This window comes from Terrabacter tumescens, assembly GCF_014646815.1.
GTDB classification, from domain to species: domain Bacteria; phylum Actinomycetota; class Actinomycetes; order Actinomycetales; family Dermatophilaceae; genus Terrabacter; species Terrabacter tumescens.
Genome location: NZ_BMNZ01000009.1, coordinates 55979 through 112880 on the forward strand (window position 1 = coordinate 55979; position 56902 = coordinate 112880).

The 56902-nt window shown below is 68.9% G+C and carries 50 protein-coding genes, 3 tRNA genes and 2 pseudogenes (1 of these 55 only partly in view); 15 read left to right on the plus strand and 40 right to left on the minus strand.

The features are described from left to right. Positions 1–98: 98 nt before the first annotated feature. From folP to IEY30_RS19440, 5 genes are all read right to left on the minus strand, one after another. On the minus strand, positions 99–1082 hold the full coding sequence (folP, locus tag IEY30_RS19420; RefSeq protein ID WP_030200904.1) for a dihydropteroate synthase: 984 nt from the start codon (positions 1080–1082) through the stop codon (positions 99–101). Positions 1083–1649: 567 nt separating this feature from the next. Further along, positions 1650–1758, minus strand: a tRNA-Ser gene (locus tag IEY30_RS19425). A gap of 52 nt (positions 1759–1810) precedes the next feature. Next, entirely contained in the window at positions 1811–3346 is a 1536-nt protein-coding gene (locus IEY30_RS19430) for a PDDEXK family nuclease (RefSeq protein WP_030200902.1), read from the minus strand. Continuing rightward, on the minus strand, positions 3315–3938 hold the full coding sequence (locus tag IEY30_RS19435) for a hypothetical protein (protein ID WP_156035422.1): 624 nt from the start codon (positions 3936–3938) through the stop codon (positions 3315–3317). The genes IEY30_RS19430 and IEY30_RS19435 overlap by 32 nt, the downstream gene beginning before the upstream one ends. Positions 3939–4157: 219 nt before the next feature. Continuing rightward, positions 4158–4640, minus strand: a complete 483-nt coding sequence (locus tag IEY30_RS19440; RefSeq protein ID WP_030200897.1) for a helix-turn-helix domain-containing protein — start codon at positions 4638–4640, stop codon at positions 4158–4160. Between the two features lie 479 nt (positions 4641–5119). On the opposite strand from IEY30_RS19440, the pseudogene IEY30_RS22290 reads away from it, so the two are divergent. After that, positions 5120–5518: pseudogene (locus IEY30_RS22290) on the plus strand (DNA N-6-adenine-methyltransferase); the annotation flags it as partial. A gap of 51 nt (positions 5519–5569) precedes the next feature. Here the strand turns inward: IEY30_RS22290 and IEY30_RS19450 are convergent. Together IEY30_RS19450 and IEY30_RS19455 are read right to left on the minus strand one after the other, a co-directional pair. After that, positions 5570–5752 carry a hypothetical protein gene (locus tag IEY30_RS19450; RefSeq protein ID WP_030200895.1) on the minus strand — a complete coding sequence of 61 codons (183 nt, stop codon included), beginning with the start codon at positions 5750–5752 and terminating at the stop codon, positions 5570–5572. Positions 5753–5911: 159 nt separating this feature from the next. Next, positions 5912–5999, minus strand: a tRNA-Ser gene (locus IEY30_RS19455). 120 nt (positions 6000–6119) lie between these two features. Here IEY30_RS19455 and IEY30_RS22295 point away from each other — a divergent pair. From IEY30_RS22295 to IEY30_RS19480, 5 genes are all read left to right on the plus strand, one after another. After that, positions 6120–6314 carry a helix-turn-helix transcriptional regulator gene (locus IEY30_RS22295; protein WP_373286743.1) on the plus strand — a complete coding sequence of 65 codons (195 nt, stop codon included), beginning with the start codon at positions 6120–6122 and terminating at the stop codon, positions 6312–6314. Beyond that, on the plus strand, positions 6314–7705 hold the full coding sequence (locus IEY30_RS19460) for a tyrosine-type recombinase/integrase (RefSeq protein WP_052358761.1): 1392 nt from the start codon (positions 6314–6316) through the stop codon (positions 7703–7705). The genes IEY30_RS22295 and IEY30_RS19460 overlap by 1 nt, the downstream gene beginning before the upstream one ends. A gap of 97 nt (positions 7706–7802) precedes the next feature. Beyond that, entirely contained in the window at positions 7803–8225 is a 423-nt protein-coding gene (locus IEY30_RS19465; RefSeq protein WP_030200887.1) for a hypothetical protein, read from the plus strand. 962 nt (positions 8226–9187) lie between these two features. Beyond that, positions 9188–10390: an AAA family ATPase gene (locus IEY30_RS19475; RefSeq protein ID WP_156035418.1), complete on the plus strand. Its 1203-nt coding sequence runs from the start codon at positions 9188–9190 to the stop codon at positions 10388–10390. Positions 10391–11129: 739 nt separating this feature from the next. Continuing rightward, complete coding sequence (locus IEY30_RS19480) at positions 11130–11396, plus strand: hypothetical protein (protein ID WP_156035416.1); 267 nt, start codon at positions 11130–11132, stop codon at positions 11394–11396. An 80-nt stretch (positions 11397–11476) separates the two neighbouring features. Here the strand turns inward: IEY30_RS19480 and IEY30_RS22300 are convergent, their stop codons facing one another. From IEY30_RS22300 to cysK, 8 genes are all read right to left on the minus strand, one after another. Then, positions 11477–11929, minus strand: a complete 453-nt coding sequence (locus IEY30_RS22300; RefSeq protein ID WP_156035414.1) for a matrixin family metalloprotease — start codon at positions 11927–11929, stop codon at positions 11477–11479. A gap of 317 nt (positions 11930–12246) precedes the next feature. Continuing rightward, entirely contained in the window at positions 12247–13443 is a 1197-nt protein-coding gene (locus tag IEY30_RS19490; protein ID WP_052358760.1) for a hypothetical protein, read from the minus strand. Then, positions 13440–15083 (minus strand): N-6 DNA methylase, encoded by a 1644-nt coding sequence (locus tag IEY30_RS19495; RefSeq protein WP_030200871.1) that lies wholly within the window; start codon positions 15081–15083, stop codon positions 13440–13442. The genes IEY30_RS19490 and IEY30_RS19495 overlap by 4 nt, the downstream gene beginning before the upstream one ends. A 337-nt stretch (positions 15084–15420) precedes the next feature. Beyond that, the gene (locus IEY30_RS19500; RefSeq protein ID WP_156035412.1) at positions 15421–16191 is read right to left on the minus strand and encodes a hypothetical protein; all 771 of its coding nucleotides are present in this window, start codon (positions 16189–16191) and stop codon (positions 15421–15423) included. Beyond that, positions 16188–17084, minus strand: coding sequence for an HAD family hydrolase (locus tag IEY30_RS19505; RefSeq protein ID WP_030200868.1), 897 nt, complete (start codon positions 17082–17084; stop codon positions 16188–16190). Before IEY30_RS19505 ends, IEY30_RS19500 begins: the two co-directional genes overlap by 4 nt. A gap of 526 nt (positions 17085–17610) precedes the next feature. After that, positions 17611–18042: a hypothetical protein gene (locus IEY30_RS19510; protein ID WP_030200865.1), complete on the minus strand. Its 432-nt coding sequence runs from the start codon at positions 18040–18042 to the stop codon at positions 17611–17613. A gap of 49 nt (positions 18043–18091) precedes the next feature. After that, the gene (gene cysE / locus IEY30_RS19515; RefSeq protein ID WP_030200863.1) at positions 18092–18826 is read right to left on the minus strand and encodes a serine O-acetyltransferase; all 735 of its coding nucleotides are present in this window, start codon (positions 18824–18826) and stop codon (positions 18092–18094) included. Position 18827: 1 nt separating this feature from the next. Then, on the minus strand, positions 18828–19757 hold the full coding sequence (gene cysK, locus IEY30_RS19520; RefSeq protein ID WP_030200860.1) for a cysteine synthase A: 930 nt from the start codon (positions 19755–19757) through the stop codon (positions 18828–18830). 308 nt (positions 19758–20065) lie between these two features. Between cysK and IEY30_RS19525 the strand changes: the two genes are divergently transcribed. From IEY30_RS19525 to IEY30_RS19540, 4 genes are all read left to right on the plus strand, one after another. Next, entirely contained in the window at positions 20066–22414 is a 2349-nt protein-coding gene (locus IEY30_RS19525) for a (Fe-S)-binding protein (RefSeq protein WP_030200858.1), read from the plus strand. Positions 22415–22572: 158 nt separating this feature from the next. Continuing rightward, complete coding sequence (locus IEY30_RS19530; protein ID WP_030200855.1) at positions 22573–24486, plus strand: pectate lyase-like domain-containing protein; 1914 nt, start codon at positions 22573–22575, stop codon at positions 24484–24486. A gap of 88 nt (positions 24487–24574) precedes the next feature. Continuing rightward, entirely contained in the window at positions 24575–25297 is a 723-nt protein-coding gene (locus IEY30_RS19535) for a transporter substrate-binding domain-containing protein (protein WP_030200854.1), read from the plus strand. 222 nt (positions 25298–25519) lie between these two features. Further along, complete coding sequence (locus IEY30_RS19540) at positions 25520–27586, plus strand: hypothetical protein (RefSeq protein ID WP_052358758.1); 2067 nt, start codon at positions 25520–25522, stop codon at positions 27584–27586. Positions 27587–27670: 84 nt separating this feature from the next. Here the strand turns inward: IEY30_RS19540 and IEY30_RS19545 are convergent, their stop codons facing one another. The 3 genes from IEY30_RS19545 to IEY30_RS19555 form a co-directional block, all read right to left on the minus strand. Continuing rightward, complete coding sequence (locus IEY30_RS19545) at positions 27671–28123, minus strand: DUF779 domain-containing protein (RefSeq protein WP_030200838.1); 453 nt, start codon at positions 28121–28123, stop codon at positions 27671–27673. A 14-nt stretch (positions 28124–28137) separates the two neighbouring features. After that, the gene (exaC, locus tag IEY30_RS19550; RefSeq protein ID WP_030200834.1) at positions 28138–29661 is read right to left on the minus strand and encodes an acetaldehyde dehydrogenase ExaC; all 1524 of its coding nucleotides are present in this window, start codon (positions 29659–29661) and stop codon (positions 28138–28140) included. Positions 29662–29865: 204 nt separating this feature from the next. Continuing rightward, positions 29866–31104, minus strand: a complete 1239-nt coding sequence (locus IEY30_RS19555) for a helix-turn-helix domain-containing protein (protein ID WP_030200831.1) — start codon at positions 31102–31104, stop codon at positions 29866–29868. Positions 31105–31290: 186 nt separating this feature from the next. Here IEY30_RS19555 and IEY30_RS19560 point away from each other — a divergent pair, with 186 nt between their 5' ends. Beyond that, positions 31291–32022 (plus strand): hypothetical protein, encoded by a 732-nt coding sequence (locus tag IEY30_RS19560; RefSeq protein ID WP_030200829.1) that lies wholly within the window; start codon positions 31291–31293, stop codon positions 32020–32022. Between the two features lie 179 nt (positions 32023–32201). On the opposite strand, the gene rpmG is transcribed toward IEY30_RS19560, so the two are convergent. From rpmG to dcd, 7 genes are all read right to left on the minus strand, one after another. Further along, complete coding sequence (rpmG, locus tag IEY30_RS19565) at positions 32202–32369, minus strand: 50S ribosomal protein L33 (RefSeq protein WP_030200825.1); 168 nt, start codon at positions 32367–32369, stop codon at positions 32202–32204. 198 nt (positions 32370–32567) lie between these two features. Further along, positions 32568–33500, minus strand: coding sequence for an ABC transporter substrate-binding protein (locus tag IEY30_RS19570; protein WP_030200820.1), 933 nt, complete (start codon positions 33498–33500; stop codon positions 32568–32570). Continuing rightward, the gene (locus IEY30_RS19575) at positions 33497–34354 is read right to left on the minus strand and encodes an ABC transporter permease (protein ID WP_052358798.1); all 858 of its coding nucleotides are present in this window, start codon (positions 34352–34354) and stop codon (positions 33497–33499) included. The genes IEY30_RS19570 and IEY30_RS19575 overlap by 4 nt, the downstream gene beginning before the upstream one ends. After that, positions 34351–34992: an ABC transporter permease gene (locus IEY30_RS19580; RefSeq protein WP_030200814.1), complete on the minus strand. Its 642-nt coding sequence runs from the start codon at positions 34990–34992 to the stop codon at positions 34351–34353. Before IEY30_RS19580 ends, IEY30_RS19575 begins: the two co-directional genes overlap by 4 nt. Continuing rightward, the gene (locus tag IEY30_RS19585; RefSeq protein ID WP_030200812.1) at positions 34989–36128 is read right to left on the minus strand and encodes an ABC transporter ATP-binding protein; all 1140 of its coding nucleotides are present in this window, start codon (positions 36126–36128) and stop codon (positions 34989–34991) included. The genes IEY30_RS19580 and IEY30_RS19585 overlap by 4 nt, the downstream gene beginning before the upstream one ends. Positions 36129–36180: 52 nt before the next feature. Beyond that, on the minus strand, positions 36181–36906 hold the full coding sequence (locus IEY30_RS19590; RefSeq protein ID WP_030200810.1) for an alpha/beta fold hydrolase: 726 nt from the start codon (positions 36904–36906) through the stop codon (positions 36181–36183). Continuing rightward, positions 36903–37481, minus strand: coding sequence for a dCTP deaminase (dcd, locus tag IEY30_RS19595; RefSeq protein ID WP_030200807.1), 579 nt, complete (start codon positions 37479–37481; stop codon positions 36903–36905). Before dcd ends, IEY30_RS19590 begins: the two co-directional genes overlap by 4 nt. A gap of 79 nt (positions 37482–37560) precedes the next feature. On the opposite strand from dcd, the gene IEY30_RS19600 reads away from it, so the two are divergent. Continuing rightward, positions 37561–39066 (plus strand): AAA family ATPase, encoded by a 1506-nt coding sequence (locus tag IEY30_RS19600; protein WP_030200805.1) that lies wholly within the window; start codon positions 37561–37563, stop codon positions 39064–39066. Positions 39067–39129: 63 nt separating this feature from the next. On the opposite strand, the gene IEY30_RS19605 is transcribed toward IEY30_RS19600, so the two are convergent. Beyond that, a complete protein-coding gene (locus IEY30_RS19605; protein ID WP_052358756.1) occupies positions 39130–40005 on the minus strand; it encodes an SMP-30/gluconolactonase/LRE family protein in 876 nt (291 codons plus the stop codon). After that, entirely contained in the window at positions 40005–40436 is a 432-nt protein-coding gene (locus tag IEY30_RS19610) for a YfbO family protein (protein ID WP_030200802.1), read from the minus strand. The genes IEY30_RS19605 and IEY30_RS19610 overlap by 1 nt, the downstream gene beginning before the upstream one ends. A gap of 108 nt (positions 40437–40544) precedes the next feature. Between IEY30_RS19610 and IEY30_RS19615 the strand changes: the two genes are divergently transcribed. Beyond that, a tRNA-Gly gene (locus IEY30_RS19615) sits at positions 40545–40618 on the plus strand. A 91-nt stretch (positions 40619–40709) separates the two neighbouring features. Here IEY30_RS19615 and IEY30_RS19620 read toward each other — a convergent pair. The 6 genes and pseudogenes from IEY30_RS19620 to IEY30_RS22305 form a co-directional block, all read right to left on the minus strand. Continuing rightward, entirely contained in the window at positions 40710–41870 is a 1161-nt protein-coding gene (locus tag IEY30_RS19620; RefSeq protein WP_081920593.1) for a tyrosine-type recombinase/integrase, read from the minus strand. Next, positions 41870–42082 (minus strand): helix-turn-helix domain-containing protein, encoded by a 213-nt coding sequence (locus IEY30_RS19625; protein ID WP_030200800.1) that lies wholly within the window; start codon positions 42080–42082, stop codon positions 41870–41872. The genes IEY30_RS19620 and IEY30_RS19625 overlap by 1 nt, the downstream gene beginning before the upstream one ends. A gap of 17 nt (positions 42083–42099) precedes the next feature. After that, the gene (locus tag IEY30_RS19630; protein ID WP_156035410.1) at positions 42100–43647 is read right to left on the minus strand and encodes a replication initiator; all 1548 of its coding nucleotides are present in this window, start codon (positions 43645–43647) and stop codon (positions 42100–42102) included. A 400-nt stretch (positions 43648–44047) separates the two neighbouring features. After that, entirely contained in the window at positions 44048–44986 is a 939-nt protein-coding gene (locus tag IEY30_RS19635) for a transposase (protein ID WP_229675106.1), read from the minus strand. Between the two features lie 26 nt (positions 44987–45012). Beyond that, entirely contained in the window at positions 45013–45234 is a 222-nt protein-coding gene (locus tag IEY30_RS22045; protein WP_229675107.1) for an IS110 family transposase, read from the minus strand. Positions 45235–46081: 847 nt separating this feature from the next. Next, positions 46082–46828 (minus strand): annotated as a pseudogene (locus IEY30_RS22305) (COG4705 family protein); the annotation flags it as partial. Positions 46829–47210: 382 nt separating this feature from the next. Here IEY30_RS22305 and IEY30_RS19645 point away from each other — a divergent pair. Further along, complete coding sequence (locus IEY30_RS19645; RefSeq protein WP_030200795.1) at positions 47211–47603, plus strand: YciI family protein; 393 nt, start codon at positions 47211–47213, stop codon at positions 47601–47603. A 36-nt stretch (positions 47604–47639) separates the two neighbouring features. Here the strand turns inward: IEY30_RS19645 and IEY30_RS19650 are convergent, their stop codons facing one another. From IEY30_RS19650 to IEY30_RS19675, 6 genes are all read right to left on the minus strand, one after another. Beyond that, positions 47640–48374: a phosphatase PAP2 family protein gene (locus IEY30_RS19650; RefSeq protein ID WP_052358750.1), complete on the minus strand. Its 735-nt coding sequence runs from the start codon at positions 48372–48374 to the stop codon at positions 47640–47642. 668 nt (positions 48375–49042) lie between these two features. Beyond that, positions 49043–49810 carry a response regulator transcription factor gene (locus IEY30_RS19655; RefSeq protein WP_030200789.1) on the minus strand — a complete coding sequence of 256 codons (768 nt, stop codon included), beginning with the start codon at positions 49808–49810 and terminating at the stop codon, positions 49043–49045. A 68-nt stretch (positions 49811–49878) separates the two neighbouring features. Next, positions 49879–52587, minus strand: coding sequence for an FtsX-like permease family protein (locus IEY30_RS19660; protein ID WP_030200786.1), 2709 nt, complete (start codon positions 52585–52587; stop codon positions 49879–49881). Beyond that, positions 52584–53336, minus strand: a complete 753-nt coding sequence (locus IEY30_RS19665) for an ABC transporter ATP-binding protein (RefSeq protein ID WP_052358748.1) — start codon at positions 53334–53336, stop codon at positions 52584–52586. The genes IEY30_RS19660 and IEY30_RS19665 overlap by 4 nt, the downstream gene beginning before the upstream one ends. Next, on the minus strand, positions 53333–54112 hold the full coding sequence (locus IEY30_RS19670; protein ID WP_229675108.1) for an ABC transporter ATP-binding protein: 780 nt from the start codon (positions 54110–54112) through the stop codon (positions 53333–53335). Before IEY30_RS19670 ends, IEY30_RS19665 begins: the two co-directional genes overlap by 4 nt. Then, positions 54109–54792 carry a hypothetical protein gene (locus tag IEY30_RS19675; protein WP_030200779.1) on the minus strand — a complete coding sequence of 228 codons (684 nt, stop codon included), beginning with the start codon at positions 54790–54792 and terminating at the stop codon, positions 54109–54111. Before IEY30_RS19675 ends, IEY30_RS19670 begins: the two co-directional genes overlap by 4 nt. Positions 54793–54961: 169 nt before the next feature. On the opposite strand from IEY30_RS19675, the gene IEY30_RS19680 reads away from it, so the two are divergent. Continuing rightward, the gene (locus IEY30_RS19680) at positions 54962–56353 is read left to right on the plus strand and encodes a HAMP domain-containing sensor histidine kinase (RefSeq protein WP_162181020.1); all 1392 of its coding nucleotides are present in this window, start codon (positions 54962–54964) and stop codon (positions 56351–56353) included. 78 nt (positions 56354–56431) lie between these two features. Here the strand turns inward: IEY30_RS19680 and IEY30_RS19685 are convergent, their stop codons facing one another. Next, positions 56432–56902, minus strand: the 3' portion of a protein-coding gene (locus tag IEY30_RS19685; protein WP_081920591.1) for a DedA family protein. It continues 189 nt past the right edge of the window; the window shows 471 of its 660 coding nt (coding positions 190–660); its start codon lies beyond the right edge, outside the window; it ends in the stop codon at positions 56432–56434.

Sequence of the window (56902 nt, forward strand, 5' to 3'; positions counted from 1 at the left end):
GGATCCTGCTCGACTACGAGGAACTGCAACTGCAACCGCGACGAACCTAGCAGAATACCGGCCGTTCGGCCCGTCGGATGACACTCGTTTTTGGGCGTTCAGGAGTCGTTCGTCACAGCGTCACGCCGGGTGCCCCGAAGGGCGAGTCGCGGGGTTCGGTCGCCGCGGATCGTCGCTACCATGTCGAGGACCCGCCGGGTCGCCCGGACGTCGTGCGCGCGGAACACCGTGGCACCCAGCCAGGCGGCGACGGCAGTGGCCGCGAGCGACCCCTCGAGGCGCTCCTCGGCGGGCAGGTCGAGCGACTCACCGACGAAGTCCTTGCGCGACATCGCTTGCAGCACAGGGTAGTTCAGGGAAACGACGTCAGCCGTGTGCCGCAGCACCTCGAGCGAGTGAGCCGTCGTCTTGCCGAAGTCGAGCGTCGGGTCCACGAGGATGCGCTCACGAGGTATGCCGGCCTGCTCGGCCGCGTGGGCTCCGCTCGCCAGGGTGCGCACGACGTCACGCACCACGTCCAGCAGGTCGTCGCCGTAGGTGACGTCGACGGGGTCGGTCCGGGGCGGCAGGCCTCCGGTATGTGAGATGACGTAGCCGGCGCCGATGGCCGACGCCACGTGGACGAGCTCGCGGTCGTGCCCGGCCCACGTGTCGTTGACGAGGTCGACGACACCGTCGGCCTCGCGCGCGACCTCGGAACGCCAGGTGTCGAGGCTGAGCAGGACGTCCGGATGCTCCGAACGCGCCCACTGGAGGAAGGGCACGACGCGCCGGATCTCCTCGTCCGCGTCGACGACCTCACCTTCCTGACCGGCGCGCACACCCCCGACGTCGACGAGGTCGGCGCCGAGCTCGACGGCGTCGACGAAGGCCGCCTTGGCGGACTCGAGGTCGGCGTGCCGGTTGCCGCTGAAGAAGGAGTCACGGGTCCGGTTGACGATCGCCATGACGGCGGGGGACGCCGCGTCGAATCGCTTGCCGCGCAGCACGAGCGGGCTTGCCGACGGCAGGTCGAGCGGAGCCAGCCGGCTCAGGATCTCGGCGGTGTCGGGCGCGGGATCCGAGCCGGAATGTGTGGTCACACTGTCGTATCTCACGGGGCCCGGCAAAGGTCAACGGTCGTCCCGAGCATGGTTGCGGAACTGTTACCCTTGCACTGCAGACGTCATCCACGGCCCGGCCACGCTCCCGGTCGGGTCGCGGATGGTCTGCCGGTCCTGATCGTCCCGCAATGACGATCGACCACCGAGCCCTCCGACCACCAGTCAGCAGGGCTGCGCCATAAGGAAACTGAATACAGAGATGTCGTACATCGTGTCGTTCTTCGCGGCCATGAACCGTCCGTCCAGGTCACTGCCGGTCGGTCAGTACAACTCCAGCACGACGTTCGAGGAGAGGCTCGGCCTGCTCTGAGAGCGCGTGCACGTCCGGCCCCACCGATGAGGCCGGCGCATGAGAACAAAAGGGACTCCGGATCTCCGGGGCCCCTTTTTTCATGCCCGGATCCGGTTCTAGGCCCCTGGGCGGCCGGCGTGAGATCGCGCCGGAGATCGCGCGAGCGCTGCGCCCTGACGACAACGGGCGCGTGATGAGCCGCACGATCTGGTCGCGACGGGCGTCGACTTGGCGCTCCGCGGTGACGGAGCTGTTGGCGGAGGGCGTGGGATTCGAACCCACGATGGGCTATGAACCCATAGCGGTTTTCAAGACCGCAATCCTTTGACGCTCTGACCTGCACAGACGTCCTGCCGTCCCTCCCGGTGCCCGACGAATGCCCAATACCCAGGCCACATCGCAGCCGCGTGGCGAGTCAGTGCTTGTCGGTTTCGGCGAGGTAACCCCAGCCGCCGGGGTAGTGCCGTGAGCGGCAAGCAGCCGTGAGCAGAAGGGCGGAGAGGGGGTCTGTGTTTGCCGTCGCGAGCGGTGCCGTGCCCTGGTCTGCCCAAGGCGCGAAGTCCACGCGGGGCTGCGGCCACACGTCATTCCCACCGCGAACCCAGTGCGCCTTGGCTTCGTCCGCGTTCATCGTCTCCGGGACGATGCGCAGGGCCTCCACGTTCTCTCGGACTCGTTCGTAAAAGGATTCCTCTCCGAGGAAGACTGCGAGGTCCAGCACGGCAGTCGCGAGGTAGCTCGACGAACGACGGTCAATGGTGGTGCTCTCAAGCATCCCCCCGAGGACCCGCGAAGCGCTCGTAGCCTCGTCTTCGGCGAGGGACGCCAGCCCCAGCCCCGAGAAGTCGTCATCGTGCCGGTCGAGAAGCCAGCCGGCGACGCGACGAAGGTATTCGACGGCATCGTCGTGTCCGAAGGTGCTCAGCATGACCGTCGTCAAAATGACGGACGTCGTGAAGAGGTCGCTCGGTGGCCGACTGGTGCCCGGCTGCTCCGCTAGTGCCGCAAGCGCTTCCTCGAACGCGGCCGCCTCGTCCTTATCGCCCTCAGCACGAGCCAGCGCGAGGCCTAGCGCGATGGCCTCGGACGCCCGGCAGCAGATCACTGGATAGGTGAAAATCGCCATCTGGCTCATGGTGTGCCGAGCGAGGTCGAGCGGGTCCTCCAGCAGCGGCACGAGCTGCTCTCTCACCTGCTTTGCCATCAACAACACGAGACGGTGAGCGGCCTCCACCAGGCCGGTCGGGGCGGCTGGGTCTTGGCAAGCTGCCCGCACGAGTTGAAGTGCAACGCTGACAGCTAGGTCTAGGCGCCGGACACGGGTCAGGGCGTTGACAAGGATCGCGGCTTCGACTGCTGCGCGTTTTGCGTTCCCTACGGGCGGCAGCCAGCGGCGTGTGTACTTCTCGATGCGGCTGTCCGTGACCCCCCTGTCGAGGATGCTCGTCACCATCGAGAGCAGTTGCACCTCTACATCAGCGCCAGCGACCCCGGCAGTCGGCTCCTTGCAGAACCAGTCGACCAGGTCCGACCGCTCCCAGATCTCAAGGTCCGCGAGGCCTCTGCGCTCGACGGACTTGCGGTATTCGGCGGCGTCCGAGGGCGCGCTGCCCTTGAGCCGCCCTGTCGTGACGAGGACCGCCACCCGCGGGAGGTCCTTGTCAAACGACTGATGGCCGAGGGTGTTGTACTCGCACTCTTCCAACTGCGGTCGAACAGCACGCCACTCAGCACTCCCCAAGTCCCCGGCCTTGGACTGGATCAGATACTGACGGACAAGGCCAGTTTCAGGGTCAGCACGCTTCGCGACGACGTCCTTGCCGAACTCGAACTGCCCGTGGATGAAGTGGACGTCCGTGAAACCCCGCGCCGCGAGCAGGGCCAGCAGCGGCCCGTCGAACTCGCGCTCGGTCAGGGTGTCAAGAAAGGTCCCGACGACGTCTTGCAGCACGCCACTCCTCCCGCCGTCGCTCCAGGATCGCGTTGAGGCGCGCCTCCTGCTCGGGCGTCGGCTTCTTGTCCTTGAGTTTCTCCAGTAGGTCGGGGTGCATGAAGATCGTGGTGGTCGGGTTCCCTTCGGCGTCGAACTCCAGCTCGATCTTCTCCATTGCGTCCGCGTACACGTCGAAGAAGTCTCGGTCCGTCGCCTGAATGACGTTGCCGTGGTCCTCCGATACCTGCGAGATGAGCTCGAAGAAGCCCTTCACCATCTGGGCGCCTGTGCCTTCGGCGACCGCGTACGTGTCTGCGAGGAACTGATCGAGCTTGAACTCCACCACGTCCTCGACGGAGACGGTCCAGACGTGCGACGTCTTCATGGGGCGGTAGAGGCGCGACGCCTCCGGTGGTGGAGGTTCGCCCTCCTCGATTCGCGGCGGGCCGTCGGCGAGTTCGGCACGTGGGATCTGAGCAAGCAGGGGGTGGAGTGCTCGCTGCAGCTCCTGGACCGTTTGGTTGAACCAGCGCACTCCACCGATCTCGTACTCCCGTGGCATGAGCCACGGCTGGTCGTCCTGCTCTGCCTCTAAGGTGTCCTCCTCCACGCTCCCATCCTGCACGACGGCACCGACAACCGTTGAGAAGCACCCCAGGCAGGGCCAGTCATCCTCTCAGTGATCTGCACCGGCCTGACTCGACATTCGGACGGCGAAGGGTCGTCCCGCCCAACCCATCGGGCCTCGGTGCTTCGCGGCATATCCATCCCCCCGACGCTGACCTCGCTGCGGCGCTCGCGCCAGCATGTCGACGTGCCCGGCCGGTCGTCACCACGGAGCGTCCGCCGGAACCACCTCCAGTCGTGTCCCGAGATAGGCACAAAGCGCCGCGAGCGTGCGGATGCTGGAGAAGCGGAAGTCCCCAATGTCGTACATCTCGGTCACAGTGTTGTGGCGCAGCCCGACCGCCCGGGCAACAGCGGACTTGGAGACCCCGACGACCCTCATGCGCTCCCGTAGCTCAAGCGAGACCAGTAGCTGCAACGGAATCGCGACCTTGTAGCCGGCGGCCAGCCAGGCCGCCACCATCGTGGCTTGGTCTTGGTCCTCGGTTTGGGGGAGGAGGCTGGGCCCAGCGACCTGGACCCGGAGACCCAACGCGTCGGCAACGATGGCTACGGTCTCGAAGCCGGGCCATCCGCTGCCCTGTTCGAGCCCGGTCAGCACCGAGAGCGCAACACCGGTCGTCGCGCTGAGCCGACGCAACGTGAGCCCCCGTAGGCGTCGCTCCCGCGCCAGATCGGTGGCCAAGGCACGGTAGCCCTCTGCGCTGCGCCGTTCGAGGTCGTTGACGTAGCTCTCGCCAGGTCGCGTTGACAGCGTCCACCGCCACTGTCCATCCGACCCGCGCCCACCGCGCGGCGCCGGCCAGCTAACCGGGGCCTGCGCTGACGGGAGGCTTCGGATCGTCCGGCCGTCCTCGTCTGTAGGTGGGAAGAGCCAGCGCAGCAGGTCCCCGCGTGATTTCTCGGCCACGTCGTCGCCCCCTCGCGCTCAGGCTTGTATCGGCCCACAGATCAAACCATGTCCTGCACCGTCGTCAGCGGTTCAGGAACACGAACTGGACCCGCGGCCAGCAGCCCCCGCTGCCCAACGGACGCCTCGCCGAGCAGTGACCCCAGCATCAGCCAGTAAGTCGGACTCGGCGGTTCTCACCGAACCCGCAAGGCAGCCCACACATGTCCGGCAACAAGTCCGCCACCACGTCCAATCCCGCCATCGCGAAGGTCATGTTCTCCTCGGCCTCCGACGACTGGGCCACCCCTCAGGCGTTCTACGACGAGTACGACGCCGAGTTCGGCTTCGTACTCGACGCCTGCTCCAGCACGACCAACCACAAGGCACCGCACTTCTTCGCTCTCGACCACCCCGACGCCCATCGCCGCGACGGGCTCACCGGGGACTGGGCCGCCGATGCCCGCGCCCATGGCGGGGCGGTCTGGTGCAACCCCGTATACGGCCGGTCCATCACCGACTGGATGGCGAAGGCCGCCGCAACCGCACGCGCAGGGGTCACGGTCGTGTGTCTGGTCCCAGCCCGGACCGACACCCGCTGGTTCCATGAGCACGTCCTCGCGGAAGGTGCCGAGGTCCGGTATGTCCGAGGCCGGCTGAAGTTCGGCACAGCAACCACTGGCGCCCCGTTCGCCAGCCTCGTGATCATCTACCGGGGCCACTCCTCAGCCGAGGCGGAGGAGGCCGGCCCAGATTGCGAAGCCGGTGACACCCTCGACCTCGACGACGAGGTCAAGCCGCAGGCGCCACGCGAGCACGCCCTGGAAAGTCGAGAGGGCCGGGTAAGCCGTGCAGCGGTTCTCCGAGAGGCCGTGCGCGACCAGCGCCTGCCGCAGGGTGAACGTCACAGTACGCGCGAAGCACGCCGCCATCGGAGCGCCCAATCTGAGGCGGCCGTTAGGACGCTCGCCGAACACGTAGCGCGCTGGCAGCCCTTCGAAGCTACATCGCCTGGACATGACGCGTCGATGACGTGGTCACCCGTCCTCGGGACATCAGACGGAACATGGCGGAGGGTGTGGGATTTGAACCCACGAGGCGTCTCCGCCTGGTCGCTTTCAAGGCGACTGCACTCGGCCACTATGCGAACCCTCCAGGTGCGTGGCCCAGTGTTTCAGACTGGCCGGCCCTGTTGCACGCAGCCCCACCCCAGCGCGTGTGGGCGGTCCAGCGAGGTCGATTGCGCCCCCAAGCCGTTGCAGCACCGGTGACGCCATGACCACCGAAACGAACACTTGGCTAACGGTCAACCAGACCGCGCTCCGTGCTGGCGTATCCCGCGCCACCCTCTACCGGTACTGGGAGCGTGGGTCTGGGCCCCGCTTCTGCCGAACTCCAGGCGGGAACCGTCGCGTCCGCGTCGATTGGGTTGATGACTGGATGCTCGACCTCGAGGAGTTCGCAGCCTGATGCCTCAGACATTCGATGTCCAAATCCATTCGCTGCGCGCGCGTAGGCGCTCCGACCGTAAGGCCGTCTCATACGAACTCGGCTGGGTCGTCGGGGGAGACAAGCACTACGCGACGTTCAAGCTCAAGGGACTCGCCACCTCGGAGCACGCAAAGCTCGTTTCGGCTGCCAAGCGGGGCGACGCCTTCGACACGGTCACAGGTCAACCGGTTTCCTCGGGGCTCAACGCGACCCCCACGCTGCTCGAGGTGGCGCGGAGGATCTACGCCGACGAGTGGCGCGACTCCGGCGGCAAGACGCGCAAGTCGACCGCTGAGAACCTTGCCCACGTCGTCGCTGTCGTTACCGAGGCACGTCACCAGGTGGACGGTGCCCGCCGCGAGTTGCTCTACCAAGCGCTCTACCAAGGCGGCTTGTCACCGGAGGGGCTGCGGATTCCAGACGAGGGGAAGGTGACGTCGCGTCGCACTTCAGTTACGCGAGCGCACCACGACGCGCTGCGCTGGCTCGAGCGCGCCTCTCTTCCGGTCGGGAAAGTAGACATAGCCGTGTGCGAAACCGCATTGCGGCGACTCGCAATCAATCTGGACGGCTCGACTGCAAAGCCGACGGCACGTACTCGTCGGCGGGCCGGCCTGTCCAAGATCCTTGAGTACGCGGTCAGGCACCAGCACCTCTCGTCGTCTCCGCTGCGCACCATCACGACGAGGGCATCGAACCGGGCCGCCGTTGAGGTTACGGCCACTACCGTGGCGCACCCCGAACTCATACCCGCCGCCCTGCGAGCGGTGGCCGCGAAGGGACCGCGAGGACCGGTGTTTGCGGCGTTCCTCGCTTGCGTCTTCTACGCGGGCTTACGTCCATCGGAGGCTGCCTCGCTCCAACTTGGGCACTGTGAGCTGCCAGAGACCGGATGGGGAAGGCTCCGCCTTCGCAAGTCAGCGGCCGCGGCGGGGACGGCCTGGACGGACTCCGGTGCTGTTCGTGACGACCGAGGCCTGAAGCGACGCCAGGCGGGTGCCGAACGGCCAGTTCCGATTCCCCCGGTTCTGGTGCAGATGCTCCGTGAGTTTGCGCAGAGCCGACGCATCAGTTCTGGGCTGCTATTCACGACCGGCCAAGGCTCGATGCTGTCGGAGTCGGAAGTGGGAGAGTTCTGGCGCGCTGGGAGAAGGCTCGCGATGCCGGACGCTGAGGAAGAGACGCTGGCTCGCGTCTACGACCTGCGCCATGCGGCAGCATCCCTCTGGCTACGCGACGTCCCAGTCGGCGTCGTCGCTGCCCGCCTCGGGCATTCCCCGGAGGTGTGTCTCCGCGTCTACCACCACCTCATTCCCGGGGACGAGGAGCGGTGGAACGAGGCGATTGCGGCCACGCTACCTGCCTGGTGACACCTCCCCGCGATGCGCTGCCCCCACCCGTCGCCAGTCACTTGCCCGCTGCAACCTGCAATGCGGGTCGACCTCGAACAACCGAAGGAGTAGAAGAATGTCCGACCCAATGAGGCCATCATGGGATCGCTACCGGCAGTGGGTCAGCAATGAGCAGCTCGTAGCTGCCACGGCTGTGCTCGATGTCGACCCCGCTGGGGTTGTGCGCCAGGACGCGACGGCTTGGCTGACCTTCAGCACCGAAAGCCGACAGCGCGACGAGCACGGGAACTGGCACTGGGACCCGGTGCTTGACTGGGAGGCGTGGGTCTCCGATGTTGAGACCCAAGGCCGGGGCTGGTCCAGCAACCAGTGGCGGTTGTACGACGTGGCCGCGGGCCTCGCCGCGGACCGCCCTTTCAACATCGTCGGCGTTCTCGACCGGCTGAGCGAATGGCGCGGGCAGGTGTGGCGGGTCCTCGTCTTGTGGGGCACCGGTGCGGACGCTGCCCTCATCCGCCAAGCAGCCGCGCCATTCTGACCTGCAGCAGACCGTGCGGCGGCGCACCGTCCGTCCTCGGTGGACGGTCCGACAACGGGCAGCTATGCCTCTGGGAGCGCCAGCATCAACGCGATGTCTAGCGGATGGCCGTCTGCTCGGGCCTCCGCTACCGCAGACCATGCTTGTGCATCGTTCCACAACCGATGAATCTGCCTGGCCCGCCAAGCACACTGGTCTGCTTCGACCTCCGCTGTCCGCTCATCCCACCAGGACGGGCGCGGCACCCCCTTGCGCCGCAACGCTTGGGCCAAGCTTTCCCAAAAATCCACGTCAGCTTCGACGTCCGCCGGCCACCCGGCGAAACCGCCCACGCTGCGCTCCCCTTCTGCCATGGACCGCACTGTGCGGATAGCGGCGCTCATGACAAGCAGTCTTGCGGGGCGTGTCTGACAGTCACTGTCCCCGACTGCATGGTTACGGTCCGGGGCCCGTGGCGATAGGCCACCAGCTGGCGATCACGACCCCCGTCCCCCTGACCCCCACCTTTAAGGGGTCATGGGGGACGGGGGTCGTCTGGCTGGGCGAGCGGCTGCGCATCCGGGGGATGTCCCGGATGCTGGCACTTCCAACGCGGGTGAGGACGGTCCGACCGGCGCAGGCCCAACAGGGGCGTGCACGACCGGAAGGACCGTGATGGCCCCTTACCCCCTTACTCCAAAGGCCGACGCGCTGGCAGTGCTGCTGCATCAACTGAGTCGTTGCGGCTTCGCGGACTTGCAGAACATGAACAGGCCCGAGCTCAGCGTGTCCGACCGAGACTTGGCGGACGCTCTGGGACTCCAGCCGGACAGCGTTTACCGCGCCCTCAAGGAGCTGGAGAGCTTTGGTGCCGTTGTCTTCTCAAGGCCCCGCCTCTGGCATGGAGGCCGCGAGCGCACCATCGAACTGCTGCCGGAGTCGTGGGTGTGGTTGGCGGTCCCAGCGTGCGGGCGGGCATCCCGATGACAGAGCAGCGAGCCTTCGAGGCCGAGGACGACACCGAGGAGGCCTGGTCTGCGCCGGACTTCCTCGCCGATGAAGGGAGGGTCGAGGTCGCGGCTCCCGCGGAAGACAACTCCTTTCCGAGGTTCCTCAGCGAGGCGTGGGACGACGACAGCCCTGCGGTCAGACCCTCTCTGGTGCCCGTACAGGGTGGCCTACCGCTCCTGTATGCCGGGGAGAGTCACCTCTTGTTTGGACAGAGCGGCTCCGGGAAGTCATGGCTTGGGTACCACATGGCCGCTCAGGTAGCCGCAGACGGCGGCATTGCGCTCCTCATCGACCGCGAGAGCAATCCACGCACGATTCGCACCAGGCTCAAGGCGCTGGGCGTTACGAGAGCTCAGGCGGGTCGCATCGGGTACTGGAAGCCCTCCGGTTCCCTCATGCCGGGGCAACCGGCGCGTAGGCACCTCGACACATGGCTCTCGCGATTCCACGTCGAGCTCATCCTGCTGGATAGCGTTTCGAAGGATTTGGCCGCTGCTGGCTTTGGTGAGAACGACCCTGGCGAGTACGTCAAGTGGCAGCAGCACGTCGTCGAGCCGTGGACGGGGCGTCGAATCGCCTCGGTGCTCATTGATCACGTCGGCCACCAAGCTCCTCAACGCATAGCGATGCCTCGCGGAGCATCTTCGAAGAAGGACCAAATATCTGGATCGGCGCTCTACTTCCGCATCGTGACGCAGTTCAGTCGCGCGTCCAGTGGGAGCGCCGAACTCGTGTCCATCAAGGACAGGGAGGGCTACCGCCAGGACGGAGAGGTGGCCGCCGTGATGCATGTCGAGGTCGCAGATGGCGGTCAGCAGGTAGGCATACGTCTTTCAGTACCTGATGCCCGTGCGACGTCCGTCATCGTGTCTTCCCCGGAGACTCAGGAAGACGAGTATCGCGAACTAGTGGCGGGTCTGCTGCGCGAAAACGATGAGGCGCCTCTTATCGGCAACCAGCTCGCGGAGAAGATGAAGGGCCTTCCGGGCCGGTTTCCACCGCCGGCTTCACGGGCGCTGAAGTGGTTGGTTCAAGAGGGCTACGCGTCCGCAAGCGCTCCGGGATTGAGGGGAGCCATTCACTACCGCTTGATCAAGCCGTACTCCAGCAGCAGCGGCCGACCGGGCAGCTCGAAGGCCCCAGCTGCGGGCCCTGGCTTGGAAGAGCTGTTCTGACGGGAAGTTCCGCCGTCCCTTGCGCCCACACGGGCATGATGTTGCCCGTGTGGGCGCCCTGCTGCCCGGTCCGTATCTGCGAAGGTAGTTCAGCCCAGCCCAGCCCAGCCCAGCCCCGCTCTCGTCTGGCGCCAATCCACAATGGATTCTCCTGGCTTGGCACTCGGAGACGGCAGGTCCACATCGCCGTTCAGCTCCCAAACCAAGCGCCGGGACACAATCCTTCGACCAAAGCAGGTCCATGACACCCACACCTTGCCGGCGCACCCCCATTGGGGCCGCCGTCACAATCGTTGTGACGGTTTCGCTTACAGCCTGCGCCGCACCACTCGCCCGGGTACCCGGTACGACCCCTACATCAGCCCGTGTTGGAGCCAGCGCCACCCCGAAAGCGCCGACCAGCGCAGCAGCGACCGGTGCCCCCGCGGGGACCAAGCACAGCGCGCCCACACCGTCACCTCGCACTACCCCGACGCCGAAGCCGTGGACGCTCGCCAAACTGACGCCGGGAGTCACACACAGGTCCCGCCCCGCTCTGCCGAAGGCCTTGCCCTCTCCCGGAGCGGTGTTGCGGCTTGGCGGGAGCTGGACAGCGTCAGCGGATATAGCGGCCTCAAACGCGATCGGTCGGGTGGCGTGCTCGTCCACGCTAGAGCCGCCCTTTAGGTATCGGGAGTTCAGAATCAATACCGAGCCGCGACGGATGGGGATAGACGATCTCGGCAACGGGCAGTACGAGATGGCAGTCCACATCGTGCAAGGCGGCAGCTCCGGAACCTCGGTGGAGGCAGAGCTCACCCTTCGGGACCGGGACTACTTCAAGGGAACGGCGTCGAACAGTTACGTCACTGGGGCCAAGCCCGAAGGCCTGAGCTATCACCTATCGAAGGATGGACGATCTCTCGAGCTCTCCACGGTGGTCGTCACCGGCCCAACGTCGGCCTACGAGCGGTACGAGGATGTGGGGCTCACCAGCATCAGTCTGGCGCTGCGCTGCCGCAAGTGAGGACCCGCAATGGCCTCCAACACAGCCTCGGCAGCCTGCCGCCGAACGGTCTCCACCTTGTTGACCGGCCGCGCACCGTCTCATCGCCCATGCTTGGCGCGGCACGGGCCCTGTCCGAGCCTGCGCAGACCGGCCCGGTCACCGTCTCCCAGAGTGGACGCGTTTCCCGCCGTGTCAAACATGACCTGCGTCCGATCCGATACATGGGCCAGGCCGAGCAGGTGACCCAACTCGTGTTCGAAGAGGATTCCAAGGCTTTGGGCAGTGCCGAAGCCGGGCCCGTACACGGCGGAGTGCTCTACGTTGAGCACGATCTGGCCGCTTACGTAGACGAGTCGTGAGGCGGCGCTCTTCGTGACGAACGTGGTCGTGCTCGCCGAGGCGCCCCAGCTCAACGTCTTTCCGTCGGGTCGACTCCAAGCCACCAAGACTGGCGGCCACCTGCCTGACTCCCTCCTTCGGCCCCATTCGGCAGTCGGTCGACGAGTCGTCGAGCCCCTTACGACAAGGTGCATGCCCGATGCCCGGCTCATGCGCGCCAGGGCCTCCTCCAAGTCCCTTTGTGCTGTGGGCGGCGCGCTGTCCCAGTTGACGATGAGCGTGACCTCGGCGCACGGGTCCCAACGTGCAGGCCGCCCTGCCGCGTCCACGTGGGTGAACGCGAAGCCCGGTGAGACCGGCGCCTCAGCGCTGCTTCCTTGAGATGGTGCGGACGACGTTTCCGGTGCAGGAATGGGCAGCCAACACGCGCTGGCTACCAAGGCGAGGACGAGCACAAGGCGCGGCGGTGCAACATGACCAATCACAACACCGAATCGTGACCTCGCAAGTCTCACCCGCAATGGGCAACTCAGGGAGAGTCGCTCACCGACTCGCCATCGTCCTGTTCCTTGGCATTGGCCACGTCAGCAGCGTCGGCACCGGGGTCTGGGGCACCCCCCGGGCTGGCTCCATTGCGAGCCTCTCGCACCTGCTGATGGACGCCGACAGGCGTGTTCTCTATCACCGCTCCTAGGAGGTCACCGAAGAAGCGGTTGGCACCCAAGTCCACTGGCGGGTGCTGATGACGCACCATCGGGTGCGTCATCGGGCTGGTCAGTTCCACGGTGTCGGCTGAGGCATCCCACCGCACAATGAGCAGCATCGTCGCGTCGTAAGGCCCGTCCGGCTTCCTCGTGCGAAGGAGAAGATCTTGAAGGCGCGCGTAGGCGCCCTTCTCCTTGAAGATCTCCTCGCTCACAACGAACGCGTAGCCCATCGCCGCCAATGGGTGTCTGTCGCGAAGGTTGGTGGCCTCTCCGAGCGTCTCCTCGTAACGATTCTTGGTGTTCTTCCCGAAGCTGCTGAACATCGTCTTGCCGCTGATGAGCACATCTGGCCCTCGGTCCCATGCCGAAACGGCCACGTCTACCTGCTTGACGTAGAAACGCCCAAGGATGTTGGAAGCACTGATGCTGGGTACGGCTTTGTGAACGGCACCGATGGCGCGCGCGACAGCGGTCGGAACGGCTCTGGGCACCGGCTTCGGCTTGAAAGGCGGGTGAACGACGGGAGGGACCGGCGTACCCGGCAATGCCTTCTTGGCCTCACGGGCAGCGTCGCGTTCGGCCTTCTGTACCTCTCGCTGGTGCCGGGCGGCGAGTCGCTGGTTCTCCTTCTCGGTCTTCGCCGCCGAGGCCGCCTCTGCCTCTTCGACGACTGACTGAAGGACGGCCAACTGTCGGAGCACCTCAGCCAGTTCCCGCGTCAGAACGCGCGGCTGCGTCTTCCTTGGCCAAACCTCATCGTGATGAAATCCTGCTCGCCTGAGTTCGTGGGCCAACCAGGCATCGAATGCCTTGGCCAAGCGACCCGACTGTGTGCTCGCATTGGCACGCAAGGGCACGCGTAGCAGGTTCCCCAACAGTTCGAGATCCGCCGTGTAGGCAGGAACCCCATCATTGAGCGACCACGGACCTGCATCCTGCCCGTCGTCTTCCATGAGCTGCAGCCAGTCTTCAGCCTCTTGGAGGATTGGCTCCAACTCGGTGATTGTGTCGTCACTCACGACTTGCCCCTGGCCTTGCGTCGGTTCATCAACGTCCGATGGGCCTCCCGCAGCAACGAGATCTCGCCGGGACGCATCCCCAGTTCTCCGCGTAGGAGCACGTCATCAACAACTCGACTCGCGTCCAGCAGCTGGCCTGCCTGAGTCAAGGCCGTGAGTTGGGGACGGACACTCTCTAACCGAGGCTGGGCCTGATTCAAAAGGGCAGGTGACGGCAGCGGCAGCCGGTCCGCCTCACGGGGTTCCAGTTTGAGCATCCCGCCCCCGTAGGCACGCCCCACGGTCTCCCCGCCCACGAGCGTCGCGCTCGACAGCGATGCGAGGGGGAGCAGCGCCTTACCCAAGGAACGGACTTCGTCCTTGAGGTACACACCGTGAACGCTATTCAGGTGGAACGCGCTTCTCATGTTGTCGCATAGCCGAGGTGCGTCTGCGTTCATGTAAGTGAGGAACAAGTCTGCGGGCTGGACCAGTGGTACGCGCCACCAAGGCTTCCGAACACGGCACTTGTACGCCGAAGACACGTCTGCTACCTCGCCTTGGGCGATGTAGGCAGCGGCAGCGGCTGATGGCTTTCCGGCTGGGCGGAACAGGAGCGTTGGAGCACCATCACGGCCCAGCCGAGACCAGTCGGCCCCAGAGAAGGTCAGGGAGCGAAGGTGCCGACTGCCCGGCGGAGAAATGGGGAGGAGTTCCCGCGGCGGCAGTCGGAGCTCCTTTGCCCGGGCTGGCGTAAGGGTGAAGTACTTGTTGTTACCCGTGACCATTCCCAGCGTGGTGTCGCCCCACGCCTCCAGAGTTGTGAACTCGTCGCCGTCCTCCGTTGTAGACGTGAAGGCTTTGAGGGCCTCAGCGGACAGCATCGAAGCGGTCCACTTCCCTGACGACGGCTTCGGAGTCCACCGATGAGCGACACCCATGCCTCGCGCCAGTGACTCCGCGTTGTGCACTTGGTGGAGCTCGCAGACCCCGGACGGCGACTGTCCATAACCCTCTGCGAGGAGGAGCACCACCTCTTCCTGCACCTCAGGAAACACTCGCTCTGTGAAGAGCACCAGTCGGACTCGGGCAAAGCGCTCCAGAAGAAAACGCCGCACGGGGGCCGCATAGTTGACGGTCAGCAGTTCCGCTGGGAGTACCAGGCCGAGCCGTCCGCCCGGACGAAGAAACAGCGCTGAGTGGACCGTGAACGCGGCCCAAGAACTTGCCAAACCGGTGAGGGGAACGCCGGCCGCAAGGGCCGCGCGCTGACTAAGGGCTCGTGCTTCGCCAGCGAAGTCTTGATAGCGCACATACGGCGGATTCCCAACCACGGCGGAGAATGACGGCTCCGGCTGGACCGTGAAGAAGTCGGCTGTCGTGATTTCTGCCCTGCGCCCGGCCGCCCTCACCAGAGAGGCCGCATGCGCCGAGCTCCCAGCGTGGAGCTCGACCCCCGCAAGCCTGCCACCCTCGGCTACCTGTAGCTGATCCAAGCGCTTGGCCGCTGCCACTAGGAAGGCCGCCTCCCCGCAGGAAGGCTCCAGCACGTCCTCGCTGCCGTCGCGGATGGCCCAGTCGACTACGTACCTGCAGAGTTCGTCCGGGGTGAAGAAGGCTCCCCGGGCTTTGCGCAACTCCTGGGTATCCCCTGCAAGCATCGTCACGCCCACAGACTAGTGACCACCACCGACACCGCCGCTCCCGACACCCGGGGTACGCGATGGACAGGTGCGAAGGGCTGACGCTGAGAAGGTAAGGCGACGTCGAGCGCTGGACAGCCCTCTCCAGTAGTTGCACCTTCTGCGCTACAGGGGTTGCCAGTTCTCGCCAGGGAGTCCTCGCAGGTCAGCACGCCGATACGCGCCCCTCACCTTGTCCATAACGGCCGCCCGCGCGTCCTGAGATGTCCTCCATGCGGGCAAGTTGATCGCATGCGCATTCAGCGCTCCCACCGCCGATGGTTCGGTCGCGGCGATCGGCGTTCGGCGGTGACGCTCAGGTAGTCGCGCTCACAGTCGGCGTGGCGGTTGGAGTGCCTGCACGCGTCCCACCGTTTGTGCTTGGCTTCCCAGCTGGCGTTCCCGCACCTGTCCCGCCGCCCCTGCTCGGTTCGGTTGTCGTGGTCGTTCCGGTAGACGTCGGCTTGTTCAGGCCTGGCGCAGCGGGTGTCGCAGTTGTGCCCCCCACGAGCACGCCAACCTGCAAGGCAACAGCAGCTGCGAACAGTGCGAAGCCACCAACCTTGTAGAACCACACGAGTTTGTCATCCGAGTGCATTTCACTCTTCCCACTGAAGAGTTTCACGAACTTCCCTGGCTTCTGGACACTGCCAGCCGTAATCGACGCCGTCATTCCGGCCCCCGGCAAGGTCTTCTTGATTTCGTTCTCGATAGCGGTTCCGTGTGTCACGGCCGCTTTGAGTAGCGGGTGATACCAGAATCGGTCCACGAAGTAGAAGGCATACCAGAGCAGAAGTCCAATGAGCACGACCACGGACCCGAGGCTTACCCCCGTGACCTTCGTTCCGTCTTTTGCAGCTACGCCAGCCGCACCAAGCGCGAACGTGGCAACCGTCAGGGCTAGTCCCCGTATCCGCCACTCAATGTCGTTGAAGTGTCGCTGGACCTCGACGGACTCCTTCCACATCTCCACGTAGTAGCCGACCTGCTCATTGAGAGTCAGCTCGCTGCGTGGGTCGACTGGATGAGAACTACCTTTCTTGGCGCGTCTAGGGTCGGCGCACCGCTTCCACACCGAGCCAGTCACTGTGCCGAGGCCAGCGCGACGTCGAACACCGAGAGGACCTCATCGAACCGCTCGGCGCAGGAGATCGTTGGGATGATTGCGGCGCTGTCCCGCGCCAACGCCCGTTCTCGTTCCACGTCTTCGTCAGGCCAGTTACTCACCCGCTGTAGGAGCCCGTACTCCGGCCTTTTCTGAACCTGTCCATACGCCGCGTGCACGTCAAGCACACCAGTCGCTCTTGCCATCGCGATGTCCTTCATCAGGCTGTCCCCCACGTACACGGCTTCCGATGGCTGACAACCCTGGTCTTCGAGGATGGACCGCAAGACGTCCTCGCTTGGCTTATACACGCCTCGTGGCACGTGGTGGTGTTTGGTGACCTTCAGCCCGTAAGCGGACGGCGGGAGGTGTCCTGTGCGGAGATCTTCCGGCCGCATGCCATCAGGCAGGTCATGGTCGGGAGCCGAGTACAGCACGTCGATGACGCCATCCAGACCCGTGTGCCGCATACGCCATTCAGTCCAGAATGCGCCTGACTCTGTGTAGGCGACGACTCGCACCCCGGCGTTCTTGAGGGACGCCAGAGACTCGCGAACTCCCGGGTACAACTTGGTGACAGACTTTCTGCGCGAGTTCAAGACATGGAGTGCCTCGTTGAACGCAACGGCCGGCGCGTCGGGCGCGGCCGCGGCGACCAGGGCTGGCACTTCATTGACCAGATTCGAGTACTCGGTGGTCCCTCGCGCTTGGTGGACGGCCCGTATCTGACGTTCCAGGACGTCCTGCTCGACGCCGCTGAGCTCGCAAAGCTCTTCCAGCATGCCCGAGAACGACTGGTACCACGCGTCGAACCAGTCCCACAGCGTGTTGTCAAGGTCAGTGATGAGCAGTTTGGGGCGGGGTCGGTCGGCCATCACCACACCGTAGACCGACGTGCCGACACCGCGAGCGACGGCGAACCCAGCCCTACCTCACATTGTCCTGTCTCGCTCCGCTCGGCACCACGGTGGCGTCACGGACAGGTACGTCGAAGCCGCCCTCCCCCTCGCGCCAGGCAACCGAGCAGGAAAGGACACACCCCGGGAACTTCCTTATAACGGCAGTCAAGCTTGCCGCCCGGCGCCCAACGCATGCCCAGCTGGGAACGAGACGGGACGCCACAGAATGAGACAGTGTGGTGCCCCATTTCAGCGCCGCTCAGGTGAGTTCGCGCAGGTGAGGAGCACAGACGGCTAGGTCAAACGGATGGGTGTCGCAGGCCGTCTCAGCGACCCATAGCGGTTTTCAAGACCGCCGCACTCGGCCACTATGCGAGCCCTCCAGTGTCCGCGGAAGTCTATCCGCGGCACGCTCACCCGTCCGAATCGACCTCGTCCGGGTGTCGGCACTCGTCGAGCCGGGCCATCGGAAGCACACACAGCGTCAGGTGGCCCCTGACCGTCAGCGCACCCGGCGTGCCATCGAGCACGTAACGGACCGTCGCTCCCCCGGCCCAAGCGCGTGCCGCGTCAGCCGGGTCGACCACCGCAGCGAGAGAGCGAGAGCGACGGCGCCGTCCTCGTCGCACCGCTGCGTCACGGACTCGTGCGTGTAGCCGAGCCGGGACGGCGTCTGCGCCATCACGCCCGGCACCTCCGGCCCGCCGGGGCCGATGCGCGCCGTCCCGAAGTCCTCGACCGCGAGACCGTGAGCGTCCTCGAGCGTGACGCCCGTGACCGTAGCGACGCGGCCGCCGGTCATGCAGATGCCGGCCACCCCGACCGTCCGGGTCTCCTCGGTGGTCGGGATCACCGCACCGACACCGAAACCGACAGCCGGCGACTCGCCGTGCACGGTCAGGGACGGTCCGTGCAGGCCGACGGAGGACCACACGAGCAGCCCGAGACCGACGTGACGGCGCCGCGAGGGAGCAGAGCTCCGCTCAGATGTACATCGCGGGGTCGAGCCACTGGTTGGTGGCGTTGCGCTTCGGGAACCGCACGACCGCCGGTATGCCAGTCGCCACCGCCCCGGACGGAACGTCCTTGACGACAACGGAGTTCGCGCCGATCTGCACGTCGTCGCCGACGTTGATCGGCCCGAGCACCCGGGCGCCGGCACCGATGGTGACGCGGTTGCCCACGGTGGGGTGGCGCTTGACGTGAGCCAGCGATCGCCCGCCCAGGGTGACCCCGTGGTAGAGCATGACGTCGTCGCCGACCTCGGCCGTCTCGCCGATGACGACGCCCATCCCGTGGTCGATGAAGAATCGTCGACCGAGCCGGGCGGCCGGGTGGATCTCGACCCCGGTGATCGAGCGCGCCACCGTGGCGAGCACCCGGGCGGGCAGGCGCCCACCCGGCTGCTGGTACAGCGCGTGCAGCCCGCGGTGCGCCCAGATGGCGTGCAGGCCGGGCGAGGTCAGGACCAGCTCGAGGCGCGAGCTGGCGGCGGGGTCGCGCGCGATGGCGCCGTCGACGTCCTCCAGCGCGCGGTCGGCGAGCTTGCGCACGAGACCGAGCGGGCCGGCATACCGGCTCTCGTCCGTGACGACATCGGTGACGACGTCCGCGGCGGGAGCGGCGGCAGGGGCCTCGCCCGGGCCGTCGCCACGCACGAGCGTCAGCGGCTTCTCGGCCGGACGGCCCTGGTGCTCGAACTTCGGTGCAGTGCTCATCTCAGTCGACGAGGCCCTCGAAGAGGATGGTGGACAGGTAGCGCTCGCCGAACGAGGGGATGATGACGACGATCGTCTTGCCCTTGTTCTCCGGGCGCTGCGCGACCTGGACGGCGGCCGCGAGGGCGGCGCCGGACGACAGGCCGACGAGCAGCCCCTCCTCGGTCGCGGCGCGGCGGGCCCACTTCACGGACGTCTCGGCGTTGACGTCGATGACCTCGTCGTAGACCTCGGTGTCGAGGATCTCGGGGACGAAGTTGGCGCCAATGCCCTGGATCTTGTGCGGACCGGGCTGGCCGCCGTTGAGGATCGCGGACTCCTCCGGCTCGACGGCGATGACCTGCACACCGGGCTTGCGGGCCTTGAGGACCTGGCCGATGCCGGTGATGGTGCCGCCGGTGCCGATGCCGGCCACGACGATGTCGACCTCGCCGTCGGTGTCCTTCCAGATCTCCTCCGCGGTGGTCTTGCGGTGGATCTCGGGGTTGGCGACGTTGGCGAACTGCCGTGCGAGCACACCGCCGCGCTCGGCCGCGATCTCCTCGGCCTTCGCGACGGCGCCCTTCATGCCGGTGGACGGGTCGGTGAGGACGAGCTCGGCACCGAAGGCGCGCAGCAGCGCCCGGCGCTCCTTGCTCATCGACTCGGGCATCGTCAGCACGACGTTGTAGCCGCGGGCCGCTCCGACCATGGCGAGCGCGATGCCGGTGTTGCCGGACGTCGCCTCGACGATGGTGCCGCCGGGCTCGAGGTCGCCGCTCTCCTCGGCCGCGTCGACGATCGCGACACCGATGCGGTCCTTGACGGAACTGGCGGGGTTGTAGAACTCGAGCTTGGCCGCGACCGTGGCCTCCGCGCCGTCGGTGATCCTGTTGAGGCGCACGAGCGGCGTGTTGCCGATCAGCTTGGTCACGTCGTCGTAGATCGGCATTGCGGGAGCCCTTTCAGCGGGGTGCGGCGGAACGGTCTGTCGACCCGGTCGTTGTCGACAACCGGGTCCTCGTTATACATATTCCAACACGTCGTTATCGCCTGCCAAGGCGTCGCCCATGATCCGGGCGTCCCGCGGGGCCGGCCACGCGGCATACGTACCCGTCGTCCGCCGGCCGGGCCTGGCGAGCGTCATGCGCTTCCCAAGGGCATATGCCGTGTGGCCGGGGGACGAAGGGGACGAGCGTCACGCCGCGACGGCCGTCACATTCACTAAGCGCTTGCTAACTCGTCAGTAGACTCCCCGGCATGAGTGCGCTCCAGATCGTCGCCGTCGTCGTCTGCCTCGGTGTCACCGCCGTCGCCGTCGCCCTGCTGGTCAAGACGGTCAACCACTTCCTCGCGACGTTCCGACTGGGACAGCCGGAGGACCGCGGCGACGACAAGGGGGCCCGCACCCGCACGCTGCTGCGCGAGTTCCTCGGCCACACCCGCATGTCGCGGCTGCCCGTCGTCGCCATCGCGCACTGGTTCACGATGGTCAGCTTCGGCGTCCTCTTCTTCACGCTCCTCAACGCCTTCGGCCAGCTCTTCTCGCCGGAGTTCGTGCTGCCGGTCATCGGCCACTTCTTCCTCTACGAGTGGATCACCGACTTCTTCGCCTTCGCCGGGTTCATCTCGATCCTCGTGCTCATGGCGATCCGGCAGAAGAACCACCCGCGCTCGGCCGCCGGCGAGGACGGCCGACGCAGCCGCTTCTTCGGCTCCACGTGGTGGCAGGCCTACTACGTCGAGCTGACGATCCTCGGCGTGACCCTCTGCATCGGTCTGCTCCGCGCGCTCGAGTGGACGCTCGCCCGCAAGCAGGGCACCGGCATGGACAACGCGCTGCACTTCCCGCTGACCGGCTGGATCGGCAACTTCTTCACCGGCCTGTCCATCGGGGCCATCGAGAACCTCATCGTGATCATCGCCGCGATCAAGATCCTCATCAGCTTCGCCTGGATGATCACCATCGCGCTGCAGCCGACGATGGGCGTCGCCTGGCACCGCTTCCTCGCCTTCTTCAACATCTTCTTCAAGCGCCACGCCGACGGCCGCACGAGCCTCGGCGAGCTCCAGCCGATCAAGGTCGACGGCAAGCCGCTCGACTTCGAGAACGTCGACGAGCTCGACGAGGACGCCGCGCTCGGCGTCGGCAAGGTCGAGGACTTCACGTGGAAGGGCCTGCTCGACTTCACCACGTGCACCGAGTGCGGCCGCTGCCAGAGCCAGTGCCCGGCCTGGAACACCGACAAGCCGCTCTCCCCCAAGCTGCTCGTCATGACGCTGCGCGACCACGCTCACGCCAAGTCGCCGTGGCTGCTCGCCTCCGAGGAGGCGCGAGCCGGCGGCATCGAGTCGGCCGAGGGCTTCAGCGACGCCACGAGGGGCGCCGTCGCCACCGAGCAGCTCGTCGGCGAGACCGGCTACGACATCCGCCACCCGCTCCAGGCATACAATCCGCACGGCCCCGACGCCGTCATCGACGAGGACGTCCTCTGGTCGTGCACCACCTGTGGTGCCTGCGTCGAGCAGTGCCCCGTCGACATCGAGCACGTCGACGCCATCGTCGACATGCGCCGCTACAAGAACCTCATCGAGTCGGCCTTCCCCGCCGAGCTCAACGGCCTGTTCAAGAACCTCGAGAAGAACAGCAACCCGTGGGGCCTCGCGCCGCGGCTGCGGATGGACTGGGCCAAGGACCTCCCCTTCGAGGTCAAGCAGGTCGGCCAGGACGTCGAGAGCCTCGACGAGGTCGACTACCTCTTCTGGGTGGGCTGCGCCGGCGCCTACGAGGACCGCGCCAAGAAGACGACGCGCGCCGTCGCCGAGCTGCTCGACACCGCGGGCGTCAGCTTCGCGGTGCTCGGTGACGGCGAGGCCTGCACCGGCGACTCGGCCCGCCGCGCCGGCAACGAGTTCCTCTTCCAGATGCTCGCCCAGCAGAACGTCGAGACCCTCAACGAGGTCGGCGCGACGAAGATCGTCGTCACCTGCGCGCACTGCTTCAACACCATCAAGAACGAGTACCCGCAGCTCGGCGGCCAGTACGAGGTGCTGCACCACACGCAGCTGCTCAACCGCCTCGTCCGCGAGAAGCGCCTGACCCCGGTCGCCCGCCCCGGCGACGCGTCCTCGGCCGGCACCCTGACCGGTGCCGCCTCGACCGGCGCCAAGGTGACCTACCACGACCCGTGCTACCTCGGCCGGCACAACCAGGTCTACGCCCCGCCGCGCGAGCTGCTCCAGATCCTGCCCGGCGTGGAGTACGCCGAGATGGAGCGCAGCAAGGAGAAGTCGTTCTGCTGCGGCGCCGGCGGCGCGCGCATGTGGATGGAGGAGAAGCTCGGCACGCGCATCAACACCAACCGCACCGAGGAGGCCCTCGCGACGGGCGCCGAGCGCATCGCCGTCGGCTGCCCCTTCTGCAAGGTCATGCTCTCCGACGGCCTCAACGCCGCCATCCAGGACGGCAAGGCCACCGACGCCGTCGAGGTCGTCGACGTCGCGCAGATGCTCCTCGCCGCCGTGCGCCGCGGTGACGACGGCGATGACGAGCCCGAGGCCGCGACGCCGGAGCCCCAGCCGGACCCGGAGCCCGCCCCGGTCAGCTGAGCCGGCCGGACGGCATACGTCCTCCGGTTGTCGAAGGCCCTCTCCATCCGGAGGGGGCCTTCGTCGTCGTGCGGGCGCCACGCATACCCTGAAAACTCGCCGTGAGAACGCTCTCACAAACTCTTGCCCTCACCGCCGCGACAGTGAATCGTGAGCGCATGACTCATCGACGAGATCGACGCGGGTGGCCCTCCCGCGGGCTCCACCGACTGGCCCTCGCGGCCCTGGCCATCACGACCGCGGCCGTTCCGACCATCGCCGTCACGGGGGCCGGAGCGGCCGGAGCGGCCCCCGCGCCTTCGTCCGCCGTGGCTGCGGCCCCCGCCGCCCCCGACCTCGGAGCGGGCACCCTCGTGCTCGACCCGTCCATGTCGACCGCCGAGATCCAGGCCAAGGTCGACGCGATCGCCGCCAGTCAGGTGTCGAACGAGATGGGCCCCGAGCGGTACGCGATCCTCTTCAAGCCCGGCACCTACGGGTCCGCCGCCGACCCGCTGAACTTCCAGGTCGGCTACTACACCGAGGTCGCCGGCCTCGGGAAGAACCCGGGCGACGTCGTCATCAACGGGTCGGTCTACGTGCACAACCAGTGCACGAACGGCAGCTGCATCGCGCTCAACAACTTCTGGCGCTCGATGTCCAACCTGACGATCAACGTGAACAACTCGAGCGCCGGCTGCTACGCCAACGAGTTCTGGGCCGTGTCGCAGGCCGCACCGCTGCGTCGCGTGCACGTCAACGGCACGACGACGCTCATGGACTACTGCACGGGTCCCTCCTTCGCCAGCGGCGGTTTCATCGCCGACTCGAAGTTCGAGGGGACCGTCATCAACGGCTCGCAGCAGCAGTTCTTCGTGCGCAACAGCACGCTGAACGGCTGGAGCAACGGCGTCTGGAACCAGGTCTTCTCCGGCGTCGAGGGCGCCCCGGCCGAGTGCTTCCCGGCCGCAGCAGCGTGCGGCGGGCCCTACACGACCGTCGCCAAGACCTCGGTGAGCCGCGAGAAGCCCTACCTCTACGTCGACGACCAGGGCGCCTACCGCGTCTTCGTCCCGTCGGCCGCAACTGACACGAGCGGCGTCTCGTGGGAGTCCGGGTCGACGCCCGGCCGCTCCATCGGCATCGGTGACTTCTACGTCGCCAGGCCGTCGGACTCGGCGCTGGCGATCAACCGCGAGCTCGCCCGCGGCCGCAACCTGCTGCTCACCCCCGGCGTCTACCACCTCGACCAGACCCTCAAGGTCAAGCGGGCCGACACCGTCGTCCTCGGGCTCGGCCTGGCCAGCCTCACCACGACCAACGGACAGGTCGCGATGAGCGTGGCCGACGTGCCGGGCGTCGACATCGCCGGCATCACCTTCGACGCCGGTCCGGTCAGCTCGCCGGTCCTGCTCCAGATCGGGACCAAGCGTGCCGCCGGGACCCCGGCCGCGAGCCGGGCCGGGTGGAGCAGCGCCGCCGACCCGACCGCCCTGCAGGACGTCTTCTTCCGCATCGGCGGACCGTACGTCGGCAAGGCCAAGGTCAGCCTCGAGGTCAACAGCGACCACGTCGTGCTCGACGACATCTGGGCCTGGCGCGCAGACCACGGCAACGGCGTCGGCTGGACGAGCAACACCGCCGACACCGGTCTCATCGTCAACGGCGACCACGTGACTGCGACAGGGCTTTTCGTCGAGCACTACCAGAAGACCGAGGTCATCTGGAACGGCGAGCACGGGTCGGTCACGTTCTTCCAGAACGAGCTGCCCTACGACCCGCCGTCCCAGGCAGCCTGGCAGTCGCGGCCGGGCCACGACGGCTACCCGGCACTGCTCGTCGGTGCGGGCGTGAAGAGCTTCTCCGGGACCGGTATGGGGTCCTACAGCTTCTTCAACCAGGGCATCGACATCTTCGCCGAGAACGCGTTCGAGGTGCCCACGACCCCGGGGGTGCGGCTGCACAACCTGCTGACGATCTTCCTCGACCCGTCCAACGGCAAGGGCGGCATCCGCCACGTCGTCAACGGCGTCGGCGGCTCGTCGACCATCGCCAACCCGGACGTGCCGGTCACGGTCGTCGACTACCCCTGACCACCTGCCCTCCCGGCCCGACGGTCGTATGCCGTCGGGCCGGGTCGGCTCGTCCCCGCCCTGGCCGCCCGCATCGTACGGTGTGCCGATGAGCGCCGACCTGACTGCCATCGCCCGCGACCTCGCTCCCACCGGGGCACTGCGTGCCAGCATCAACCTCGGCAATCCCGTTCTCGCGCAGGGCAGTCCGTCGGAGCCCTCAGGCGTGACGGTCGACATCGCCCGCGAGGTGGCCCGCCGGCTCGGCGTGCCCGTGTCGTTCGTCTGCTTCGACGCCGCACGCAAGTCCTTCGAGGCGATGACGTCCGGTGAGGCAGACCTGTGCTTCCTCGCCGTCGACCCGGCGCGCGCGGGCGAGGTGGCCTTCACCGCGCCCTACGTCGTCATCGAGGGCGTCTTCGTCGTGCCCGCCGGGTCCCCCGTGCGCTCGGCAGCCGACGTGGACCGCGAAGGGGTGCGGGTCGGCGTCAAGGACGGCTCCGCCTACGACCTGCACCTGACCCGGACCCTGGAGCACGCGACGGTCGTGCGTGGCGACGAGGGCGTCGACGTCTTCGTCGCGGAGGGCCTCGAGGTCGGGGCCGGCATCCGCGAGCCCGTCACCGCCTTCGTCGCGGGTCGCGATGACCTGCGCCTGCTCGACGAGCCGTTCATGCAGATCCGGCAGGCCGTGGGCACCACCCGGACGCGTTCGGCGCAGACCGTGGACTTCCTGCACGACCTCGTCGAGGAGCTCAAGGCGAGCGGTTTCGTCGCGGACTCGCTGGCGCGGTCCGGCCAGCGCGGCGCCGCGGTGGCCCCGCCGAGCTGAGCCACACGGCATACGCCATCAGGCCCTTCTCGTCGCGTCTCGTCGCGTTCCGGCCCCACGGGGGTCACAGCGGTGCCACAGTGGCCGGTGAGGACGACCCGGCTCTCAGGTGACCGCCGATAGCTCAAGGTCGGTCGGCCCCACTCCGGTCTGGCACGCCAGACCGAGACTCGCCGATCCACGTGGCGCGCCCCGGCCTGGCCCCCTCGAAAGGAATGCTCCATGGCCTTGCGCCGCGCGCCGCTCGTGCGCACCAGTGCCCTCGCGGCACCCGCTCTCGTCGTCGCAGCCCTCTTGCTGCCGACCACCCAGGCGAACGCCTCGTCACCGTCCGTGCCGCTCACCGGCACCTCCAGCCCGGTCACCGGGGACTTCAGCCCCGACACCGGCCAGTACCCCGAGTTCCAGACCCCCGAGGACGAGAACTCCCCGGAGGTCGGCCCCACGCAGGTCGTCAACCGCACGATGTCCCAGGGCCACGCAGCCGGTCACGGCATCACCGTCCGGGGTACGACACGCAGCAAGTCCAACCCGACGTTCGTCAACGGCTTCGAGGGTCTGAACCACTACCAGCAGCGCTACTCGCGCGGGGGCAACCAGTTCAGCATCGAGCCGCCGGACCAGGCGCTCTGCGTCGGCGGCGGCCACGTCGTCGAGGCCGTCAACGACGTCTTCAACGTCTACGACTCGAGCGGCGCGTCCCAGCTGACCGACAACACCGCGGCCAACGTCGTCGGCGGCTTCCCGCGGGACGTCCACCACGCCGTCGACCTCAACTCGGTCTTCGGCTACCCGCCCGCGGTCAACCGGACGACCGGCGCGCTCGGTCCGGAGCTCACCGACCCGACGTGCATCTACGACGCGGCAACGCAGCGCTTCTTCCTCGTCGTCCTGACCCTCGACCGCGGTCCCTCAGGTGCTCTCAACGAGGTCAACCACCTCGACCTCGCGGTGAGCGCGACCTCCGACCCGACCGGGCGCTGGAACATCTACAAGATCGACGTGACCAACGACGGCACGAACACCGGCGGACAGAACCCGGGACCGTACCTCGGCGACTACCCGCACATCGGCGCCGACGCGAACGGCGTCTACCTGACGACGAACGCCTACCCCTGGGAGCACAACGGCTTCGCCGGGGCCCAGGTCTACGCCCTGTCCAAGGCGCAGCTCGCGGCCGGAACCGCCAACGTCAACGTGCAGCACATCGACACCTCCGGGATGGTGGCGGCGCCCAGCGACGCCGGCGCCACCCAGCCGGGCTTCACCGTGTGGCCGGCGCAGTCGCCGGGCACCGGGTCGTTCGACCTCGCGAACAACGGCACCGAGTACTTCCTGAGCTCCAACGCCGCGGACGAGGCGACCCACCCGAAGGCCGGCACGGGAGGCGACTACACGTCGACCAAGATCGTCGTGTGGTCCATGACCAACACCGGCTCCCTCAACTCGGGTTCGCCGGCAGTGCACCTGTCGAGCAAGCTCGTCGACGTTGGGGAGTACGCACTGCCACCGAAGCAGCGGCAGCCGGGCTCCGGCCAGCTCGCAAGCACCGACTCACCGCAGGGCTTCTGCCTCGGCAACACGACAGAGACCCTGTTCAACGGCCAGAACGGGTGCTACCGCCTGCTCGTCGGCGCACCGTCGGCCGAGAAGATCTCGACGCCCGACTCGAACGACACCCGCATGCAGCAGGTCATGTATGCCAACGGCAAGCTGTGGGGCGCCCTCGACACCGCGATCACCGTCAGCGGCGGCAACCGCGCAGGGATCGCCTGGTACGTGGTCAAGCCCGGAGGCGCGAGCCTGTCGCCGAAGATCGCCCTCGCGGGCTACCTCGGTGAGGCCGGCACCGACTTCACCTACCCGGCCATCGGTGTCACCTCGAACGGCCGCGGCGTGATGGCCTTCACCGCGACCGGCGACGACACCTTCCCGAGTGCCGGCTACGCGTCGATCGACGCGCTGACCGGCGTCGGTGCCTGGAACGTCGTCACCGGCGGCGCCGGCGCCGCGACGGCGGACGGCTTCACCAGCTACAAGGCCCAGGTCGGCAACCCGCCGCGCACCCGGTGGGGCGACTACGGCGCCGCGTCGGTCGACGGCAGCACCGTCTGGGTGGCGAGCGAGTACATCGCGCACACCTGCGACTACACCGCCTGGGGTGGACCGTTCTTCACCGGCGGCACGGGCGACAACCTGCTCGGCACCTGCGCCGGCGCAGGCCACGGGCCAGGCGTCCGTACGGCTCTCGCCAACTGGTCGACGCGGGTGAGTGCCTTCAAGCCGTGACCTCCTGACAACCGCACCCGAGCAGCTCACACGCACGACGCGACGCGCCGGCCTCCCACGGGAAGCCGGCGCGTCGCCACGTCCTCAGTGCGTCGTGCCCGGGCCGACCTTCGGCGCCTCGAGGCCGAGCGCGGCACTCTCCTCGTCGCTGAACAGCCGCGAGCGGATGAGGAAGCGCACCCCCTCGGGCGCCTCGACGGAGAAGCCGCTGCCGCGACCCTTCACGACGTCGACGGTGAGGTGCGTGTGCTTCCAGTACTCGTACTGCGACACCGACATCCAGAAGCCGATCGGCGCGTCGACCTGCTCGACGACGAGGTCGGCCAGGTGCACGTCGGCCTCGCTCGTGATGAAGTCACCCGCCGGGAAGCACATGGGAGAGCTGCCGTCGCAGCAGCCGCCCGACTGGTGGAACATCAGTGGACCGTGGATCCCGGTGAGACGGCGGAGCAGGTCCGCCGCCTCACCGGTGAGGTCGACCCGGCTGGGGGAAGCCGATGGCTCACCGGGTGCGACCGTCTCTGGGGGCGTGGTCACGGGGACCAGCCCGATCAGAAGAACCCGAGCGCGTCGGGCGAGTAGGAGACGAGGAGGTTCTTCGTCTGCTGGTAGTGGTCGAGCATCATCTTGTGGTTCTCGCGGCCGATGCCCGACTGCTTGTAGCCACCGAAGGCCGCGTGCGCGGGGTACTGGTGGTAGCAGTTGGTCCACACGCGACCGGCCTTGATGCCACGGCCCATCCGGTAGGCGCGGGAGCCGTCGCGGGTCCACACGCCGGCGCCGAGGCCGTAGAGCGTGTCGTTGGCGATCGAGAGGGCGGCGGCCTCGTCCTCGAAGCTCGTCAGCGAGACCACCGGGCCGAAGATCTCCTCCTGGAAGATCCGCATCGAGTTGTCGCCCTCGAAGATCGTCGGCGCGACGTAGTAGCCCTCGGCGAGGTCGCCGTCGAGCACGTTGCGGTCACCACCGGTGAGGACCTTGGCGCCCTCCTGACGGCCGATGTCGAGGTAGGACAGGATCTTCTCGAGCTGGTCGTTGCTCGCCTGGGCACCCATCGTCGTCTCGGTGTCGAGCGGGTTGCCCTGCTTGATCTTCTCGACGCGGGCCACGGCGTCGGGCACGAAGTCGGCGTAGATCGAGCTCTGGACGAGCGCGCGCGAGGGGCAGGTGCAGACCTCGCCCTGGTTGAGGGCGAACATCGTGAAGCCCTCGAGAGCCTTGTCGTAGAAGGCATCCCGCTCCTGCGCGACGTCCTCGAAGAAGACGTTCGGGCTCTTGCCGCCGAGCTCGAGGGTCACCGGGATGATGTTCTGCGAGGCGTACTGCATGATGAGCCGCCCGGTCGTCGTCTCGCCGGTGAAGGCGATCTTCGCGATGCGGGGCGAGGAGGCCAGCGGCTTGCCGGCCTCGACGCCGAAGCCGTTGACGACGTTGAGCACGCCGGGCGGCAGCAGGTCACCGACGAGCTCGACGACCTTGAGGATCGACCACGGCGTCTGCTCGGCCGGCTTGAGCACGACGCAGTTGCCGGCGGCGAGGGCCGGGGCGAGCTTCCACACCGCCATGAGGATCGGGAAGTTCCACGGGATGATCTGGCCGACGACGCCGAGCGGTTCGTGGAAGTGGTAGGCGACGGTGTTCTCGTCGATCTCGCTGCTCGACCCCTCCTGTCCCCGAAGGACGCCCGCGAAGTAGCGGAAGTGGTCGACGGCGAGCGGCAGGTCGGCGGCGAGCGTCTCGCGGACGGCCTTGCCGTTCTCCCACGTCTCGGCGACTGCGAGCGCCTCGAGGTTCTGCTCGATGCGGTCCGCGATGCGGTTGAGGATGAGCGAGCGCTCGCCGAGGCTCGTGCGACCCCACGCCGGGGCGGCGGCGTGGGCTGCGTCGAGAGCCGCTTCGATGTCCTCCTCGGTGCCGCGGGCGACCTCGCAGAACGGCTTGCCGTTGACCGGCGAGACGTTCTCGAACCACAGGCCCTTCTTCGGGTCGACCCAGTTGCCGCCGATGAAGTGGCCGTAGCGGTCGAGGACGGTCACGAGCGAGTCCGGCTGCCCGGGCGGTGCGTAGACGGTCATGGTTGATCTCCCAACATCCTTGGTGGTCTCCCCTCGAAGGGGTTGGCGAGACCGTAGGCAGCGCAACGTTGCAACCACGTTGCGTCGCGTATGCCGCGTGCCGGCGTCACGGCATACGCCCGGTTCGTGGCCTCTCGACGTGCGCACACCCACGAACTTCGGCCTCTCGACGGTTGAAACCGTCGAGAGGCCAGCGTCTGCGGGTCAGGGGCTGCCGAGCTCTCGGTCGAGGCGGTGGATCTGGTTCTGGACGAGCGGCATGAGCGGTGATCCGGGCCCGAGCACCCGCGCCTGTGCCTGCCACATCTCGTAGTCGTCGGACCCGGAGGCGGACCTCGTCCACGCCGACATCAGGTCGGCGCGGCCACTCCCGAGCACGGCCCGGCGCAGGTCGCCCTCGACGCTCTCGCGCAGCCGCACCACCCCGGGCGCCACCGACCGGGGCAGCAGCGGACCGCGGTAGGCGCGCATCGCGCTCGCGACGTCACCTGCGGCGAGGTGGGCCTCGACGCCGAGCCAGTCGCCGGAGAGCTCGGCGACGAGCCGGTAGGGCCGCGACGCGAGCAGGTCCTCTCCGAGCAGGCTGCGCAGCCGGCCCATCTCGACCCGGAGCGTCGAGGCGCTGCTGTCCTCCTCGTAGAGCAGGACGGCGAGCTCGTCGCCGGACAGCCCACGCGGCGCCGACGCGAGCAGCAGGAGGATCTCGCTGTGCCGGGGGCTCAGCCGCACCGTCTGGCGGCGTCCGCGCCCGTCGTCGACGGTCAGCAGGGTGTCGTTGCGGCCGAGGGACTCCATGAGCACCGAGAGGCCACGGGCCGAGGTGGGCGCGGGCCCAGCCGCCCGGCCGCTGACGAGCAGCTCCCGCGCGAGCTCGGACTCGGCCATCCGGGCGGCGGCCCGGACCATCGCCATCGTCTGCGGCACGACGATGTCGTCGCCGCCGGTGATGTCGAGAACGCCGAGCACGCTCTGGTCGGACGGGTCGTGGATCGTCGTGGCGGCACAGCTCCAGCGCTGCACGGAGCGCCGGAAGTGCTCGGCCCCGACGACGTTGACCGACTGGTCGAGCCGCAGCGCCATCCCGGGCGCATTGGTGCCGGCGAGCCGCTCGTCCCAGTTGCTGCCCTCGACGAAGCCGATCGACTCGGCGCGCCGGAGCACGCTCGGGGTGCCGCACACCCAGAGCAGCTGGCCCGACGCGTCCGAGACGGCCATGACGGCGTCACAGTCGCGCGCGGCCTGGCCGAGCACGTCGTCGAGCAGCGGGAACACCCGCGCCAGCGGGTGCGCCTCGCGGTGGTCGCGCAGGGCGTCGGCGGGCAGGGTGATCGGGGCGTCGACCGTGTCGACGTGCACGCCGGCGGCCGCCGAGCGCAGCCACGAGTCGGCGACATGGGCGCGGACCCCGCTGCTCTCGGACTCGGCGTGCGCGTCGACGGGCATGCGCCGATTGTGCACACACTCCGGCGCGCGGCGACAGGAGTACGACCTATCCCACAGGACGCACGGGGGCGGGCTGGCCACAGGGGTTGGACCGGGTTGGACAGAGGGGGTGGTCAACCGGCGGATTGAGGCGCACCATGAAGGAACCCGCCAGGAGCCTTTTTTGGGAAAGTCCGAGGAGCGACGATGTCACGACGAGCCCCCTTCGTGCCCGACGGCGTGCCGGTGCTGTCACGCGGTCGCCACCGCAGCCCCCGCAAGGGCGCCTGCTTCATGGAGATGGCCTCGTTCCTGGCCGGTGAACGCTGGAGCGACCACCCGTCGTGCACGCACCCCGTCCTGGCCACCCTGGCCCGCTGCGTCAACGACATGCTCGACGAGACGCACCGCCAGCGGCTCGTGACGATGATCCCCGAGGTGGTCGGGCTCAACCCGGACGACCCGCGCGTCGCCACGGCGCTCGTGCTGACCGCCGCCCGCGCGGCCCTACCCATCTCGGCCGAGGAGCGCCAGAACGTCATGGCTCTCGCGATCCTCAACGCCGAGGGCGTCCTGGCCGAGCAGGACGGCCGCTCTCCCGGCCAGCTGTCCGAGGCCTCTCGCAAGGCGCTCACGTCGTCGCCGGCGGCGGAGCGCTGGGCCCGGATCCACTTGGCCCGCATGGGATTCAACGCTGCAGCCGTGCGACCGCCGATGGCGGCCAAGGTCGTGGCTCTCGCGGTCGACGGCATCGCCCGGGCCTGCGTCGACGACCCCGAGGACCGACTCGTGACGCTCCTGCGTGACGGCATCGACGTCGTCGCGGCCTTCGCGCCGCTTGCTCCGACCCCGGTCGCCTGGGTTTCGCCCGAGCCGACGTCGGCCCCCCGCGCTGCCGACCCGACCACCGACCGACAGGCCCGCACCGTCGCCCGCTGACCCCCGCGGTCCACCCGACGTCGGGCACCACGCCTTTCCGGCCGACGACGTCATCACGGGCCACCTCGGCCGGATCGCGGAGATCCCGGCCGGGCTTCGCGGCATACGGCATACGCCAGTGGCCACGTCCGTGATCGGACGTGGCCACTGGGAGGTTCACCGCGGCAGCTGTGTAGACGTCAGCGGGTCTCGCGGAAGTCGACGTGCTCGCGGGCGATCGGGTCGAACTTGCGCAGCACCATCCGGTCCGGCTGGGTGCGGCGGTTCTTGGTCGTCACGTAGCTGAAGCCGGTGCCGGCAGTCGAACGCAGGGTGACGACGGGGCGCAGGTCGGTGCGCTTGGCCATGGGGTGCTCCTTCGGTCTCGGATCACGAGTTCTCGCGACTGTAATGAGAACCATTCTCGCAAGTGTTGCATTCCCCGTACGGCCGAGTCAGTCCGGCCGGGTCCTTGCAGGGCACGACCGAGGCCTCCGCATCCGACACGGGAGCCTCAGTCGTGCGCTGCGGACCGGAGGGCGAGCGCCGCCGTCAGCAGCCGCGGCTCAGGCGAGGCCGGCGCTGGCCAGCCAGGTCTTGGCGACCGCGCTGGCGTCCTTCTTGTCGACGACGACCTGCTTGACCATGTCGGCGAGCGCGGCCGTGTCGAGCTTGGCCGAGACCGCGTTGAGCACGTCCTTGACGCTGTCGGCCTTGTCGGAGCGCACGAGCGGCACGATGTTGTCGGAGCCGAAGAGGCTCTGCGGGTCCTCGAGCACGACGAAGCCGTTGGCCGCGATCGAGGGGTCGGTGCTGAAGATGTTGGCGGCCTTGACCTGGCCGTTCTTCAGCGCCTCGACGGTCGCCTGGCTCTGCAGCGGGCGGAACTCCTTGGGCGTGATGTTGTAGACCGACTTGAGACCGACGAGGCCCTGCTGGCGGGTCTTGAACTCCGGCGGGGCGCCGATGGTCAGGTCGGCCTGGTGCGCCGCGAGGTCGGGGATGGCCTTGAGCGACCACTCGTTGGCGGTCTCCTTGGTCACCGCGAGGGAGTTCTTGTCCTCGGCGGCCGACTTGTCGAGCACCGTGAGGCCCTGGGGGACGGCCTTCTGCAGGGCGGCATAGACCTCGTCGGGCTGCACGACCTTGGCGTTCTTGTCGTAGAAGTTGAGCAGCGAGCCGGTGTACTCGGCGAGCACGTCGACCTCACCGCCCGTGATGGCCTTGAGGTAGGTCTCGCGGCTGCCGATGTTGAACTGGCGGGTGACCTTGGTGCCCTTGGCCTCGAGGGCCTGGGCGTAGATCTCGCCGAGCAGGGCGGCCTCGGGGAAGTCGGCGGAGCCGACCTTGACCGAGCCGGCGGCCGCGGTGGAACCACCGGTCCCGCCCGCTGCGGGGCTCGAGGCGGGGGCGAGCGGGTCGCCGCCGCCACCGCAGGCGGCCAGAGGCACGACGGCGGCGAGCAGCAGGCCCGCGGCGAGGAAGCGCGTGCGTGTCATGTTCGGTCCCTTTCGGATGGGGTGCCCGTGGCGGCGGTCGCCTCCGCGGGGCCGGTGCTGCCGGGACCGACGAGCGCGGCCTGCCGCGGGTCGGTCTCCGGGCGGTCTGCACCGGCGGAGTCTGGGTCGGATGGGGCATCGTGGTGTCGTGCGCGTGAACGGGCAACACGCGTGGCCCGTCCGCTGATTCCCGGTGAGACGGCTCTCTTCTCGAGCAGGGCCAGGACGCCGTCGGCGATGAGCGCGAGGACCGCGACGAGGATCGAGCCGCAGATCATCTGGACGTAGTCGCGCGAGGCGAGTCCGTCGATGAGGTAGCGGCCGAGGCCCCCGAGGCTGACGGAGGCCGCGATGGTGGCCGTGGCGATGACCTGGAGCGTCGCGCTGCGCAGTCCGCTGAGGAAGAGCGGCAGCGCGCACGGGGCCTCGACCTTGGCCAGCACCTGCCAGCCGGTCATGCCCATCCCGCGCGCCGCGTCGCGGGCGGCGGGCTCGACGCTGTCGATGCCGGCATACGTGCCCGACAGGAGCGGCGGGATCGCGAGCAGCACGAGGACGGCGATGCTCGGGATGACGAAGGCGAGGTCGCTCTTGATGAGCGGCCCGACGAACATCGACACCGCGAACAGCAGTCCGAGGGTCGGCACGGCACGGGCGGCGTTGGCCCCGGTGACGAGCCAGCGCATCCGGCCGGAGTGGCCGACCCATGCCCCGAGCGGCACGGCGATGACGAGCGCGATGAGCAGCGTCAGGCCGGTGTAGAGCAGGTGCTCGAGCACGCGGCTCGGCACGCCGTCGGTGCCCTGCCAGTTGGCGGGGTCGGTGAACCAGGCCCAGACCTGCGAGAACGTCATGCCGCCACCGCCCGGGTCCACGGCGTCAGCAGCCGGGAGGCGACCTGGATGACGAGGTCGAACATCAGGGCCAGCACGAGGCACGCGATGATCCCGACCCACACCTCGGTCGGGAAGGTGCGCGCGTAGCCGTCGGTGAGGAAGTAGCCGAGCTGCGAGACGCCGATGAGCGAGGCGACGCTGACGATGCTGACGTTGCTCACCGCGGCCACCCGCAGACCGGCGGCGATGACCGGCACGGCGAGCGGGAGGTCGACGGCGCGGAACCGCGCGAACGGGCCGTAGCCCATGGCGATCGCCGCCTGCCGGGTCGAGGGGTCGACCGACGAAAGGCCGTCGGCCACCGTGCGGGTCAGCAGGGCCACGGTGTAGACGGTCATCGCGACGATGACGTTGACGGGGTCGAGGATCTTCGTGCCCAGCAGCGGGGGCAGCAGGATGAAGAGGGCGAGCGAGGGGATCGTGTAGAGCAGGCCGGTCGTCGTGAGCAGCACCGCCCGCAGCCTCGGCTGCCGGGCGGCCAGCCAGCCCAGAGGCACGGCGATGACGAGCCCGAGGACGAGCGGCAGTCCGGCCAGCCAGGCGTGCTGCCCGGCGCGCGACACGATGTCACCGAGGTGGTCGAGGGCCCAGGTCACCGGGCGGTCGCCCCCTCGGCGGGGGCCGCGTCGCGGCGGGCCTCGATCGCGGGGATCACCTCGGCGGCCCGGATGGTGCCGACGAGCCGGCCGTCGCCGTCGGCCACGACGCCGCGTCCGCTCGGGGAGGACAGCGCGGCGTCGAGCAGCGCGCGCAGCGAGCCGCTGGTCGAGGCGACGGTGCCACCCCGGTGCAGCAGGGTGCGGGTCACCTCGGACTCGACGGCCGCGGCGCGCACCCAGCCGAGCGGCTCCCCTGCGTCACCGACGCACAGCACCCACGGCGTACCGACGGCACGCACCTCGTCGGCGCCGGCTCCCAGGCGCACGGTGGGCTCGTCGGCGAGCGAGAGCTCGGGCGCGGCCGCGAAGGACAGCGCGCGGTAGCCGCGGTCGCGCCCGACGAACTCGGCGACGAAGTCGTCGACGGGGTCGGCGAGGAGCTTGGCGGGCGAGTCCAGCTGTGCGAGAACGCCGCCCACGCGCAGCACGGCGACCTGGTCACCGAGCTTGACGGCCTCGTCGATGTCGTGGGTGACGCAGAGGATCGTCTTGCCGAGCTCGGACTGCAGGCGCAGGAACTCGTTCTGGAGCTGCTCGCGCACGACGGGGTCGACCGCCGAGAAGGGCTCGTCCATGAGCATGACGGGCGGGTCGGCGGCGAGCGCCCGGGCGACGCCGACGCGCTGCTGCTGCCCACCGGACAGCTGCGCCGGGTAGCGCTTGGCCATCGCGGGGTCGAGGCCGACGCGCTCGATGAGCTCCATGGCGCGGGTGCGCGCCGTCTTCTTGTCGGTGCCGAGCAGGCGCGGGACGGTCGTGACGTTGTCGAGGACCGTGCGGTGCGGGAAGAGGCCTGCATGCTGGATGACGTAGCCGATGCCGCGGCGCAGCTCTGCGACGTCGAGCGAGGCGGTGTCCCGGCCGTCGATCGAGATGGTGCCGGACGTCGGGGTGATCATGCGGTTGACCATGCGCAGCGTCGTCGTCTTGCCGCAGCCCGAGGGCCCGACGAGGACGGTGATCTTGCCGGTCGGTGCCTCGAGGGTGAGGTCGTCGACGGCGACCGACCCCTGCTCCTCGTCGGTGCCGGACGCATCGGCGTATCGCTTGGTCACGCCCTCGAAGCGGATCATGCTCCTCAACGTACCCGCCTGCACCGACCGCGCCGCGGACGTCGAATCACGGTCAGATGTCGATGATGACCCCGCCGTCGTGCACGACGCGGGCGACGACGGCCCCGATCGGGCCCGAGCGGGGTTCACGCGAGCTGCCGAGCTCGCGCGCGAAGGTCGCCTCGACGACCTCCGTCACGAGCGCCGGCCACAGGCGGGCGCGCACGAGCATGGCGTGGTCGGCACGCGCGACACGGACGAGCGAGGCGTCGAGCCCGCGCGCCTGCATCTGCTCGACCGCCGTGCGCGTGCGCGCGAGGGAGCAGATGACGTCGCGGTCGCCGTGGAGCAGGACGGTGCGGGTGCCCTCCCCCGGCTGCGGGTCCCCGGGCTCCACCCACGGCGCGAGCCCGACGACGAGGCGCACGTCGGGGTCTTCACCGACGTGCAGCGCCACGCGTCCGCCCATCGAGTGGCCGACGAGCGCGATGGGGACTCCGGGGTAGGCCGCCCGCACCTGCTCGAGGGCCCACCTCGCGTCCTCGACGGGCATCGCGTCGCCGTTCCAGCCGCGGACGCGGAAGCGCAGCCGCGCCACCGCGAGCGGCCCGGGCACGCGCCTCAGCGCACGGGCGAACGGCACGAGCCGGGCGACGTTGTGCGACCACGGGCGGTTGGGCTCGTGACCCTCCACGGCGCCGCCGTGCATGACGAGGGCGACGGCGGTCGCCCCGGCGGGCTGCGCGTCCCAGACGAGGGAGGCCAGCGGCATACCGGATCGGTCGTCCGTGGCGCTCACACCTGGGTGCGGTGGAAGTTGGCGAACGACCGGCTCGCCGTGGGACCGCGCTGGCCCTGGTAGTGCGAGCCGTACACGCCTGAGCCGTAAGGGTTCTCGGCCGGCGAGCTGAGCCGGAAGAAGCAGAGCTGGCCGATCTTCATGCCCGGGTAGAGCATGATCGGGAGGGTCGCGACGTTGGACAGCTCGAGCGTCACGTGACCCGAGAAGCCCGGGTCGACGAAACCGGCCGTCGCATGGGTCAGCAGCCCGAGACGGCCGAGCGAGCTCTTGCCCTCGACGCGCGCGGCGAGGTCGTCGGGCAGCGTCACCGTCTCGAGCGTCGACCCGAGGACGAACTCACCCGGGTGCAGGACGAAGCCGTCCTCCTCGGGCGTGACCTCGACGAGACGCGTCAGGTCGGGCTGCTCCGCGGCGGGGTCGATGTAGGGGTACTTGTGGTTGTCGAAGAGCCGGAAGAACTTGTCCAGGCGCACGTCGACGCTCGACGGCTGGACCATCTGCGGGTCCCACGGGTCGAGCACGACCCGCTCGGAGGCGATCTCGGCCCGGATGTCCTTGTCGGAGAGCAGCACGGGACGAGGCTATAACGCCGCACCGGATTCGCCCCGCGACTCCTGCCCTGCGGACGTCGTGGCGGCCTATCGTCACGTCATGGACCCCTCGACCCGAGACGACGACGGCCTGCTCCGCGACTTCCACACCGTGCTGCGACGGATCCTCGAGGAGCTGCCGGGCGGCGACCGCGGCCGGCGCCTGTCCGACGCCCTCCACGAGCACCTCGGGACCCCGCCGCACCTGCTCGCCGTCGTCGCGGCGCAGGTCCCGCCGCACCGGCTCGTCGACGCCGACATCGCGCTCTCGGAGGTCATGGCCGCCGACCCGGGTGCGACGGTCATCGGCATCGCCGGCGACGCCCGCCACCACATGTCGCTCGGCGACCTCGTGCAGGGCATGGGCGGGCATGGCATGTCGGTCGGCCAGGTCGACTACGACCGCATGCCGACCGGTCCGGGCAAGGACGACCAGCGCCAGGTCGTCACGTCCGGCATCCGGCTCTTCACCTTCGACGGCCACCCGGTCGCGGTGCGCCAGCAGGGCATGAACCGGCAGTTCGGCCGCGAGGTCGGCAGCATCGAGGTCGTGGCCCGCGACCGCGACCTCTCGGACGCCCTCATGGCCCGCGTGCAGCAGCTCATGGACGAGCGCAGCGTCATCCGCGGGCAGGTCGTGACGTTCGGCTCGGACCCGTACGGGCCGGGCCTCGCCGGGGTGACCTTCATCGAGCGGCCGACGGTCGACGCGGCTGCGGTCGTGCTGCCCGACGGCGTGCTCGACCGGGTCGCCCACCACGTCATCGGGATGGGCGAGCAGCGCGAGCGCCTCGTGGCCCACGGCCAGCACCTCAAGCGGGGCGTCCTGCTCTACGGCCCTCCCGGCACGGGCAAGACCCACACGGTGCGCCACCTGCTCTCGGCGACACCGGGCACGACGGCGGTCCTGCTGAGCGGTGGCTCGCTGCGGTTCATCCACGATGCAGCCAAGGTCGCCCGGGCGCACCAGCCGGCCATCGTCGTCCTCGAGGACTGCGACCTCGTCGCCGAGGACCGCTCCTTCGCGCCGATGGGCGCCTCGCCGCTGCTCTTCGAGGTGCTCGACGCGCTCGACGGGCTCGACTCCGACGCCGACGTCGCCTTCATCCTCACGACGAACCGGGTCGAGGACCTCGAGGTCGCGCTGTCCCAGCGTCCGGGTCGGGTCGACCTCGCCGCCGAGATCCCGCTGCCCGATGCCGAGGGGCGCCGCGAGCTGCTCCGCCTCTACGGCGGTCACCTCTTCGGCGCGGAGGCGATCTCGGCCGCCGCGGCGCGGGCCGAGGGCACCACCGCGTCGTTCGCCAAGGAGCTGGTGCGGCGGGCTGTCCTGGCCGCGGCCCTCGTCGACGAGCCGCCGTCGGACGAGCACCTCGGCCTCGCCCTCGACGAGCTGATGTCCGACGCGCAGCGCCTCACCCGCAGCCTCCTCGGGGTGGGCTCGCGCGACGAGCACGTCCTCGACGGCGCCCGAGCAGGTATGCCGTCCGGCCGGGTCCCGCGGCCCGCCCGCTCCGTCGCGGTCTTCGGTCCGTCCACGGACGGCGGGATGACAGAGCCCGGCTGACCGCGCGACCCGGGCACACGGCATACGCCCTCGGTGGCCGTCGGCTGCCCCGTCGGTCGTCCGTCAGCCGGCGAAGGGGCGCACGGGCTGCCCCGGGACCGAGACGCGGACGCGGAAGAGCGCGCCGGCCTCGGGCTCGGGGTCGTCGAGGTTCTCGCGGGACGTCGTGACGTAGAGGTCGCGCAGGTCGTCGCCGCCGAACGTGCACGCGGTCGTCAGGCGCACCGGGACGGCGACCTCCGCGAGCACCTCGCCCGCCGGCGAGAAGCAGCGCACGCGTCCGGCGCCGTTGAGGGCGACCCAGACGTTGCCCGCGCGGTCGACCGTGAGTCCGTCGGGGTGGCCGACGTCGTGGGTGACGAACGGGCGGCGGCCGACCAGCTCGCCGTCGACGACGTCGAAGACGTCGGTGCGGCCGGTCGGGGTGTCGTCGTAGTAGGCCAGCCGGCCGTCCGGCGACAGGTCGATGCCGTTGGAGATCGTCACGTCGGGCAGGACGACCGCGACGCAGCCCACCGGGTCGACGCGGAAGAGCCGCGCGCTCCCGGGCACCCGGTCGTAGCCCATCGTGCCCGCCCACAGCCGGCCGAGGCCGTCGACTCCGCCCTCGTTCATCCGCACGGACGGGTCGTCCCAGAGGTCGAACCACGGAGTGGGTATGCCGTCCGCCTCGTCCGCGCGGGCCAACCCGCGCTCGGTCGCGACCACCCAACCGCCGCCGGTGCGCGGTCGCACGAACGCGGCGACGTCACCGACGTGCATGCGGTCGACGAAGCCGTCGGCGCGGAGGGTGAGCACGTCGCCGGCGAGCATGTCGACCCAGCGCAGGCCGCCCCACTCCGGCGACCACACGGGGCCCTCACCGTGGTAGCAGAGGGCGTCGGTGACCTGCTCGAGCTCGCCGGTCACGACCGGGACCTCCGGGATGGCCGACCCCATCAGTCCCACCACACGCCGACGTAGTGGTGCCCCTCGGGCACGGTCGGTCCGTCGACGAGCCAGTCGGCGCCAGGGGCGGGGCCGCCGCTCGGCTGGGTGTCGGCGTCGATCGTCATCGCGTCGACCTCCTCCGGCTGCAGCGTCGTGATGACCGCCACCCCACTCGCATAAGGCCATTCGTCGTCCGGGAAGTCCTGGAACTCGAGCACGTCGAGCTCGACCCGCACGTCGTGGACCTCCGGGTGCTCACGCAGCTCGGCGAGCACGCGACGGATGGTCTCGAGGGGCATGTCCTCGGGCCGGTTGGGCGCGATGCACCACTCGCAGTCGTTGCCGTCGAAGAACTGCTCGAGAGTCACGGCGACCTGGGCGCTCGCCCCGCCGCGCTGGCGCACGTGGTCGACGAAGGCGGTCTGCTTGACGAGATCCATGACGGTTTCGAGCCTCTGGGGTCGCGGTCTGGCCACTGGCGCGGCGTCGGCTACACTGGCGCCGCGTGCCGCTCACCGGCTCCCTGACGGGGGCTCCCGGCGGCCCGTGCGAGCGTAGCTCAATGGTAGAGCGCCAGCTTCCCAAGCTGGATACGCGGGTTCGATTCCCGTCGCTCGCTCCACTGCTCCGTCGCAGGTCACAGGCTCGATCAGGGCCGTGACCTGCGGCGGAGTTCTTGCGTTCGGGGTATGCCGTGCCCAATCCGTGCCCAATCACGCCGACGCCTCCCCGGGTTCGGGGCCTTGCGCCGGCTCGGCCTCGTCCTCGTCCTCGTCCTCGGGCAGCTCGAAGAGCCGGTCCATAGCCTCTGCGATCGCTCGGTCACGTTTCGCCGTCGCGTGCTGGTAGATGATCGCCGCACGCATGCTGGCATGACCCATCCGCGACATGAGTTCGCGGGTCGAGGCCCCGGACGAAGCGGCGAGGTGGTTGCCCGTGTGGCGCAGGTCGTGGAGATGCACTGACTCCGGCACGCCGGCCTTCGTCTTCGCTGCCCGCCAGATCGAGACGAAGTGCGCTCGGCGGGGAGTGGCGCCCTTCGCCCCGGTGAAGACTCGGCCCGCCGGCCCTGGCTCTGCGTATGCGTCGAGGTGGCGCTCGATCTCGCCCTTGAGCACGTGCGGGATCGCGATGTCTCGCCGACCAGCCGCCGACTTCGGCGGCTTGACCACCAGACGCCCGCCGACCTCCGAGACCGACCGGCGAACGTGAACCGTCATCGAGTCCAGGTCCAGGTCGGCCTTGGTGAGGCCGAGGAGTTCGCCCCACCGGAGCGACGCGAACACAGCGAGCAGGACCAGCAGTCGGTACCGAGGAGTGATCGCCTCGGCCAGCGCAAGAACCTCGCGGAGCGTCAGGACCGGACGCTCCGGGGCGGACTCAGCACCAGCACCCTTGATGCGACAGGGATTCCGGTGCATCAGGTCATCGTCGACCGCCGTGGAACAGATCGCACTCACGAGGCGATAGGCCTTGGCCACGGTGCTTGGTCCGACGCCATCATCCAGGCGCGCTTGTCGCCATTGCCGAATCTCCTCCGGACCAAGGTGGCGCATCTGGATCTTCCCAAGCGCCGGGGTGACGTGCAGCCGCAGGAGTGCCGTGTAGAGCTCACGGGTGCGAGGCGACAACCCCGCACGCTCGCCAACCCATCGGTATGCGTAGACCGAAAATGTGACGCGGGCGCGCTCAGGGTTTGTCCACCGGCCCGTCACGATCTGACCTGCCAGGACCGACCAGGCCGCCTCGGCGTCAGCCTTGGTGCGGTAGGTCTCGTTCATCGCCCGTCGCAGACCGTCCGGCCCTGTGTACCGGACCTGCCACCGGCCCGAAGGCAGCCGCCGAAACGAGCCACGTACTCGCTTGCCGGCCATCAGGCACACCACCCCCGACGATCCACAACCTCGATTGTCTGGGCCTCGATGAACTCCCGCACCGCGGACTCCGGAAAGCGAACGTGCCTGCCAACCTTCACGAACCGAATCCGCCGCTCGGCCACAAGACGACGCGGGAACCGTTCGCCCGTGCCAAGCCACTCGGCGACCTCGCCCATCGTCAAGAGCCGATCACTTGACGTCGACGCCATGGCAAATCTCCTCTCCTTCAATGTGATTGGGTGGTGGTCTTGGACTTTGCCTGCCATTGGGAGTACTCGCGGGCACGGGCAGCCGCTGCTTTGGCGAGCTCGGTGTCGCCGTCGGTGTCCCAGCCGGTCCCGGCGTAGATCCAGTGGCCGACCACGAGGGTCGTCTCCTCGGCCTCGGCGTTGAGGAGGTCGTCGAGGTCGCGGACGTCTAGGGTCCGGCCCTCGCGGTGCGCGGCGGCCAGGGCCCGCTCGTACCGGACCCGGCGCCGGCGCAGCTGTCCGAGCGTGGTGGAGTAGCGGCGGGACTTGGTCGAGAAGTGGCCGCGGAAGCCGAGCATGTGCCGCCACTTGAACAGCAGCCCGTACGGGAGCTCCCGCACCGGGACGTCGTCGCGGCGGGCATCCGCGTGGATCCGGTCCGCGACGGCGACGATCGTCGCGCGCAACCGCCGCGCGTGCGAACTGTCGATGTCGGTGGAGTCGGTGGCGGACTTCGTCGCGTACTTCGCCAGGTAGCCGGCGACCTGCTCCGGGCTCAGCGACCGGTCCGGGTCGTCCGTGCGGCGGGCGGCGGCGATCGGCCGGGAGTCGAGCTGGGTGCCGAACCGCAGCCGGCGGGTCACGTCTCCCTCGTGCAACGGTGGTGCGTCGAAGGTGACTCCAGCGGCGGCCTGCTCGACGAGGCGGGCCAGGAGCGCGGCGGTCAGCCCGGCGGCCGCTGGAGCGAACCCGTCGTCGGTTTTGGGTCCGTCGAGGCGGATCAGGGCGTGGAAGTGGACGATGCCGCGCCGCTGGTACTCGGCGACCTTCGCGTACTGCACCGTCACACATTCCGCGAGCCGGGACTCGGGGACGCCGAGACGTTTGGCCAGAGCGCGGCGCAGGTCGATGGTGAACCGGCGCCATAGCTCCGGGCCCCACCACTGCCACACCAGGTGGCTCTCGTAGTCATAGCAGTCCCGGCACAGCGGTTGCCCCAGCAGTTCGTCCCCGTCGCCGTGCCGGGCGTGGCACACGGCCGGGCGGCCGTGCTCGCACGTTCTGCCGTGCCCCTTGCTGGTGAAGGGGCGACAGGTGCGGCCGCCGCGGATGCCGTGGACGAGCCCGAACGACGGCGCGGTCAGCGTCGCGAACACCAGCGGGTTCTCCCCAACCTCCTCGGGGACACCCTTGCCGCCGGTGACGCCGGCCCGGATCAGGTGGAACGTGTCGGCCGCGTACAGGCGAGAGCAGGACGGGCAGTCGGCGGCGCGGCGGTTCCCGCACCGCACGTGCAGCACCCCGAGCCGGCTCTCGGCCGAGGAGAAGCTCGAGAGCACCTCACCGGTCCGCGCATCGACCGTGGTGGAGTGGCCGTGGAGCCGGACCGGTCTGGCGCAGTGCCCGACCCGGGAGGCGGCCTCGGACCAGGCGTCGAAGTCCCGCGACAGCAGTCGCGCGAGCACCTGCGCCTCGGTCGCGGCGTCGAGATGACCCAGGTCCAGTGGGTGGTCCGAACCGGATGGGGACGGTTCGGCGCGGAGGCCGACGGCGTCCCAGACGCGGTCTCGTGTTGCCCGGCTCATGACGGCCACCCCCTTCCCTATCCGGTGGGTGTGCCGTGCAGCAGATGCAACCCCGCGCTGCACGACACACCCGGTCCGAAAGGGCGGCCCCGAAACGATGAAGGAGATGCCGGCGCCGCGGGGTTGCTCACACGCCGGCCACGTCAGAGATCACGAAGACGATCACGCAGAAGATGGCGGACCAAGACAGGTGTGTGGTGTGTGACGGCAATTCGTGTGTATGGCCTCTGGCCGGAGTGGGGAGCCGACCCCCAGGGCATTAAGCCCGCAGTTTTGTCAGTTCAGAATATTTGTGTGGGTATGTCCGCACTCCCCACCATCCACACCCCAAGCGCTCCGGGACGAAGAAACACGCCGAGTGTCCGCGGACGAACTTTGACCCACATGGCTCCCTTCTGTGTCAAGACACGGCTGGGAGCCTCGTTCTACGCTGGGCCGTGGCGGGTCCGGGAAGTGGCTTGTCCGAAGAGCCGGTGTGGGGTTGTGAGCCGGTCGCGCTGGAGTCAGAGACGTTGCCCCGGTGCCCTCCCGGGCCCGTCACCTTGCCCGCGGTGTAGTCGCCGAGCATGGCCCAGAAGACCAGGTCAGACGGGCGCCGGTTGACGCAGCGCATCGCCTCCATCGAGCTCTTCCCGGCCGCCTTCTTCCGGTCGAAGTAGGCCCGGCCGTCGGTGGCGGTGCGCAGCTGCACGGTGGCCATGATGTGCAGTACCCGGTTGATCTGCCGGTTCCCGCCCCGAGAGAGCCGATGCCGGACATGGTCCCCGGAGGACGCGTCGATCGGCGCCGTGCCGGTCGGCCGACCAGCAGGAGGCAAAGTGGTTGCGGTCCGGGAACCGGGCCAGGCCCCCACCTCGACGAGCAGCCGCGCCGCACCGGACGGGCCGACCCCGTGCAGGTCCAGCAGGGAGGTCCCGGTCGCCGCGACGAGCTCTTTCAGCTCCTTGTCCGCCGCCTTCTTCCGGGCATGGATCCGCTCCAGGTCGACCACCAGCACCGCGGCGACGCGTTTGCGGGTCTTGCCGACCGCATCCCGCGGCCGCACCCCGGTCAACAGGGTCTTGGCCTGCGCGGCGGAGAGGTACGTCTTCGCGCCACCGGGCAGCATTTCCAACCGGATCCGATGCAGCTGGCTGATCTTGCGGGTGTGCTCCTCCCCCATCGCGCGCCGGCGGTCGACCAGCAGCTGGAGCACTTCGAGCTGCTCATCCGACACGACCGGACTCAGCCCCGCCATCCGCGTGTCGACCAGCGCGACCGAGTGCGCGTCGGTCGCATCGGTCTTGCGGCCCTGCCCGGTCGCGAACACCCGGGCCCGCACCGACAGCTTCGCCGGCACGTCCACCACGTCGTGCCCGACAGCGATCAGCCGGTGCGCGATGTGCCGCCCGATCCCTCACAGCCCTCGATGGCCCAGACCCGCTCCGGCCACGCCGAGACGTGCTCGAGCATCGCCTGGTAGCCCTCGACGGTGGTGTCGAACCGGCCGCCGCCTACGACCGTCTCGTCGGCCGTCATCACCTCGATCGTGACGCTGCGTTTGTGCGGGTCCATCCCGATCACGACCCGCGGAACCTGCTCCTGCATGTGAACCTCCCTCGCCCGAAACCGATCACTTCGATGGGCGTGGAGGGCACCGCTACTTAGAGCAGAGCAACCCCTTCTTGAGCCTCTCCTGCCCGGCGGTGCCCGGGCGGCGCAACCCATGAGAGAGCCACACGACAAGGCGTGGGCAGCCGCTATTGCGAGCGCCGAGCCCGGGCACCTGAACCAGAGCCTGCGCAGGCACCGGTCCTACGTCAATGAAACAAGTGACCGCTTGTCGGACGTTCGTCACGCCGCTGGCGGGCGAGGGCAGCGCCGGGTCGGTGGGCGTCAACTTTCGCTGTCGACGCGGAGCTGGGCTCGTCTACTGCTTCTTCTCCAGGGTCGCGATAGTGGACTGCAGGGAGGTCAACGCCGACAGGCTGGCGGCCTTTGTGGGTGAGTTGGCCCGTAGGGCGGTGAGGGCGCCGTCGATGGCCGAGTCCATGGTGTGCCAGTCGTCCGGGGAGGCGGGCTTCATCGCGGCCTCGCCGTTGTCCCAGGCGACTTCGAGGTCCTTGATCCGTGCTGTCGCCGCCGACAGGTCGCCCGTTTTCGCCTTCGCCGTCACGTCGTCGACGATGACCGCGAAGGGGCGCAGGTCACCGATCGGCGATGACGGGTCGGCCTCCAGCGGGTTGACGTGCGCAGCCGTTCCCTTTCCGGTGGTCGCAGCCGGAGCGGCCACCGCGGGCGCCGGCGCGGGGGCCAGGGCGACGGCCGCTGCCACGACTGCGACGGCGCCTGCAGCCGCCCAGGCGTAGTCCCGGCGGGGACTGACTGCGGGCGTTTCGCCCTTGGCCCGGATCCCGTGGCGGGTCGCGTTGACCTGTTCGCGCGCCACCAGGACGACGATCACTGCGAGGAACACCAGGCTCGTCAGGCTCGCGCCCAGACCGAGGCCACCGAAGGACCGGTCCTGCGTCAGCAGGTCACCCAGCGAGGCCCCGAGCGGACGCGTCAGCACGTAGGCGATCCAGAACGCCAGCACGCCGTTCAGGCCGAGCCGTCGGGCGGCCCAAACGGCGAGGATGATGCCACCGAAGATCAGGGCACCGTTGCGGAACCCGAGGGAGAGCGCCTCTGTGGCCAGGTCCCCACCTGCGGTGCCCAGTGCGAAGGTCGTCAGGATCGCGCCCCAGTAGTACCGCTCGCGTCGCGGCGTGTCGATAGCCGTGATGGCGAGCGTGCGTTCCTGGCGCCACCACACCGTGAACACCACGGCGAGCACGACAGTGAAGACCGCGGTGCTGACGTAGAGGCTGACGCCCAGGGTGTCGGTGAAGAAGTCGGTGATCTGGGTGCCGACGATGCTCACGAGCACGACGGTGAGCCAGTACAGCCACGGGATCAGTCGCCGGGCCCGCAGCTGGGCGACGAGCGCGATGGCCAGCAGGGTCATCATCGCGCCGTCGGTCACGGCCGTGCCGAGTCCGACTTGGACGGCCAGGTAGTCGGCGAAGGTCTCGCCGATCGTCGTGGACAAGATCTTGATCACCCAGAACGTCGCGGTGATGGCCGGCACCTTGTTGAGCCACGAGGCGCTGGACAGGCCACTCCTCCGGCGGTCGAGGACGGAGGCGACGGTGTCAGGCATAGGGATTCTCTCTGGTCGTGGCGTACGTTCGGACCGAACCCTTCACGGTGCTGCTGTGGCCGCACTGGGAAATCTGACAAAGCCGACCGAATAGGCTGTGCGCTTCTTCCGGGGACCTCCTCAACGGGTGAGGGCGCTCGCGAGACGGCCAACCGCCATGCGTCGAGGCGGGTTGACGGCCGGAGACGGTTTACCAGATGGCGCTCTGGCCGTGTGTGTGTGGGGGCGTGCCGTGGGACCGGCTCGCGTCTGGCCTCGGCAGCGGGATTGCTCGTCGCAGGAACCCCTCAAGCGTGCCTTCTTGCGGCCGACTGCCGCCGATAGCCGTGTCTCGTCCCTTACCGTCGGGAACTGAGAACGTCACCTTCGAAGGAGCGCCGCGATGAGGTACATGTTGATGATGCATGTGGGGCACGACGACGGCCGGGAGGTGCTGCAATGGGCCCCCCACGACGTCACGAACATGATCGAGTTCCAGCGCGCGTTCGACCGTGAGCTGGAGGAGAACGGCGAGATGGTGTTCAACGCCGGGCTGAGCTGGCCCGACCAAGCCCGGATCGTCCGCTACGACGGCGGGCCGCCGGTCATTACCGACGGGCCGTTTCCGGAGGGCAAGGAGTTCCTGATTGGCTTTTGGGTCGTCGAGTGCGACAGCGAGGAGCGGGCTTATGCGATCGCCGCGAAGGCCTCGTCGTCGCCTGGGCCTGGTGGCGCTCCGATGTGCGTGCCGATCGAGGTACGCCCGGTCGCGGGCCCGCCGCGGGTGGACGACTGACGCCCCGATGGCCGTCGCGAGCCGGTGTGTCGCGGATCAACTCTGCGGAAATTCGGCATCCCGGGGAACAGTGTGCCGGTGTCGCCGGTGCCGGTCCCTGTCCCGGAGGGGTACGAGCCACGGGTGGCACAGTGTCGCGGCGACCAGGACGGACGCGGCGGCGAAGACGACGGACGCGAGGACATCCGTGAGGTAGTGCACCCCGAGGTAGAGGCGCGAGAGGGCGACGATCGCCACGACAGGAGCCCCGACGATCCAGACGACCCTCGTGGGCCGCCCGGTGAGCACGAGGACCGCGACAACGGCGAACAACGCCGCCGCCGCGAACGCCGTGTGCCCGCTGGGATAGCTGTCGGGTGCGGTCTCGCTCACCAGGGCGTGGACCGCGGCCGCCGGCGGCCGGGTCCGGTGGACCAGGACCTTGCCCACCTCGACGGAGAGCCATCCGATGACGGTCAGGCAGCCGAACGCCACTGCCGCGAACCGGTTCCGGAACCAGAGCGTCGCGCAGGTCACGAGGAGCAGGAGCGGTGCCACGAGCGTGCCGAAGCCCACGTTGATGGCCAGGGCGACCCACGTCAGGACGGCATCGCGGTGCTGCGCGATGGACTCGTCGAGCCCGAGCTCACCGGTCCGCGCGGCCCCGACCTTCGTGACCGTGACGCCGAAGGCAAGCGCGGCCGCCAGCACGGCAATGCCGACGAGGACGCCTCCGATCCTGCGCGAAGAGCTGTCGGCCGGGCTGGCCCCCCGGATCGGCACCCGCGTCATGCGCGGGCCTCGACGACGCTGGCTCCGTGCACCGGTGTGGCCGGCGGGCTCCCGGGCATGTCGGCCTGCGGACGCCACCGGGACGAGTCCTCGCGAGACCGGGCTGAGCGGCCCGCACCGCCCGGAGGCAGACACCTGCGGCGACTCGAGTCACGGTGTCGTCCCCATGGCGGCTCGTCGAGAGGCCGACTGGCCGCCCGTCGGCGCTTGCGGCCAGCGATCATCAGCATGCTTGTTTCCTCTCGCTAGGCGTCCTGTGTCGTCATCATGGCGCGTGCACCTTGAAAGGACGCTCAGCCGACGCTCAGCCAACGCTCAGGCAGGCAGCCCTAATACGCACCTCATCGCCTCCTTCCCCGATCCGCGGGGCGGACGCACGCGTCGCCAACCTCGTCGCTGCATGGCCGCTCGTGCTGCTGGCCCTGGCCTTCGCCTCCCCTCGTCGCGACGGCCCTCGTCCGTGCGGCCCGCACGGACAACCCCGAGACCTCCTCCGGTTGGGGCGGAGTCACGCTGGCTCGCGAGGCAATGCGTGCTTGGGCGACCCGGCAGAGCGAATCGCGCGTCTCTTCTCCTGACCGGTTGCCGGAGCAGGGCTGAGAAGGGGGCGCGCCGCACCCGCCTAAGGCTGCGGCGAAGGACGGTTCAACGCACACCTCGGCAACGGCTCACCGCGGTTCCGGGTGCCGTCCTGCGTGGTCTGCGCGCTCGCGGGGTGGGGCGTCCAGGCGGTACCCGTGCCCGCGAAGTGTGGTGATGGTCGGCATCCGTCCCCCGGCGTCGGCCCCGGCTGCGTACAGGACCGATCGCAGATGCGCGATGTGCACGTCCAAGGTCTTGGTGGAGCCGTACCAGTTCGCGTCCCACACTTGGGCCATGAGCTGTTCGCGGCTCACCGCGGTGTCGGGCTGGTCGGCCAAGGCCGCGAGGAGGTCGAACTCCTTGGCGCGCAGTCGTAGTTCGTGGCCGTCGACGAGGACTCGTCGTGAGGACCGGTCGAGGGTCAGTGCGCCGAGCACGGTGCTGGCAGGCTGGGCGTCGTCGCGGGGGCCGTGTCGGCGTAGGTGGGCTCGGAGGCGGGCGAGAAGAACCGTGACCGTGAAGGGCTTGGTGAGGTAGTCGTCGGCGCCGGCGTCGAGTCCTGCGATGACGTCGATCTCCGCGGTGCGGGCGGTCAGCATGATGATCAACAGGTCGGGGAACTCGGCGCGGACCTGCCGGGCGATGTCGACGCCGTCCGAGTCAGGTAGCCCGAGGTCCAGGAGCATCACCTCGCAGGGGCAGGTCCGGAGGTGTTCGAGGGCTCGCTGGCCGGTGCGGAGCCAGCTGGAGTGGTAGCCGTGGCTCTCGAGGGCCTGTTGGAGGTGTCGGCCGATGGTGGCGTCGTCCTCGACGATGATGACCGGGACGCTTGAGGATCCCCACGTCGGTGACATGGCCTTGATGCTAGGGGCCGGAGGTCTCGGACGGCTGTGTTGGGTCCCTCACCGCGACGGCCCGACGGTCAGGCATCACGCAGTTCCTCGACTGCGGGTCGGGTCGATGACCGGGCGCTGAACGCGGCGGCTGCTGCGAGGGCGGCCACCACGGTCACCACCGTCACGGTCAGGTACACCGTGGGGAGGGCGATGCTGGACGGTGGCGGGTCGAAGACCCCGGTCAGCACCTTGACGAGCATCTGTGTCAGGGCCCAGGAGATGAGGGTGCCGCCGAGAAGTCCGCCTACCGCGACGACAGCCGCTTCTGCCATGACGAGGCCTTGCAGTTGCCGACGGCGGGCGCCCAGGACGGAGATGATTGCCATGGTCCTGCGTCGTTCGGTCAGGCCGATGGCCAGCACGAGCCCTCCGGACCCGGCGGCCAGGATGATGGCGAAGGCCAGCTCGAGGCGGGTCAGGCCGGCGAGGTTGACCGAGGTCAGGCTCGATCCGACAACGGTTCGGGTGTGGGTGATGTCCGTGACGGTGGCGCTGGTGCCGAGGGTGTGGCGCAGCGCGGCGGCAACGGCCGGCTGGTTTGTGCCGGAGGTGTCGACCAGGTAGGTCCCTACCGCGTTGGACCCTGTCATCTTGGCCACGTAGTCGGCGTTGGCGACGAAGAAGCTGTCTTTGGGTGCCGTCGGGAACTCTTTGGCGATTCCGGCGTAGTGGAACGGGATGGTGGTCAGCTGGTGGGTGCTCTGGTTCTCCAGGCGCAGGTTGAGCCGGTCGCCCGGGTGGAGCTGGAAGTCCTTGACGGTCTCGTCGCTGACGAGGATCGAGTCGGGCTTGGCGGCGAGGGTCGCCATGAGCTGGCGGGCGGTGCCGCCTTGGAAGTACGCGTCCTGTAGCGCGGTCACCGAGGCGATGGTGTTCGGGTGCACTCCGTACAGGTCCTGCAGGTCGGCGCCCACGTAGGCGAAGCGGTGCTGCAGTGGTTCGACGTGGGTCACGCCCGGTGTTCGGGCGATCGCGGCGGTCGCGGTCGCGGACAGCGGGGCTCCCGGGGCCGGGGTGACCGCGACGTCCGCGCCGTTGGTGAGTTGCGCGTCGGCTTCGGCCTGCTGTTGGTACGTGGCGTTGAAGGTCGCGGTCGAGGCCGCGAACGAGATCGCCAGGGCGAGCAGGACGACGGAACGGGTCAGCGGGCGCCGTTGCCGTGACATGGTGGCCGCTGCCGGTTTGGCCAGTCGACCGGTCAACGGGGTGATGAAGCGGGCCAAGGGGCCGCGGCCGTGGGTGAGGCTCATGGTGGCCAGGCGCCACAGGAACATGGCGCCTCCCAGCCACAGCAGGGTCGGTCCGAGGAAGGCCCAGTAGGACACTGAGATGGAGGGGACGCCTTCGGGTGCCAGGACGAGCGTGTAGTTGTCGCTGCTGGAGACCCAGAAGACGACCAGGGCGAGGGCGAGGATGCCAAGGTCCACGCCGTAGCGCATCCACCAGGGGGGCCGGGCCCTGCCTACGGCGTGCCGGGCGTGGGAGACGGTGAGGTGGCGCAGGTCGCGCAGGGCGGGCGCCAACACCGTCGCTCCGGCGATGACGGCGCCGAACAGGACCGCGACGACGGCCCATGCCGGGGAGAGCCCGAACACCTCGAGCAGGCCTGAGGCGGTTGCATTGCTCGACCCGAAGGCCCACCGAGAGGCAATCGCGCCTGCGACCAGCCCGAGAACGGCTCCGCCGCCGGCGACGAGTGCCGCCTCGATGGCCGCAAGGCGTCCGATCGCCCGGGGAGGAAGTCCGCGGGTTCGCAGCAGTGCCTGTTCGTCGCGGCGTCGCTGTGCCCCGGCGCCGACGAGGGCCGCGGTGAGCATGGCGGCCAACAGGGCGCCGGGCAGTCCCAGGAAGAGGAAGAGCATCTGGGCGTAGGCGGCATCCGAGCGGGCAGCGTCCAAGGCCGCGCCGATGTTGTTGCCAACCACCCCGGTACCGGCCAGTTTCGCCTCGAGGTTGTGCGCGGCTCCCAGGACTGCGGCGTAGGCACCGGCCGGGTCGCTCGGCAGCGGCGCCGACCGGGCAACATGGATCTGGGTCGTCACCGCGACCACCGGGCTTCCCGGGGCCTGGGACCCATGGCCGAGTGGCGTCGCAGACTGGGCACCGACGACTCTGGCGAACGTAGCCGCGGGCAGCAGGATCACGTTGTCCGGCGGCGCGGACGGTTGGGCACCCACCGGAGCCCCCACCTTCTGGAACAGCGAGTCAGCCTGGGGCAGGTCCACGACACCAGCCACGGTGACCGTTTCCCATCGTTTCACGCCGAGGCCGATCTTCACTTGACTGCCAGGGCGGATATGCAGGTTCGACGCGGTCTGCTGCGCCACGAGCACACCGCTCGCGGAGCCGCTGAGCTGACGAATCTCCCCCGGGAACCTGGCACGGTAGCCGTCCGGCAGCCCGAGCACCACCGCGGCACCGGTCGTCTGCGTCGTCCCTCCAGCGGTGGCCTGCAGCCCGGTGCTCCGCGCGAACGTCACGGGCACCGCTGCGCGGACCCCGCTGGACGCGGCCACGGTGGCACGAACTGCCGCCGGGTCGGCCCCCGGCTGGACCTCGACCTGCCAGTCGACGGCCACCGATCGCAGGGCGCGCGCTGTCATGGTCTGCTGCGAGACCGTCAGGAACGTCCCGAGGGCGGCAATGAGGGAGACGGCGACGGCGATCCCGACGCTGACCGCCAGCAGCCGCCCGCCGCGCCGGCGCAGCAGACCCATCAGCCAGGTGCCGGTCATCGCTGGCCACCCGCCGTGGTCGTGTCGGCGTGCGTGGCGCGCGGCACGGATGTGCGCTTCAGCCCCGCCTCGTCCGTCTTCAATCGTCCCTCGTGCATGCGCCACCGCTCCTGCAGTCTGTCGGCCACCTCGATGTCGTGGGTGGAGATCACCAGGGCCGCATCGAGCTGCTCGGCCGTGGCGAGCAACACCTCAACCAGGTGTTGGCCGTTCGCCCGGTCGAGCTGTCCCGTGGGTTCGTCAGCCAGGATCAGCGACGGCCTGCTTGCCAGAACACGCGCGACGGCCACCCGTTGAGCCTGTCCCCCGGACAGCTCCTCGGGGAGCTGAGTGGCGAGCTCCGTCACCTGCACCAGCTCCAGCGCCTCGGTGACGCGTTCCTGAGCCTCCGCATCGGGCACGCCGTCCAGCACGAGAGGCAGCGCGACGTTCTCGACCACCGTGAGGGCCGGCACGAGACTCGGGCTCTGGAAGACGACGCCGATCTGTCCGCGCCGCTCGGCCACGTCTGGGAGACCGGGCCAGGACACGCGTCCTGCCGTGGGCGTCTCCAGGCCGGCCATCATGTGCAACATCGTCGACTTGCCGGAGCCGGAGGGCCCCACGATCGCGATGCGCGACCCGAAGGGAACCTCGCAGCTGCTGCCGTGCACGGCCACCACGGCTCGTTCGCCGCGGCCGAAGGTGCGGGCGACATCCTCGCAGCTCACGGCCAGAGCGGGGCGCGGCGTTGGTGCAGGCGAGCTCATGAGGTGACCATCCCGTCGTGAAGGTGGATGACGCGGTCGGCGATGGCGACGACGCGTGGGCTGTGGGTGACAACCAGCAGCGCCGCGCCCGCCCCCGCCCGGTCGCGCAGGAGCTCGAGCACGTGTTGCTCGGTGTCTCCGTCGAGCTCGCCGGTAGGTTCGTCGGCCAGGACGATGTCTGGGTCGTTCGCCAGCGCGACCGCCAGGCCCGCACGAGCGAGCTCGCCACCGGACAGCTCAGACGCGTACGCCTGAGCGCGCCGGGTCAGTCCGACCCGCTCGAGCAGCTCGGTCACCCCGGCGGGTGCGCTGGAGCCTTCGGTGGCACCCCGCAGCCGCGGACGTACCCGGCCGGCCGTGCGGGCGAGCTCGATGTTGGCGCGGATGTTCAGATGTGGCAGGAGGTTTCGGCTCTGCATCAAGACGCCGATGCGCCGGGCGCGCAGTCGCGCACGTTCAGCCTCGGGGCGGTGGCTGAGTCGCTGCCCACCGACACGCACCGTCCCGCCGTCGGGCTCGTCGAGTCCGGCGAGACATGCCAGCAGCGTGGACTTGCCGCACCCGGATGGGCCGACCACCGCCACCGTTTGTCCGCGAGCGACGGTCAACGAGACTCCTCGAAGGGCCAGGGTTTCCTCGTCGCCGGTGCGGAAGAACCGATAGAGGCGATCAGCGGTGAGGGCGGCCGCTGGCTGCGAACCTGTGGGTTCCACGTTCCCGGTCACGCCGTTGGACGAGACAGACGGCGCTGCGCCCGCCCCGCTCAGGGAGATCACGCAGTCCACCGCAGGGAGTCGGAGACCGTGCGCCACGGGTCGACGTTGTCCGCGTTCACGGGACCCGAGAGGGTGAGGTCCACTCGAGTGCCGGCGTGGAAGTACGAGTACCGTTCGAACGCGTCCCGGACCACCTTGCCCGTCACCGGGTCAATGGCCGAGTCACCCTGGTAGGTCAGCAGCACGACAGGTTTACCGGCCCTGACGACTGTCCTCACGTTGGGCGATGCGAACTTCGGCACGCTGCCCTGCAGCCGCGGCACGTCCAGGGACCTGACCGATGAGGTCGTGGGCGCGGTGGTGGCCTTGGCGATGTGGACCTCGATGCGGTTCAGTTTGTCGCTGAAGACCGTGGAGGCGCCGGTCGTCGCCCGGGCCCATCCCTCGGGAACTTTGACACTGACGTTGGCACCGCTGGGCGTGAAGGGGACGTACACCTGTGTGTCGGGGATATCTCCGGGGGGGTTGCTCTCGGTGGGCGCGGGGGCCCCTACCGAGGAGGCTGTGGCCGCTGAGCCGGACGATGACGCGGCGGCCTGTGGCCCCGGGCCGCTGGTCGAAGTCGCTGTGATCTGCGCGGGCGTGGGGGCAGGTGCGGGAGAGGTGGTCGTTCCGCAGCCGGAGAGCAGGATGGCTCCCGTCCCGATCGCCGCTGCAAGCCGGATCCTGGTGACAGTCATGTGATGCCTCTCCTGGTTGCGCCCGAATCGATCTCGGACTCCACGCTAGAAATGCGGGGGTTAAACGGGATGCGACTCTGGGTTAGAGGAGGGCAAAACATCCCGGCGGGTCGCGTCAGGGACTGCCCGGCGCTCGAGACTGGACGCGTGGAGCGCGAGGATGACAGGCATGCGTCGACGAATCCTCCACGTGGCCGTCGTGGCCGTGTCGGTCGCCCTGGTCCTCTTCGGTATCCCGCTGGCGCTGGCGGCAAGGGCCACCGTCCTCAGCGAGGAACGAGGCGAGTTGGAACGCACAGCCCTGCTCGCTTCGCGGCAAGTCGGACCGGACTTCCTGGCTGGCGACCCGGTTGAGCTGCCACGCGTGGAAGACGACAAGAAGGTCGCCGTCTACGACTCCTCGCTCACCCACCGCTCCCCTGCCACGAGTGGGCCCCCGACTGCCGATTCCGTCACCCGAGCAGCGGCCCGCGGGGTCGAGGCCGACGGAGTGGTCGGCGCCGACCTCGTGGTCGCCGTACCGGTCACCGTCGCCGAGAAAGTCATCGCGGTGGTCCGAGTGGCAGCGCCGACGAGCCAAACATTGACTGCCACCTTGTTGGCCTGGGCAGCGTTGGTGCTGTGCGCCGGGCTCGCCCTGGCCGTCGCGGTCCTCGTGGCGCGACGCCAGGCACGGTTCCTCAGCACCCCGCTGGAGGCCCTGGCGGTGACCGCCGAGCGCGTCGCCAGCGGGGACCTGCAGACACGGACCGAACCTCTCGGGACGCCCGAGCTGGTCAGGCTGGCCCAGACGCAGAACGACATGCTCGACCGGCTCTGCGAGCTCATCACACGTGAACGCCGGCTCACCGCTGAGATCTCCCACCAGCTGCGAACCCCGCTCACTGGCTTGGCCCTCGGACTGCAGAACGCGCTGAGCCGCGATGGCAGTAGCGCGGCAGCGGACCCTCACGCTTCCTTGGCCGATGCCCTCGGCCAGGTGCGAGATCTCGAACTAACCATCGACCACGTCATCCAGCTGGCCCGCCCCCAGGGGCGCGCGCTGGGCGCGGACCCCGTCCGCAGCGTCGCAGAGGTGTGCGCGCAGATCCAGCGGCGGTGGCACGGCCCACTGTCCGAGGCGGGGCGTGCCCTGTTCGTCACCGCCCAGACCGATCTTGCGCTGCCCCTTCCGCAGTTCGTCGTCACAGAGGTTCTGAAGATCCTCATGGACAACGCAACCCGGCATGGCGCCGGGCGTGTCACCGTCGTCTTCCGGGACCTCGGCTCGTTCGTCGCGATCGATGTCGCCGACGAGGGTTCGGTCCAGGCCTCTGGCGAGGAACTCTTCCGCCGAGGCCAGTCCGGCAGCGACGGACTAGGGATCGGGCTGGCTCTCGGGCGCTCGATCGCCGAGGCCTACGGCGGCCGGCTGGCCTTGGCCCGGCAGCAGCCGACCCGTTTCACCCTCATGGTCCCGCTCTCACCGACGCCCTCGGAACCGGATCCGACCCCAGTCAGCGACGATCCGGGACAGTCGGAATCCGCAGCAGACAGCCGGGAGCCCGAGAGCCGAAGCTGACTCTTCCGGGGCGCCAACTGCTACTCACTGCAATTGCGCTGTGGCGGTGGGTGGCAGGCTCGTGCCGATCACGTCGGCTCAGATGGCGTCGTCCAGGGTGCGACGGTGTCGCCACCACTGGACGGCGACGGGCACCAGGGACAGCACGACGATGACGACGATGGCCACGTCCAAGTTCTTGCCGACGGCCGGGAAGGCCGACCCCAGGGTGTAGCCGAGCAGAGTGATGACCGGCACCCACAGCACCGCACCGACGGCGCTCCAGAGGAAGAAGTGCCGCCGTGGCATCCGGCTCGCCCCGGCCACGAGCGTGATGAAGGTCCGCACCAGAGGCACGAACCGGCCGATCACCAGCGCCTTGCTGCCGTGCCGGTCGAAGAACGCGCGGGACTCATCGAGGTACCGGCGTTTGACGAACCGCCCGTCCCGCTCGTACAGCGGGACGCCGATCACGCGACCCAAGCCGTACCCGACGACGTTGCCGAGGAACGCAGCCACCACGAGGGCCGGAAGGGCCACGACCAACGACGGCAGGTGCGGTTTGCCTGC

Bases quoted from the DNA above. Each gene is read 5' to 3' on its own strand.
- IEY30_RS22295 (WP_373286743.1), top strand. From the start codon at position 6,120: ATGACCACCGAAACGAACACTTGGCTAACGGTCAACCAGACCGCGCTC.
- IEY30_RS19460 (WP_052358761.1), top strand. From the start codon at position 6,314: ATGCCTCAGACATTCGATGTCCAAATCCATTCGCTGCGCGCGCGTAGG.
- IEY30_RS19465 (WP_030200887.1), top strand. From the start codon at position 7,803: ATGTCCGACCCAATGAGGCCATCATGGGATCGCTACCGGCAGTGGGTC.
- IEY30_RS19475 (WP_156035418.1), top strand. From the start codon at position 9,188: ATGACAGAGCAGCGAGCCTTCGAGGCCGAGGACGACACCGAGGAGGCC.
- IEY30_RS19480 (WP_156035416.1), top strand. From the start codon at position 11,130: ATGGCAGTCCACATCGTGCAAGGCGGCAGCTCCGGAACCTCGGTGGAG.
- IEY30_RS22300 (WP_156035414.1), bottom strand. From the start codon at position 11,929: ATGAGCCGGGCATCGGGCATGCACCTTGTCGTAAGGGGCTCGACGACT.
- IEY30_RS19495 (WP_030200871.1), bottom strand. From the start codon at position 15,083: ATGCTTGCAGGGGATACCCAGGAGTTGCGCAAAGCCCGGGGAGCCTTC.
- IEY30_RS19505 (WP_030200868.1), bottom strand. From the start codon at position 17,084: ATGGCCGACCGACCCCGCCCCAAACTGCTCATCACTGACCTTGACAAC.
- cysE (WP_030200863.1), bottom strand. From the start codon at position 18,826: ATGAGCACTGCACCGAAGTTCGAGCACCAGGGCCGTCCGGCCGAGAAG.
- cysK (WP_030200860.1), bottom strand. From the start codon at position 19,757: ATGCCGATCTACGACGACGTGACCAAGCTGATCGGCAACACGCCGCTC.
- IEY30_RS19525 (WP_030200858.1), top strand. From the start codon at position 20,066: ATGAGTGCGCTCCAGATCGTCGCCGTCGTCGTCTGCCTCGGTGTCACC.
- IEY30_RS19530 (WP_030200855.1), top strand. From the start codon at position 22,573: ATGACTCATCGACGAGATCGACGCGGGTGGCCCTCCCGCGGGCTCCAC.
- IEY30_RS19535 (WP_030200854.1), top strand. From the start codon at position 24,575: ATGAGCGCCGACCTGACTGCCATCGCCCGCGACCTCGCTCCCACCGGG.
- IEY30_RS19540 (WP_052358758.1), top strand. From the start codon at position 25,520: ATGGCCTTGCGCCGCGCGCCGCTCGTGCGCACCAGTGCCCTCGCGGCA.
- exaC (WP_030200834.1), bottom strand. From the start codon at position 29,661: ATGACCGTCTACGCACCGCCCGGGCAGCCGGACTCGCTCGTGACCGTC.
- IEY30_RS19555 (WP_030200831.1), bottom strand. From the start codon at position 31,104: ATGCCCGTCGACGCGCACGCCGAGTCCGAGAGCAGCGGGGTCCGCGCC.
- IEY30_RS19560 (WP_030200829.1), top strand. From the start codon at position 31,291: ATGTCACGACGAGCCCCCTTCGTGCCCGACGGCGTGCCGGTGCTGTCA.
- rpmG (WP_030200825.1), bottom strand. From the start codon at position 32,369: ATGGCCAAGCGCACCGACCTGCGCCCCGTCGTCACCCTGCGTTCGACT.
- IEY30_RS19570 (WP_030200820.1), bottom strand. From the start codon at position 33,500: ATGACACGCACGCGCTTCCTCGCCGCGGGCCTGCTGCTCGCCGCCGTC.
- IEY30_RS19575 (WP_052358798.1), bottom strand. From the start codon at position 34,354: ATGACGTTCTCGCAGGTCTGGGCCTGGTTCACCGACCCCGCCAACTGG.
- IEY30_RS19585 (WP_030200812.1), bottom strand. From the start codon at position 36,128: ATGATCCGCTTCGAGGGCGTGACCAAGCGATACGCCGATGCGTCCGGC.
- IEY30_RS19600 (WP_030200805.1), top strand. From the start codon at position 37,561: ATGGACCCCTCGACCCGAGACGACGACGGCCTGCTCCGCGACTTCCAC.
- IEY30_RS19605 (WP_052358756.1), bottom strand. From the start codon at position 40,005: ATGGGGTCGGCCATCCCGGAGGTCCCGGTCGTGACCGGCGAGCTCGAG.
- IEY30_RS19610 (WP_030200802.1), bottom strand. From the start codon at position 40,436: ATGGATCTCGTCAAGCAGACCGCCTTCGTCGACCACGTGCGCCAGCGC.
- IEY30_RS19620 (WP_081920593.1), bottom strand. From the start codon at position 41,870: ATGGCCGGCAAGCGAGTACGTGGCTCGTTTCGGCGGCTGCCTTCGGGC.
- IEY30_RS19625 (WP_030200800.1), bottom strand. From the start codon at position 42,082: ATGGCGTCGACGTCAAGTGATCGGCTCTTGACGATGGGCGAGGTCGCC.
- IEY30_RS19630 (WP_156035410.1), bottom strand. From the start codon at position 43,647: ATGAGCCGGGCAACACGAGACCGCGTCTGGGACGCCGTCGGCCTCCGC.
- IEY30_RS22045 (WP_229675107.1), bottom strand. From the start codon at position 45,234: ATGCAGGAGCAGGTTCCGCGGGTCGTGATCGGGATGGACCCGCACAAA.
- IEY30_RS19645 (WP_030200795.1), top strand. From the start codon at position 47,211: ATGAGGTACATGTTGATGATGCATGTGGGGCACGACGACGGCCGGGAG.
- IEY30_RS19650 (WP_052358750.1), bottom strand. From the start codon at position 48,374: ATGACGCGGGTGCCGATCCGGGGGGCCAGCCCGGCCGACAGCTCTTCG.
- IEY30_RS19655 (WP_030200789.1), bottom strand. From the start codon at position 49,810: ATGTCACCGACGTGGGGATCCTCAAGCGTCCCGGTCATCATCGTCGAG.
- IEY30_RS19660 (WP_030200786.1), bottom strand. From the start codon at position 52,587: ATGACCGGCACCTGGCTGATGGGTCTGCTGCGCCGGCGCGGCGGGCGG.
- IEY30_RS19665 (WP_052358748.1), bottom strand. From the start codon at position 53,336: ATGAGCTCGCCTGCACCAACGCCGCGCCCCGCTCTGGCCGTGAGCTGC.
- IEY30_RS19675 (WP_030200779.1), bottom strand. From the start codon at position 54,792: ATGACTGTCACCAGGATCCGGCTTGCAGCGGCGATCGGGACGGGAGCC.
- IEY30_RS19680 (WP_162181020.1), top strand. From the start codon at position 54,962: ATGCGTCGACGAATCCTCCACGTGGCCGTCGTGGCCGTGTCGGTCGCC.